Genomic DNA, 50,740 nt, shown 5'->3' with positions numbered 1-50,740 from the left:
TCCAAAAACAATCCAGAGGAAAACAACCGGTCCAAAGCACGCTCCCATGATAGCGCCAAAGATCGGTCCGGTTCCCGCTATATTAAGCAGCTGCACCAAAAAAGCTTTCCAGGCCGGCATTGGAATAAAGTCCACACCATCATGTTTCGTGTAGGCAGGTGTATTACGCTCATCCGGGTCGAATGCTCTTTCAATTATCCTTCCATAGATGAGGTAACCAAATATTAACACAACAAACGAAATAATCAGCGAAATCATTTTCACCTCCGTACTCATATCCTTTGCTACATCGTGTAGCATAGTCTGGAATAAGTAAATTATTATTGGTCGTGATAAATGTACGCTCAAAAACCGTGCCTCGTGCTACTGCAGTAGAAAAAAATATCAGTCACTTTCATGTAAAATCATATACTTTGTAACAGCGGCACAATGGATAGCGGCCTCTTCCTCGAACTGTTCGTAGGACATTTCCTCCGAATCATCTGCCTTGTCTGAAATAGCTCTGATGATGACAAAAGGCGTATTATTCAGATAACATGCCTGCGCTATAGCCCCGCCTTCCATCTCGCAGCATAGTCCTCCAAAAGTAGAAATAATATATTCTTTCTTCTCTTTTGAAGCTATAAACTGATCTCCGGTGCATATTCGCCCTTCAAAGACATTTATCTCGGGCGCAGCCTCTTTTACTGCATTCACTGCATCTTTTACCATTGATTCATCTGCCGGAAAGGCTACAATACCATCCACTTCCGTTTCACCCGGGGCATACCCTAATGGAGTTAAATCAAAATCATGCTGCACTGCCTCTGATGATACGACAATATCGCCTATATCTATATCAGCATCCAAAGAGCCTGCGACGCCGGTATTGATTACTTTATCTACGTCAAAGTTTTGTATAAGAAGTTGTGCGCAGATTCCGGCATTCACTTTTCCGACTCCGCACTTAACAATGATCACATTTTTTCCTTCAAGTTTGCCTTCGTAAAAGTCCATCCCTGCAATTGTGGTAACTATCTTATCTGTCAATTGCTCTTGTAGGCTGGAAACTTCCTCATCCATCGCACCTATAACGCCTATCACCTCGCGTTTCTCAGAATTCGATCCGCAGCCGCACATTATTAAAGCTACCATCAATACGCATGTCATGACCTTAAGTATCTTTTTATTCTGCATAGAGTGAATCCTTCCTTCCTAATTTATTTGTGTCTTATTGCTCCAGAATGTGGCTCCTTCTCTCCTGTTCTATTTTGTTCTATTCTTTTTGATTCCAAGAACTGCCCATCTGAAGAATGGAATCTTAGATATCAGCTCAAATAGTATAAATGCAACGACAAATGCAGAAACTAAGCTTAATACATAAACCAGTGCTGGCGGAAGAATATGCCGCGCGCCTACTTCCACAGCAATGATTGATATTCCGAGATAGTGAAAGATATATAGTCCCCAGCTGTGTCTGCTCATCCACGATGTGAATGCATTGGTAAAATCAAGGAACCTTGCCCCTACCGAAAGAAATGCAATAGAAGCAAAATATCCAAAGAACGTATATAACGGATACCTGTTCACAGGTACATCTGCGTAGTTTTCCCCAAAGTAGCGAACCGAAAATGCAATCCCCAAAACAACCGCAGCTATTATAAAAGGCAGGCACCACTTCTTTATGATTTCAATTACCTCATCATGGGAAAAGACAAAGTATCCCAGCCAAAAAGCCATCCCATGATAACCGAATCTGTAAACACAGATGATAGGTGTATTAAGAATCTGCGCTGCTCCAAATACCGGAATAGAGAACAGAATGATTGCTATGATATTTGTTCGCGATCCCAGTTTCCAGAGCCTGTCTCTTTCAATCTTTCGTATCGCAATCAGTACAATTGAGAATACCCAGAGCAGTTGTATGTACCACAGAACTCCTATGCCGCTTAATACCATGATAAGAAATGCGACCGACGTGGGCACTGTCTTCATCATATTCATGGCATCTGTCGATCTGGTATTGAAGTATCCCTGAATAAACTGAAAGGCAAAAAGACCTATCGTTGAGGGAACAAGCAGCTTGGTAGTCCTGCTTCTTAAAAACTCCTTATCCGAATGATTAGAAAGATAATATCTGGAGCTGATACCCGATACCATAAACAGAAGGAACATAAACCACGGATGCGTCAGATATTGGAAAACGTCATAATACTGCACCTCAAGTCCTGTAATATTTCCCACAACACCCGGGATGCCTTCCGCATTATACATATAGATAACATGGTAAACAACTACAATTACTACCGTGATCCACCTTATATTGTCGAGGTAATGTTTTCTCATATCCGCCACTTCTCATTCTTCAAAACCACGTAAGTTCTTTCAAGCATACTTATATTAAGTACCGCGAATATCAGCAGGTAAAATGGCATGATGCCAATTCCAATATGCATTTACGTGATTTTGGCTCATTGATTCTTAAACCCAATATACCATATTGCGTTTATATCTTTTGTTAAAAATGTATAAACACCCTAATTAGTCATGCACTTTACAGCATTATTAAATAATCACCTTTCCCTATATCCAAATGATATTTCAGGCTTTCATCACAAAAATTTTATAATCTGTTCGATTGAAACATTTGTTCGACAAGTGTATTATATATAATACGCAAACAGTTGTTCGGAACATATATTCGATATTTGTTATGAGGAAATACTATGGAAACAGATTATAAGATCATTGCGGTGGACTTTGATGGAACGCTTTGCTATAGCAAATGGCCGGATCTGGGTGCACCCAATAAGACACTAATAGAATATCTGATTAAAGAAAAAGCTGCCGGGAATAAGCTCATCCTCTGGACCTGCCGTGCGGGGCAGGCGCTGATGGATGCCACAAGATGGTGTGAGGACCACGGTCTGTCTTTTGATGCGGTCAATGACAATCTGCCTGAGATAGTAGAGCTATATGGAAACAACAGCAGGAAGATCACCTGTGATCTGTATATTGACGACAGAAGTGTCTATATCGATGCTATGGGAAATCTCCAAGGAGCTGCATTATGAGTAATCTTTATAATTGTAATAAACCATAAATCCAGAAGTGCCCATACCTTCGGATAGATCTCGGAGTATTCGCAAAGACACAGTAAATATAAAATAATGCGCCTTGTTTTCTTTCATGATTATTCAAAACAGAAAACATGGCTTTTATTTTATATTAACTGTCTCTATTGCTCATACTAAATCGCTCTATCCAAAGGTATGGGCACTTCTGGATTTATGGTTTACTACACATATAAAAAGTGATTGGCTTATTTCCTAGAACCTCTGTGCTATTTTAATTCTATATTTGCAATAGAACTTGAAAGTCTACTATCTAACAGGATCACTTGGTGGGAAAAAGGTTAGCGTGAATAGAAAAAAGGCTACTCAAAGAGAGTAACCTGTCAACGTTGTTTAATCTGCATTATTAGAGCATTCTCATAAACTATGAGCGATTATTCTTTATTTCGTCAATCATGCGCTTTCTCTTAATTCTTCTAATCTTTGAACAATCTCATCGATATTATCCGGTGTGTTTATGCCGACATCGTGAAAATATATGTAGTATGGAAGTTTTTCTTTTGAAGCAACTCTCTTTCCATTTGAATCAGTTGGGAATTCATATGGAGTAACCTGACCTTTAAGGATCATATCCCTGATTTCAAAGAAAATATCGCCTGAAAAATCTGCTTTTGTGCAGTTAGTGCTGCTTGACCTTGGATAGTATTCAAAGTGCAGTGTGTCTGTATCTTTTTCGTACTCAAGGACATACTTGCTGTCATAATGATTAGGGTAATAATCTGAGCTGGGTATTTTAGCACTTACAAATACAGTGATACTTCTTTGATTTTCAAATTGTGAATTATCAATGGTACATAGAATAACAGATTGGAAAGTGCGGCATTGATATTGTAACTGCTGATTATAATTTTATTATCGCTTCCAGCATTAAATGATATGCTTGTCCCAGATATAGTCGCTGCAAGTAAATAAATCGCTACCATGATGATCTTTGTGAAAAGATAGCGATCATGAATAAAAGGTATAGTTCCTTTTTTTGTCTCTCGTTCTCCTGTGAGAATTTTAGTCTTCAATTTCTTAACAGTGTTATTTTCTGCGTTATCTGATTGTGCTAGTTCCTTTAATAATTTCAGAAAGGACTCTTGATGATGAATAGAATATGGCATTCCTTTCTTATTTTTCATCATAACTTCATGAAGTATACTGAGCTTTATATTATCTTTTTCCTCAAGATAGCAATCAAATACATAATTTCTAAACCAATAATGATACTCGATAAAATCAAATGTACTATCTACTGTACTGATGGCCTCCATATGTGGCTTTAAATTTTTGATTCCGCTAATATTTCCCAGCTTATCTTCACACCTTACTTGTTTCTTTTGGAAATCTCCAAGAAAAAAATACTCCCAATGCCCAAATTATCAATCTTATAACAAGTGAATAATACGGTGTTTCAGGTTTTAAGAAAAACATTAAAAGCGTTGTAACAAAAAAGTAGCTATAAATATCAACAGAACAATACTATGAAATTTGTATTTTTTATTTTTTTTAAGTAGTTCTAATATATCTTCTTTGGTTAATTCTTTCATACGCTTCCCCCTATATATGCCTTAACCAATAAGACTTGATATTTCTGGCATTAGATTTTCTTTAAAATCAGCAATCATAGCTGTATTAAATTTAAACCTTGCAAGAGGTTCCTCCACTGCTTCTTTATATGCTGCATAATCAGCCTTGCTCTTAAATCCGTCAAAAAATAATCGAACTATATACCACAGCGTAGTAGCATATAATGCTACTTCCGGCGGAGAACGACACTCATAAATACACTTATAGTAATAATATCCATGAAAAAAGAGCCCAGGCCATATTGGCACCAGACTCTTTACTGAAATCATTATGAAGTTAGCATAAAAAAACAATTCTACTGGGAATAAGTAAATCACTCCTTAGGAACTATACATTATTCTCCTGCTTTTCCGTGCTTTCGGGAAATCTTCTTGATACTTCCAAACTATCTTATCTATTAAAGGACACTCTTTTGCTGAAGCAGCTATGTTAGCAAGGTATTTAGTTTTTATATCAGCAACTTTAACTTGTCCATTTCCAACCTTGACGTCAATAATTTTACACATAACAAGTCTCCTTACAGCAATTATCACAGGTATCCGCTTCTGTTTTCATTATACACTTTTTCTTGACTCTTCTATTCCTCATCCTTACCTATCATGGCCAAAAAGAACAGCCATATAGTCACGTTTTCTCTGAAGGACTCTATCAACATACATCATGTTTCCGTCAAGCCGATAAAATGCCAGATACTCCTTAAACCTTACAGAATAGTACCCGGTAAACAGCTCCTCATAGTAAAGAGGCGTACCTGTCTTGGGATGATTTATCATAGATTCAATCTTATCCTGCAGATCATCAAGATATCTGTGTGTAACATCAAGGTCACGTGACACCATAAAAACATCATCAAAAATCATATCCATGTCTCTGATGGCTTCAGGTGAATAGTCTATATCATAAGTCATCATTTCTGTCTGTTGCGGAAGTGTGCCCTGACATCAGCTGCAGAGACATATCCCTCTTCCTCTCCGGAACGTCGTCCCTTATTAAGCTCACACATGAGCCTGAGCATAGCTTTGGTCTTCTCTATTTCTTCATCTTCTTCTATATCTCTTATGGTATACTTACCGCGCCCGTTCACAGTAAGATATACAGGAGAACCATATTCAACTTTTTCAAGTACTGTATTATAATTCCTAAGATCTGAAACCGGACTTATTACTGCCATTTCAAACACCTCACTTTCAATCATATTCTAACATTGTACATCTTATTCCACAAGATTTTAAGTAATATTTTACTAATCATAGACAACAAAAAAGGTGAGTCCCGCTAAGAAACCCACCTTTGAATCCGTCAATATTACCGCTTTCATAGCATTTTGTGAATATCATAATCGTTGATCTGACACATACTTTTACAGCAATAATACCCTTTTCAACTGCCACAGCACTCATATCGTTATGATTTATTCCATTGTCATAATCGCTTGTATTGTGAAGGGAGGAGTACTGCAGCAGCAGAAAAAGTAAAACCTTCCTTTAGGATATTTATCATAAAGGAATACGGTTTTATCATAGTAATACACAAGCATAAAACTAATCAAAAGTCACACCGTCATTACCTTCTTTATATACATCAGCAGCAATTTCATATTAAGTGAAATGGAATAATTCTGTATATAGAATATATCCATCCTGAGTTTTTCATCCTCCGTTGTCTTGTCTGTACTATACACATCAGCATAGCTTATTATGCCAGGCTTTACCCTGAATCGATATGAATACTTGGGATTTTGCTTTCTGGCTATTTCTGCATCATTGACAGTTACAGATTTTGGGCCAAAGACAGACATCGTGCCGGTAAATACATTGAACAATACCGGAAATTTTTTATTAGCGCGGCTTAAGCCATTATCCGCCTTACCACCAAAAGAATACTGTTCAAAGACTCTCTCATTTTTTCCAATGCTGGGCGTTTTTATGACCGTTCCCATTTCTGTATCTTTGTTAATGATGAATCTGCTGATCCATAGTGGAATTGCCAAAACCATTAAAAAGCCTGACATCAGAACGTCCATGGTTCTCACTATACATCTCGTGTCCCAGCGAACATTATATTCCTTGATTTCAAGCATCGGTGCATCAAACAGATTCATTTGATCCGATGCCTGAAGAATAATATCCTGAATATCCGGAAGTATATATACCCTGATATAGTGTCTGTAACAAAAATCTACAAGTTCGTTTCTCAAAGCCAGATCCATCTCTCCAACCACTATACTTCCGTACCACCGAAGGCACTCTTTTTTTACCTGCTCGATTCCGGAAGAAAGGTTCATTGTTTTCAGGATATTAAACCTGTCTTTTCTGGAGCCAAACTTTTCCCAAAGACTTTGTAGGTCTCCTTCACTGATAATCAGTGTCTCACTTGGCGGAAACACTCTTCTGTAAATAGCATCCGCCAAAAAAGCCCATATCAGAGCAGCCAGAAACTGCAGAACCGCCGTATTCAATATAGGTCTTACAGGCAACAGCCAGTTCCTCATCAGCGACAGCTGAAAGTATGTAATGACATTAGTTATGATGATAGCTGCAGCTTCAGAAACAAAAATATTGGAAGGTTTGAAATACCCTGTTTTGGTAGCCCCCACCTGCTTTGAACAAAACAATAAAAGCACAAAGTAGATAAATAATATAAGGATATGGCCTTTGAAATACAGTTTTAGACCTGCGCCAAATACATATCCATCCTGGCTGATTCTGATCGCACTTATTGCAGGATAATAGCTGTCAAACCATGTATATGCATATATAGCCGTATTTATGATAAGCCCCAATGTGGACAGCTGGACTACCGTAAATCTCCTGGCAGACTCGATATGATTGTGAATAGTGTCAGTTACAATCCTTCTATACGTCGCCCTGAATGCCCATAAGAATAAATATATCGAGGCAGATACAGGTGTGAGTCCTACATGATTTCTGTATAGATTCCATATCCTTTTTACCGCGGTATTCTTATTGGACGAAAGAGACTTCGCCGGTCTTCTATATGTTACAAGAGCCTGATCAAGTCCATAAGCCACAACACCGGTTCCCAGAATATTCCACCAGGTTGCCGTGTCCTCACTCCCAATCTCAGGCATATGGCACAGTTCTTTATCAATTATGTCTGTATCAATCAAAACTGTGGAAGTAAAGATCACAGTCCGTGACAGGGCGGCATTGTAATCCAGCTTCTTTGGCACGTGAACAACTTTACCGGTCGGATGCGCATTTTCATCACCAAATTCATAACCAGAGAAAACAAAAGCGGCTTTATGCTTTTGCATGAACAGTATTTCATTCTGCAATTTATCCGGATGCCATATATCATCTGCATCCAGAAATGCTATAAAACGTCCTGTAGCAGCATCAATTCCATTGTTACGTGTTTTAGCCGCCCCGGAATTAGCCTCGTTTTTCAGAAGAACAATCCGCTGATTCTGACTTTTCTTCTCATCATCAAAATTAGCAATTTTCCTGCTTATAACCTCGTAGCTGTTATCAGTCGAACAATCATCAACCAGTATAAGTTCCCAATTGGTAAAAGTCTGCTCGATTACACTGTCAATTGTTTCTTCTATATATAAAGAAGCATTATAAACAGGGACGATAATGCTTACTATTTCAGAGGCAGATACAGCCATAACTTTCTATCTCCAATATATACTTCTCTGATATTACTCTCATATTCCGGAAGCTGTGGCTTTTCAATCATGAATGCCATTGCATTTAGCCTATGGCAGATGCCCAGCATATTTCTGTATATATCCTGAGAAACATCTGAGAGCACCATAATTCCAACTTTAAAAAGCTCCATGTATTCAAATAACGCCTGTTCATCACCAGGCTCAAAATATTTCCCCGAAGAAAAAATATTACCATCCAATTGATCCATTTCCATGAGCCCGCCTATTTCGGAATCATTATCTCCAATACATACATATGTATGGGGACAAAAATGTCTTTTAAGCCAAAACTTCATGAAAAACAGCCATAATATGTAAATTATAATAGATGCGAGAATCTCAATTATTATAAAAGAAACTGCACCTATAACACCTGCTAAACATAAAACAATACCAACTATAAGTCCTAACGATATTGCAAGTACTGCTTCTGCTCTGATCAACTCGCGAAATCTCCTGCTGTATAAATCATTAAGCCTGAGTTTGACTATCATAGCAATATACACAGCAATATAAATCAACGGTGCAATCATTTTTATCGATGCTATATTCAATTTCAAAAACAAGAAAGAAAAAAAAGCCTGCATCCCTGTTAACACAAGGATACCAAGCTTTTGATGGAATTTCCATCTGGAATAATACTCTGGACTCATAGCCAACTCCCAAAAAATTTAATTCTCTGTCAAGTACTTAATTGTAGTTCAGCAAATATAACTATGATAGATTCTCTGTCAAATAGCTTACTTTTCCATCAATTTATTCCAATCTGTAAAAACAAGTCCCCATTCATTTCTGTACGATTGTATATCTTCCCAATCGGATACATTTCTTTGCCTATCTGCAGCATTGCTCAATTTTCTTAATATTACATAACATCCAAATGCAAAAGCTTGTTAATTCTGCTTCTATAAAACAGGCTGTTTACTATAAATATCGAAAAGGCCATGATAACAGAAACTTTCATAGCCATTATCATGAATGATAAATATGACGTACTGTCTAGAGCCACTCTCCTTGAAAGCAGTATGCCTATACACAATTCCAAAACATCGGTAAGTATAAGCTTTACAAACACATTCCTAGATCTTCCCCAAAAATTATGAAAATCATAACAAACCATCCAAACTGTCTGGTACAACATTGCAACAAGTGTGCCAATAGCAACTCCAGCAATTCCACATGGGATTACCAATATGATAGATAATAGTATATTTAAAACAGCTGCAATGACGTAACAACGCTGCGTTTGCCTGTAGTGCCCTGCTGCAAGAATCATAATATTATATGGCAATCTAATACAATGAAAAGCATTTGCACATGTAATAATAGCTGCAAACAATGGTTCAACATAAGAAACATCATTAATACCATTTGTGTACACCTTTACAAATGGTATTATTAAAATTCCAGTGCATCCGAATGCGAATACAACTCCTTTATGTAAAATCCATTCAAACTGCTCAAATACCTCTTGGAGCTTTTTGATATCTTGCTTAGCCCATAAATTACCAATAAATACACGAACTCCTTCGGTTGCAGAAATAAATACCTGCTTCATTCCAAACACCACCATGTTATATACCGAATAAACCGATACCTCAGAAAAAGACGTAAGGATAGTCAATACAATGGTATCTGTTCCATCAAGAACAAAAGCTGCAATGTGTTGAGCAATGCCATTCCACTTCTGTGAAATTGGCTCTTTGTCGTAAGTTATTCTTCTATCAATATTATATTGCCTATTAATGTACCCTCTAATAATTATGGGTCTTAGCAAAAAAATGATCGATGTAGCCAATCTTACTGTATGTATCCCTCTACCTTTAACTATAAGTAAAGCGCATGCTATAGTATTTACAATCTGAGTCAGAGATTGCGTTATGTACACAACGTAACCTCTTTGGTCAGCTATCAATAAAAGTGTATCTGTCAACCCTGCCAAATACTGAGCAAGAAGGCTTGTACTCATCACAATAATAAGCGAATCGACATACAGCACCGAAAAACCACTCTTAGATATCTTGGGATATGCAAACAAGAGAAAAATAACATACATTGCAAATATTATTGCAACGGACTTAAAGTATTTCTGTGCACTAACAACTATTTTACTGGCGACAAATTGATCTTTATTAGCCAACGGCTTATATAGCGCCGACTGAACTACTGCGCCTATTCCCATTTCCAAGAAGCTTATTACCTGAAGAAATTGCGTTATCGAGTTGATAAGACCATTTGTTTCAGAACCATACCCCCTAAGAATTAGTCTAGGCACTATAATCCCACATATAATTACTATAACTTTATTACCAATCGAAGAATATGTATTTAAAGCTAGTCTCTTATTCTTCATCTACACTTAACTCAATTAATTCTCCTATTTTTTTGTCATACTCTTCTGGCTCAAACTTCATAAATCCGCCATTAGGGTAGAAAGTAAGTTCAGAAAAATATACCCTTCCTTCAATCTCATACAAATCCACTCGTATAAAGTGCATCCCCTCCGACAACTTTCTTGCGATATCAATCATCTCATCAAAATGATCTAGTTTCGTTGGAAGTTGGTCAACCCCCTTGAAATCATTTCTTCTAAAAGGAGCAAATTCCCAATCGGTTGTCAAAAAAGATATTTGTGCAGTTTTGTGATCCTCCAAACCACAAGAAGCGTATAAGAACTTTGGCATGCCCTCAAAACAGTATAACTTGTAATCTACAAGCCCCATTTCTTCATGGATATAGACAACGACATCATCATTGTCTACCAGCCACGCCCCCCGATTTTTCTACGCTTTTCAGGCAACTTAATCAGTTTCCCAAGCTTTTCATCCCATGCTTCAGGTTCAAATTCTTCAAAGCCACCTCCCGGGTAAAAGGTTATTTCTCCAAAATATAATTTCTCATTGCATTCGTAAAAGTCAATTCTCACGAAAGATATGTCTTTACTAATCGCTTCTGCGATTTCCACCATCTTTTCATAATTAATCGGCTTAGCTATTTCTTTCTCAGATGAAGGATAAGGTCTTTTAAATGCCAGTCTATTCCACGACCGATCATAAATCGTAACTTTTAATCCGTCCTCTGAAAATCTGTCCGTACACACAAAGCTACAATACGCTCTTCCATTAAAGCACATTATCTTATAATCATTTAGTTCACCAGAACTATCTTCCATGTATTTCTCAGCAATAATCCTTGGTTTCACATGTTTGTATGGCCACTCTCTTGCACAATAAAAAAAATTGTTTTTTAAGCACCTTTCGATTTTCTGCTTTGCTGCTTTTTTATCAAATTTACTCTTATCTCGTACTACTACGAGCCCTCCAGAGTCATGGGTGCATTTAAGTACAAATTGATCTGGCAATTTATCAAAATCAATTTCTTCGAATTTGTTCCACACCCCATAAGTAGGAATTATATATTCATCTCCAATTATCTGCGAAACATATTTTTTTGCCTCACACTTATCTACCATCATCGTATATCTTGGATCTCGATCATATAATTTCAACCATTGCAATTTTTCGTTAAAGGTTCGTGGATTGTTTAAATTGAGTTGCTTTCCCATTATTTTTTTGTAAAGCCTTTTAACTTCTATCTTATCTGGTATTATCTTCTTGATAATGCTTTTAATCATTCCGGTTTACCCAACTTCCTATTTGCTTTATACGTAATATATGATGTTAAACTTGTTCCTATCACAACAACTAGTAAACAAAATGTTTTTTTTACTTCTATATCTGTTATCACCATATCCGAAATTGGAACTATGTAGCTAATAAATACGAAGTGGTATAAAAACACATACATAGAAATACTTCCAAGTCTGATTAATGTCGGTCTCCTTAGATATTTAGAAACACAGCCACTCTCATAAGAAAACACTAATACGCATGACATAGCCACTATTAAATCTATACACTCCTTCATTTCGCTATCAGCCATGTTATTTGTCGACAGTTGAAGATAAGTTGATTTCCTTGTATCCCAAGCTTGAGTAAAGCTCAGGCTTGGAGATTAAATTAATTGTGAACTTTTCACGACACTAGTCTTCTTTAATGTATGGTGTAAGGATAACATAAGCATAATAAAAAAAAACATGCTTGGTAATTCATGGTAACTAACCATAAACATATCTGACACTACGTATATCGCAAAATAATTCTCAAAAAAATTCTAAATTTATTGAATAGGGCACCAAGTACGCGTCTCCGATAAGCGATTTCGTATATTGGATCAAAAAAAACATTATTACTATAGTCATAACCAGACCTGATATCTTGCTATTTTCCCTCAACATCAGATTGGGTATTCCTACAACCGCACCAACCAAAAAATATAAACCCACTCGTACAATCAAGCTAAAAAATAAACCCAGCGTGTTAAATGATAGATATAAAAATAACAAAAATAACAGTTCATTATCATCGTTGAACAATCTATTACTTGCGGCAACAATAATGTAAACAAATACGCAATTCAAAATAATCACAGTATAAATACTCTTGTTTCCTGATACAATGAAATCAGCATATTTATTTAATTTTCCAACCAATCTCATCACGATTCCATCAACCAATATCAGAATAGCTATTTCTGCGCCATACATGATTAGCATTCTACGGGGAGTCAGCCATTTAGAGAAGAAAATATCATAAACAAACACAAGTGCAAATAATACTGCGCTTGTGTGAATCGAAACAGCTGCTAGAAAAAATGCTGTCCCTATAATTTTCTTGCTTGCCCTACTCTCGTTATTTTTTAAAATCATGTATGATGTACTGGTCAACCCAATAGCCATAAATTGCCTGATGACATTAAAGCTATAGCTGTACATCCCCATTACCACAAACATAAACAAACTCAGAAATATATGCTCTGACTTATTATATATAAGAATAAAAACGGGCAATAAGCCTATCAATGCCGTTACAATTATAAACATTGAATCACTGTCCGAAATGTAGCGAAAAAAGAAATAACAGAAAGCCGAGAAACCTTTTTCATATTTCCAGTAATCGTTTATTTTCCAATCCGTGAAAAGATTCTTTAAATCATCTATGTCATCCACTATATACTTTTTCAATCTGAGATATGAAATAGTATCCGCTCCAATACTATAATCACGCAGCATGACCCAAAGCACTAAAACACCGACGCATATAATATACATACGTTTCTTATTAAACACTATGTTTCCGCACTGTGAGTGTGTCAATGCAAAACATAATAATATTACAGTAAGGTTGATACAATATATAGCCATTATTTGTGCCTCAGATTCCTAATAATTCTTGGGTTAGCGTCAATATCCATTCCCAAAATACATATTTTTTTTCTATTGTAGCCCGTCTTCCATATAACATAAGGAAGACTAATTTGATCCCTGGTCGGGAACAAATTATATTCATCCCACCAATTCTCCATTAATTCATTTGTCTCTCCATCCTCATTGTTTCTTAGCAAAACTGTATTCTCGTACATGCCATTCTTATGAGGGTAACCTTCTTTCTCATATTTTCTAATCTGTTTTTCAAGAAGCTTATAATTTCCCCTTTTTAGCTTTTTTACTACTTGTGCTTCATTATAAATGCAATCTCTCTTATTATGAAAATGAACCGCAAACCCAAAGCCGCCCAATTCCTCAAGCCATGGCCTAACGGGTACTATAAGCTTAACTACTCCATCAATGTAAACAGTGTACTTGTAATCTCCTAAATATTTATGCGAAAGTATCTTTATCTTACGATTTAAATCAACTGCTGTTAACTTATTGTAATCATCAAATTCTGTTATATCTACCTTCTTCCATATAGATGACGATGGAACAAACTGGTCAGTGAATACAAAATAATCCACAAAAGAATCTACACATATAGGCTCGATTAAATCATCATATTCCCCCACTATGCATGTATATACCGCAACTCTATCTTTTCTTTTGTACTTTAAACTATTATTGCTACAATAAGTGTTAGTATTACCCGATGTAGAGTTAACTCTTCTCCATAGTGGAGCTAACATTATTCTTTTGAAAACGTCATTAACACGCGTCTTCAAGGGCTTTCCCTTATCATAGTGTGCCAACTTTTTTTTTCTATATACCCTAGTATTTGTTATTTCTAAATAATCCTGACTAAATGCCATTAACTGATGATAAAGCCTGGTTTCATTTTCTATATTCACCCATTTGTCCCCTGCATCCATCAATATACCCTTCAATGTAAAAGCGTACTCTCTCTATTTTTCTATCCTCGTAAAACAGCGTCTTTATAATTGCTTTATATAGCCTTGGTGCATATTTATATAAATTCCTACCATATATTTTTTTTAAATACTTATGATTTCTAAATATGTAATAACCACGTTTCGGAGAATCAAACAAGGGATGTATTTTTTTCCACAGAAACCTCTTTTCCACAGAATTTCCGGCTCGTTGATATAGATGGACCTCATTCAATCTGATAATTTTGATTCCTTGTTTCTTCAATCTAAGGCAAAAGTCAACATCAATGTATTCAATAAACAGTTCATCCCTAAAATATCCTACGTTTTCATATATTTCTTTACGACATAAACAGCCAGATGTGATGACAAAATTGACAGAAGAATAACTGTTATCTATGCTTTTCATACGCGGAATATTATCAATATCTTCATATGGAATTATTGTCGGTGATAAGACAGCTATTTCATCGTGAATATCTAAAAAATCTACCATTTTACTTATGTCACTGTTTTCTATTATAGAATCTTGATCAAGAGTCAATACATATTTACACCCTTTTTCATAAGCAATATTCACGCCTTCATTCAAAGCGTATGCTAATCCCATATTCTTCCCCAAGGGTTTGTATACACAATCCATTTTTTTAACATGTTTGCTAATATCATTAGAATCATCTGAATTGTCAATAATTATTAAAGATAAATCCTTATAGTTCATCAGATTATCTAGCATATACTCTTTTGGATTATACATAACTACTATAACAGCAACTCTACTCATTTAGTTTATCCTTTGACACGATGCGCAGATTACCACCTAACTCTTGTCTTTACCTATACTTTAAACATTGTATGAAATATCCTATTATTGGTCTGAATAGAAACATATATCCCAGAGGATAAACCTTTAAGAGCTTAAAGTCTTTGTGCATAACCGATATCCCTTGTACTCTCGACTTTAATGATCTTCTAGAAATACAATCTTTATCTTGCCTATAATAATACAATGGTTCGTCTATATTAATGCCTTTGTAACCATCTGCATACAACCTAGCAAACAGATCATAATCCTCAATTCGCCTTGTATTTTCACCTTCTGCGTAGCCGCCTACCGCCCTTATACATTCAGCAGTAAACATTGTGGCAGGATGAAAGAAAGGGATTCCATTTAAGAAAGTCCACTTTGTTGGTTTTCGCTTTTTCCTTTGCATAATCTGGTTAGAATCCCCTAGTTGATTGTAAAACACTTTCATAGAACTGCTTACAATCGAAATTCTCCCATCTTGCATAAATTTTCCATGCAATATCTCAATTCTATTAAGCTCACTTATGTCATCAACATCTTGAACCGCGATGTATTTACCGCTTGCTAACTTTATGCATTCATTACGAGCTGCTGCCGCATACCTGTTTGATGACAAAAAAATTCCTCTGACTCTACTATCCTTATCCACCCATTGTTGTATTTTTTCCTTACTTGAATCTGTAGAGCAATCATCACATATAATGATTTCAATATTTTGATATGTCTGATTTACTAACGACTCCATGCATTGATCAATATATTTTGCCCCATTGTAGCAAGCCACTATAATCGATACTAAATCGTTCATTATTGCGTTATCTCATTTCCTCAATGCTAAATTGCTTATAAATTATTCTCATCTGTTCTAATATCAGTCTATAATCATATTTATCTGACGCTTTTTTATTGTTTTCTTTCATTTCATTACATAAAGCTGGATTATAATATAGTTTTCTAATCGCATTTGCAAATGCTTCGGCATCATAATGGTCACACATTATCCCGTTTTCAGGTGTCACAAAATCTCTTGTCCCCCTGTTGTCAGCAACCACTAGAGGCAAACCACTTGCCATTCCTTCTATTGCTGCTAAACCTTGTCCTTCTCTTATTGATGGAAAAGCACAAACATCAGCTGATTTATATAATTCAGCTACATCAGACCTATATCCCAGAAAGCGCACCCGCTCTTTAACTCCAAGACTATTAGCCAATTTTACTAGTTTGTCCTTTAATTTCCCCTGCCCTGCTATAACATAGTATATTTCTTCATTCTTTAATTTACTTATTGCCTTAATAACAACGCTATGATTTTTATTTCTATTAACTTCACCTACCGAAACAATCATAAAGGCTTCATTAGGCACTCCAATTGAGTTCCTGATAACTGCTCTTTTTAAGTTTTTTTTCTCTATGCCCCCCGAATTAGGACCTACACAGACTTCATTTCTAATATCCTCACCACCATCTATACTTTTAAATTTATCTATATCTATTCCTATACCTGGAATATATATTGTATTCTTGGCATAAAACTTTTCTCTTGCTAGCTGATAGTCTTCATGGTTTATAGTTATGAGAACATCAGTGTATTTTGATAACCACTTTTCAACTGGATAGAAGAACATCCAGTTGATAAGTGGTGCACCTTTGTAAAAATGAAATCCATAGCTGAGTTTACATTTGACAGGTTGACCTGTAGCTCTGACAATCTATTTGTATATTCCTCTATCTGATATTCGTAATATTCTATCTGCCTAACTGCATCTGTTGTAAGAGAGTTGCTTTCTATATAAGAAGAAAGTCTTGCCAGATCTGCATCCTGCAAAAAGCCTATAGATGTTGCTATATCAGTGAAGGAAAGGCCTGTGCCGGAAGCTCTGAAGTCCGGTGCTTCTGTTGCCTTTGCCTGAGCAAAGTTTTTCATCAGTTTGAGCTGCGTTCTTAACAGATCCACGCTTTCTGAATAGTCATAGTCATCTCCGGACAGCAGCCCTGCAGTAACTGTCAGTGCTTCATTGTTGGCATATGTATCAAAGAAATACTCTTTGTAGCTTTCCAAAACAGCATTTAAGATCTGATTTATCTGTCCTGTAGAGAATGTCCTGTCATCATAAAAGTAAACAACATACTGCGAGGGATAATAGGATACATCAAGCAACTGCTGATAATACTGTCCATCATCCTCTGCCATCTTGTTAATAACAGTAATTCTTTCTACGGCATCCTCCGGAATAACTCCCTCCACTACAATATTTGATCTTACGTTTTCAATATATTCTGTAGATATTCCCAAACTATCCAGCGCTTTTTGTATTACCGCAGGGCTCTTTATCTTATTAATATCAAAGGAAGCACCGTTAGGATCCAGGCCACTTTCAATTCCATCATACTGAAAGCTGACAAGCGCTCTAGCATACGAACTGTGATTGAAGTAATGATCAATAGTGACTTTTATAAAGCCTGCAGCAACTCCCAAAATGATCGCTGCCACACATAGATACATATATAATCTTTTTCTTCTGTTCATGTTTCTGGCAACATCGATAAGGTCAATATACTGATCATTTTGTTTTGTATTTTCCTTATGTACTTCAAGGATTACTTTCTGCCCACTGTCATCAATTATTTTATTCATCTACTCTCTCCACGTTGTCTCCTTCTCTTTCTATTAATCCTCGAATTTCTCTTTAGCTCATGTGTTACATTGTTTAGCAGCAGCACTCCAATAACTGCAAGTAAAACGGCAAAGATAACAAACAGAAATGCATATATGTCTATAAACCGCTTATGCGTTGTCATCTCCTCGGTGGTTGTCATTTCCGGGTCATCCCACTTATGTCTTCTGGCATAACTTTCTTCATAGGAAACTGTTGTCGCTCCAGCATTTTGCACCACCTTGGGTGTTGTCGTATTTGTAGTACTCTCAGAAACTGTCTCTGTAATCTCATCTTCTGAATCTTCTACTGTTTCTTCTTCAGGAGCTTCAATAGATTCCTTAACTGTGTCCGCTCTGACATATCCTGTCTGCCCCAAATATGTTAGTCTGTACCAAAAATAGCCATCTCTATTGATCTTTTCGTCCGGTTGAGTCTTAATACCTTTGGGGATAACGATTAAAACGCCTCCATCTAATGAGGGTTCATCCCTTAGATTTGTGTTAGAAAGTATCATAATGAACATATTTGTAAGGTCTTCGTTTTCACTTTTTCCCTCATCCTCTGCATTTTCTGATGGTTCTTCAGTGCTCTCCGTTTCTACCTGATCAGTCTCATTCTCCTCCTGGTTCTGGTCCTGCTCCTGCATCTCTTCTGCCGAGTCATCTGAAGCTTCTTCGGCAACTTCCTCAGGCTCTGTGACAGGCTCAGAGGCAGACTCTTCTTCAACTTCAACGACCCTGCTTGCGATTATGTAACCGGTGGTTCCTCCGGCAAGAGATACGTGATGCCAGTTCCTCCCTTGTGAATCCTTGACCGTTTCCAAAATTGTAAAAGTATTCCCGGGAACTGCGTTGGCAACAACCTTCCCGTTTTCTGAGGCACCATCATATATTTTTTGCGAAGTCTGTCCGGATACAGTGTATTCCTTCGCCGCCATGGTCATTATAGGATCTATCAATAGAGCTCCGAGAATGATAATTGTTATGACTATGCCTGCTAAGAGCCATTGCTTCCCTGCAACCTTATTTCTTTGCATTCCATTCTCCTTGTATTACTACTAATTCTTTACACCTTCGCTGCTTTCGGGTAAAAACATGATTTTTATAGTTGCAAGTATTATCTTAAAATCCGTATAAAGATTCTGATTTGATATGTACATGAGATCCATCTGAAGCTTGTCATAGGGCTCAGTATTGTACTTGCCATAAACCTGGGCATATCCGGTCAGGCCTGCCTTAACCTCAGTCCTTAGCGCGAATTCCGGCATTTCCTCTTCATATACTCTGCACAATTCAGGTCTCTCCGGTCTTGGTCCCACAATAGACATGTCTCCTTTTAATATGCATATGATCTGAGGAAGTTCGTCTATCCTTGTTGCCCTGATAAGCTTTCCAACAGGCGTTATCCTGTCGTCTGCAACGCTGGCAAGTCTGGCTCTGCCATCTGCTTCAGCATCGATTTTCATGCTCCGGAACTTATATATGGTGAATTCTTTTCTGTCTTTAGTAAGTCTGACCTGTGAATAGAATATAGGACCACCATCATAGAGCTTTATGGCAATTGCAGTGATCAGCATTATTGGAGATGCGACAATCAGCCCAGTCATGGACAATACTATGTCAAATAATCTTTTAAGGAATAAGTAAAAGTAATCTCTATCACTCTTTTCATATACCTTTACAGGAAGATTTGCCATCTGGATCTCTCTGGCATCATCCAGCAGATAGTCTCCGATATTTGGCCTGATATAAACCGGAATACTATTGGTTGCACAAAACTTAAGTATTGCATTTCTCGGAGTTGAGTGAAGACCGCACAGCATAAGTGCGTCAGGCATCGTCGTCGTTATGTGCAATATTGTTTTTGATACGTCCTCATTTACATGTTTTACGCCATGTAACACAAACTTTCTCGTGAGCTTGTTGATAATGCTGAGTCCATTTTCTTTAGCCTGTTCATTGTCATATATCAACAGCACTTTTTTAGGTTTATTGAGTCTGTCGCATGTCAGAACTGCTGTCCTGGCCCAAATAACAGACAACAGTGAGCAGACAGCAATGTGAATCAAAAGAGGGACTACTGATGGGAGTTTTCTCACCAATAGCCATGCCACAACGTAGATAATAAATGATGAAGTTGTTAATGATATCACAGTAGAATATATGATCTCGCTTGGCTTCTTCAGGTCTATGTCAAAGCAGCCGTATAGTTTTGACAATCTCCAAAATATAACCGCATAAATCATAGAGACTGCGTAGTTGCCCCTTTCGTAAAACGGTTCATATAACTGCACTTTATAAAACTCTAGCCATATCGTAAAAAAGATGCCTGTGCATATGGCAATCCACAGACCTTTCAACAAAAATAAAATACCCTTGTTTATAACGCTGACATTGTTCATATCATTTTTCGATTCAGTTATTTCCTTAATAATATTTGCATTTCCCACTATTTTTCATACTCTTTCCCTCTTGGAAGTTTTGTGCAAGCTTCGCCATACCGGATATCTCTCAATATCCGGCTGACCAGATTTCATGCCGCCATACCCTGGGCAACGTGCCACTGGCAACGATTGCTTTAGATATGGGTTCTTAACTCTTCGCAACTATCTCAAGCCCTGCAATTATCCTCTTCGTATCTCCGAAAAGTTTCATTTCCAGGTAAGCCTTTCTCTTATGTCTGTCTACCTTAACAATGTACTGTTCAAATCCGAACAGAGGCCCTTTTAGTATCTTTACAATTCCGTTCTCAATAATTCCAAGAGACATATCCACTCTGTCTGTATGCCCGGTAATCCTGTTCAGGAAATCCTCTTCACTTTTGGTAAGAGGCAGGAACTGACCATCATTGCCCAGGATTTTTATATAACTCGGCTGTGAGCATATATGTTCGTGTATTTTGTCAGGATGATCTGTTTCCACAAATAAATACCCCGGAAACATCAGCCTGCTTATTTCCTTATATCCATCTTTGTGCTTCTGTTTCTCTGTCCTCGATATAAGAAGTATTCTGTTATACAGATTGCTATCTATATCTTTCTCAAATCTCGATTTAAACTCCTGTTCCTTAAGGGTTTGAACCCAAATCACATAAAACATAATCCAAAACTGTCATTTCTATTAATAGGGCCGGAGCTTAGTCCGGCCCAAACCACATGCTAGAGAAAATAGTGTCATGCATGACCTCCATTTAAGGAATGGAGAACCTTTTTTGTAATTGATTATTTATCTGATAACTATGTAGAATGTGCCAAGATCTGTTACAGCAATGTTAACCTTACCGTTTGTTACAACAACATCCGTTGATGTAATAGTGCCATCCTGGTGAATCTGGTATACTGTAGCTGTTCTTCCATCGTACTTGTTACCTACACCAAAAGCCTGCTTGAGCACGCCAAAACCAGTATTAATAGACTTTCCTGCTTTGTAAAGACGAAGTTTTGTCTTAAGGGCAATAGTTCCGCCGTTAAGGTTAGCATTCACATAATCATCAAGAACCTTTGTTGCTTCCTCTTTTACAGGAGCAACAACAGCAGTTTCAATCGAGCCCGGAATAGTTACTTCGCTGTAATTAGTAGTGATTCTTGTTCCCCCAACAGTTGCTGTGCCTTCATTCTTTCCTGTAGGTACGGCATAAATAGTGTTGCCTGCCTTCGCTTCTGCTGTCTCAACAATTGATGTACTTTCAGTATTTGTTGTTGTAGAACTGTCTGCTGCAAATACAGTTGATCCAACTACCATTGAACCAACCAAGACTGCAGCAATAATAGATGAAATCTTTCTCTTCATTGGTTGCCTCCTTTGCTCATATCATGTGGTTTATATTAAATCCTGAAAGGATCTAATACTTTAATAAATTGAAGTTCTTCCATTAAATACCGCCTGAAGAACCTGCCTGCTTCCATCTTCATTAATCCCCATAAGGGTGATGATGTTCCATGAGGAAAGGGCCTCATCCTGAAGATCTTTATTAATTACAGCAGTCATATCTCTGGTTTCAAATATGTCATCAAGGTACTTCGTATACTCTGCATAGTCATAAAAATTGTATTTTACAAGTGGCCTTTCTGTTTCATCAGTGCTATATGCTGCAAAAACTCTATACTGAGTCACATAATCATCGGAGTATACGTAAATGAACTCATTTTTCTCCATAAAGCTTTTATCAAGGTAGTTGATCAGTTCACAAAAAGGCTCGCCCTCTCCTGCATTTGCATAAAGACAGGTGACCGGATCCGTGAAGTCGGTCTCATTTCCCATGTCTATAAATATGCAGCCGGCTGAATTGCTTTCGTTATCCTCACCATGTTCCAAGTAATACTCATTACTATCGTCTTTTTTCAAAACAGGGTTATCGATAGACGTTCCAGGAATAACGATATATGCGCAAATATCAGAGTTCTTTTCTCGGAGCACTTCAAAATCCACTTTAACATCTGGGATACTGCCTTCAATCTCTTCATCTGTCATATTGTAAGACAACATCGCTGTCTCTCCATCTTCAAGTGAATCCGGCAGATTTTCTGCGTCAGCAACTGTATTTTCTTCAGTCTCTAGATCATCAAAAGAAGCAGTACTCTCAGAACCGCTTGTGTCTGACACTGCTTCACTGGTAACATCTGTTTTATCCTCTTTGACCATATCATTCCGGCTCGTGCCACCACACGCTGTGATAGCCATTGCCATCACTACAGATATCCCCAATACGCATCTATTTTTCATAATCACTGTCATCCATAGCCTTGCTTTAACCAAGACCATCTATAAATATATAACTTAATTTTAATTACTATGCACATAGTAACACAATTATTATATATCCATTTAGTTTACTATGTCTACATTTATTGTGAATTGATTATTTTCAACTTATTATCTTGTTAATAGAAAGCCGATTTTAACTACTTTGCATATAGTTATCATGACTGTGACTAAATTTTAATTGAGAGAAGGTGATATCTTATGGGAAGAACATCTGAATATAAAAAAGAATATGATACCAAGAATATCTTTTATATTAAGAAATACGGAAAAATGCATGTATGCCTTGCTGAAATAATCGATAAAAAACACATGACTAGAAATGCTCTTGCACGTGCCACAGATACCAGATTCGAAGTTGTCAAGAAGTGGTATGATGACTCAGTAACAACCATCGATTTGGATGTTCTCGCAAGATTTTGTTATGTCTTAGACTGTAGACCGGAGGATTTAATAAAGTATCAATTAGAGGAATCATAAAAGCGCAGCGGTTCTGGTAATAAGCCGCTGCGCTGCTGTTTCTACTCTACTTTTTCGTAAAATATATCTATGATCATGTTATATAGCTGCTCAGGATCATAATTAAATTCTTCATGTTCAGTTTTTCCAATGGTAGTTGTTCCCTCCAGGGAATAGATATTGTTAAAATTAAAGCTGTAGCCATATGTATTAGAGACCATATATGTAATCTCACTTGTAGTTATATCAGTAACTATATATGGCAGTAATTCATTGAACACATTTATGGGAACAGTAAAGTCCTTTGCTGTTTCTTCTTTTAGTTTGGATATCAATGCAGCAATATATTTTTTTTGCCTGTTGAGCCTGGTAGTAGCTGAATCAAATTCAGAGTGATCTCTGTATCGGATATAGACATGCGCCTCATCATCCGTTAGTGTATTATCTCCTTTTGGCAGAAAAACGCTTACCCCATCCATGACAGCCTGGAAATCATCATCCAGTGTTATGGTCACTCCACCAACAGCCGAATTGATTGCCTTTATAGCACCCATATTGATAGAGAGATATCCGTGAATAGGCAGATTATAAAAGAGATTTGAAACCGCCTTTTCTGTTCTCTCACATGATAATTCTGCTCCATCTCCATATCCATGTTGCAAACATATCTGTCCCTGACCACTCCCGATATAATCGCCATTGTCATCATATACATCTATTTCTGTCATGGTATTTCTATTAATTGTAATAAGTGAAACATTTTTAGTGTGTGGATTAAACACTGCAAGCATTATAAGATCAGCCTGTCCTCCGTCAACGCCTGATTCTACTGCCTTAACCTTCCCTGTTTTATCTATTCCCATCACCAGAAATGTCAGAATATCTTCATTATATTGATATATGTCTCCATTATATCGCACCCAACCCTTTTTCCATGTAACATCGTTCTGCGCCTCTGCAGCTTGGGATTCTTCAGGCTCTATGCTCTCCATTATTGGTGCGCTGCTTTCAGCTTTGTCGTAGAGATCATTCCTTCCCTTTGCATTCAGAACTATCCATGCAATAATCCCTGACAAAACAAAAATGGCGAGAACAGAAAGCACCACAATCAGGATGATCTTGCGTTTTCTTTTCTTTGTTTTGGTATCTTTTTTCTTACCGGCACCGCCTGCATCAGCTAAAGCTCCGTCCTCGTTTTCGACATCTGCAACACTGTCTGTCATGGTTTCTTCTATCATATTGCTTTCTTCTGCTTTGTTGGTTTCTTCAACGGTATCACTGCAGAAAGCTTCTGCATTATCGAAAGCATCCGTATTAACTACAGCTCCCGTATCATCAGATGTCTCCGCATCATCTACAGCTTCAGTCACCTCATCAATATTATTGTCATCAGCCACACCGTTTTCTTTTTCAATCCCATTGTTCATCTTTATTACCTCATTTATAGTTACTATAAGCATAGTATACCACATTCGATTCTTTTAATAAAAAAGCAGGATGTCAATGTAATATGGCATCCCACTGTCAACTCCCAAAAGTTTTAAACCTATATGCCTCGAAGCCTCCACTCCAGGCGCTTCGAAGCTGTTTATTCACACTTCGTCCGGCACAGAGTTGATGTAACTCATGATGTCTTCATATGATCGTTACTCCCTCCTGTCGTAACTTCGCAAGCAATGTCCCGGTACTGCCAGGACGCTTGTTGGGGAAATCCCCAATCCCCTTGCACACATATTTTCAATATGGCTACGCTCCCTGTGGGAGCTAAATGAAAAGTCCGCCGAGATGATGGCGATAGAAATAAAAAAGATGGGCGCCACCTTCGGTAAAAAAGATAGTGCCCTAAAGAATTCAGCGGGATGGTTCCTGCTGTTTTGTTTTATTCTGTTCTGGTGATTCTGTGATTCCAAGAATCCTGTCGATATCATATTTTGCAATCTGATACTTTTATGACTACACTTCTATGTTTATATTTTTCCATATATGAACAATGTTCAATAATCATATTATTTGACCATGATTCCACAAAAATAAAAGGCATTTTAAATTATTGATATAAATGCCCTATTTCGCGATTTTTTACCATGATAGGACTTTTTGACCCATTTCCGAAAGAGTCATTTTTAATATCTTAATTTGAAACCTGTAAAAATAATACTAACAGAATTGCACGACAAGCACCTTATAGCAATCTTGAATCATCTTTGTCATTATACTTTGAAAGTACAATCTCTCCTGTCCTTAAAGTAGCTGGGACATCGATGACTCTTTGGTTAGCTGATCCTCGAAAACGCAGCATTAGATTCTTTTGCTCCTCTATGAATTCTCCATCAACTAGTACGTCCAACATAGAGAGAATTACATCTGTATCTTCCCCGTGACAACGCTTATTATTGGGATCAGTAAGTTCTTCCCATACGTATCCTGAGTAGATCCATATTGTGGCCTTTGGAACTTCCTTTTTTATCCTCTCCAGAAGGGGCCTTACCTCTTTCTGATTAACAACTTCCATTGGTTCCCCGCCAAGAATTGTAAGGCCATTAATATAATCAGGCTTGAGAGACTCTACTATCTCGTTCTCCACATCTTTTGTATATGGCTCTCCATAATTAAAGTCCCAGGTCATCTCATTAAAGCAGCCCTTACAATGGTGCGTGCAGCCTGACACGAAGAGAGAAGTACGACACCCTATTCCATTTGCCACATCTGTATATATAATCTGTCCGTAATTCATTGTACGGTCCTCCTAGCACAATTCCGGTCTTAAAATATCATTATCGTTAATGCTCTAATAATACAGCATTCTTGGAAATAAAAGTTTAGTGTGAGCGATTTATTTTGAGCAGTTGATAGATGGGTATAAATAAGCCCCAGCATGGCTCATGTTTTGAATAACATGAAATGAGTCATGCTGGGACGTTTTATGCCCAATATATCACTGCGAAAAATACCCGAGCGAGCAATAAACTTTTATTCCAAGAATGCGTCCTTATATCAGCATTTTGGGTTTGACATATGAAGAACTCGCTCTTTGATCTCCTGTGTACGTCCCTGATTCCAGAACTGTGTTCCGATATAACCACATGTACGTCTTGCAACGTTCATCTTGTCCTGATCACGGTTTCCACAGTTTGGACACTCCCATACAAGCTTTCCATCAGTGTCTGTAACTATCTTGATCTCTCCGTCATAGCCACAACACTGGCAATAATCAGACTTTGTATTAAGCTCAGCGTACATAATATTCTCATAAATATACTTCATAACAGAGAGTACTGCCTCAATGTTGTTGTTCATGTCAGGAACTTCAACATAGCTGATAGCTCCGCCAGGTGAAAGAGCCTGGAACTCTGACTCAAATTTGAGCTTGGTAAATGCATCAATCTGTTCTGTAACGTGAACATGATAGCTGTTTGTAATATAGTTCTTATCTGTTACTTCAGGAATGATACCAAATCTCTTCTGAAGGCACTTAGCAAACTTATATGTTGTTGACTCAAGTGGTGTTCCATAAAGTGAGAAAGAAATATTTGTATCAGCTCTCCACTTTGCACACTTGTCGTTAAGGAACTGCATTACTTTAAGAGCGAAGTCTTTTCCCTTTGGATCTGTGTGAGATACACCCTTCATGTATTTTGTACATTCGCAAAGACCTGCATATCCAAGTGAGATAGTTGAATAGTTGCCAAAGAGCAGAGGATCAATTGTCTCTCCCTTGGCAAGTCTTGCTAATGCTCCGTTCTGCCAAAGAATTGGAGCTACATCTGAAGGTGTTCCAAGCAGTCTGTTATGTCTGCACATAAGTGCTCGTTTGCAGAGCTCTGTTCTCTCTTCCATAAGCTGCCAGAACTTCTCTTCATCCTTATTGGATGAGCAAGCTACATCAACAAGGTTGATTGTAACTACGCCCTGGTTGAAACGACCATAATACTTGTGATCGCCTTCTTTGTAATTCAAAGCATGTGCCTTATTATCTTTGTTGCAAAGACCTTCTGCTACATTCTCGTTATCAGGTGTAAGGAAGCTTCTGCATCCCATGCAAGGATATACATCGCCGCCCTTTAATTCTTTCATCTTCTTAGCTGAAATGTAGTCAGGAACAAGTCTCTTGGCTGTACACTTAGCAGCAAGCTCTGTCAGATACCAGTACTTTGAATCCTCGTGGATATTGTCCTCATCAAGAACGTAGATAAGCTTAGGGAATGCTGGTGTGATAAGCTGTCCCTTCTCGTTCTTTACACCAAGGATACGCTGCTTGAGCATCTCTTCGATGACCATTGCAAGGTCTTCTCTCTCCTGGCCTTCCGGTACTTCGTCAAGATACATATAAACTGTAATAAATGGAGCCTGTCCGTTTGTTGTCATAAGAGTGATAACCTGATACTGAATTACCTGGCATCCTCTCTCGATTTCTTTTTTAACACGCATCTCTGCGATTTCGTTGACCTGCTTCTTATTGATCTTCATTCCGGCAGTTTCAAACTCCAGCGCAACTTCTTTTCTGAATTTCTGTCTTGAAACATCAACAAATGGTACAAGATGTGAAAGAGTAATACTCTGTCCGCCATACTGTGAGCTGGCAATTTGAGCAATTGCCTGTGTAGCGATGTTGCATGCTGTTGAAAAACTCTTTGGTCTCTCAATCATGGTTTCAGAAATAACTGTTCCGTTCTGAAGCATGTCTTCAAGATTTACAAGGCAACAGTTGTGCATATGCTGAGCAAAGTAATCGGAATCATGAAAGTGGATAAGCCCTTCTTCATGTGCCTTAACAACATCTTCAGGAAGAAGGAATCTTTTTGTGATATCTTTTGATACCTCTCCTGCCATGTAATCTCTCTGAACACTGTTTACTGTAGGGTTCTTGTTGGAATTTTCCTGCTTAACCTCTTCGTTGCTGCACTCAATAAGAGACATGATCTGCTCGTCAGTTGTATTGGACTTTCTGACAAGAGCATGTTTGTAACGGTATGTGATGTACTTTCTGGCAACTTCAAGTTTACCTGATCTCATGAGGCCATCCTCTACCATATCCTGGATTTCCTCAACGCTAGCTGCACGTGTAAGTGAAGCGCACTGTCTCTCTACTGCACTCTCAATATCACTTATCTGACCGGCTGTAAGCTTTTTCTCATCAGTCACTTCGTTGTTGGCTTTTTGAATAGCAGCGATAATCTTGTCGCCATTAAACAGTACTTCCTTACCGCTTCTCTTAATGATTTTCATAAGAACCCCCTTCTTTTTTTCTGATAATTCTTTTAAAAATTTTATTCTTCTCATAAATTTGACATGTTTATTCCTCGTGCAATAAACATGTCAGCAATGTCACTTAATACTATATGTTGTGTTTATGTATATATAATAATACAGTATCTTGTAAATATCAAGGTCTCTTTTTAATTAATTTTACGTACCTCTTCAAGCCTGTTGTGCAGTCTTTTCAAGTGTTCCAGCGTATTTTCATCTTTAACAATTGTTCCTGAAAAATAATATGTCGTTTTTGAGTCATACAACATATTGTGGTAGTCATCAAAAAGTACTACTCTATCTGGATCATCTGAAAGTGGCAGTTTTGCAACATCAGCCAAATGTCTGATTGTCCCAAGATTTCCATCAACGAGAAGTGTATCTTTCCCAAAATACTCTCTGTACAATGGTTTAAAATAGTTGAAATGAGTACATCCAAGTACCAACGCAGAATACTCATCTTTATCAAACGCAGAAAACTGATTCTCTATATATTCTCTGACAGCCTCTGATTCAAACTCTTCCCTCTCTGCAAACTCCACAAGCTTCGGCATTGGAAGCAAGTCCACTCTGTGCTCTTCATCCACTCTGTGAAGAAGATCTTTGAGTTTATCTTCTCTGATTGTCACAGGCGTAGCGATAACCATTATACGCTTTTTGTCAGTCTCTTCAACTGCAGGTTTAACAGCCGGCTCCATGCCAAGTATCGGCAAAGAATATCTCTTTCTGAGCTCCTTTACAGCCACACTGGTTGCGGTGTTACATGCTATGACAATAGCCTGAACTCCCTGCGCTATAAGAAATTCTGTGATCTCTATGGCATAGCCCATTATCTGCTCCGTAGTTTTAAGTCCATACGGAACATGTTTTGTATCTGCATAAAAAATATATTCTTGTCCCGGCAGTTGATGATAGGCCTCATGCAATACAGAAAGCCCTCCTATGCCGGAATCAAAAATGCCAATCTTCATTATTTTTTCCTCTTTTGTTATACTAATCATATGAGTGAAAAAAAATTTGATGAACTTCAAAAACTATATGATTGCACAAAGATAGGATCCCTTGTTCAAGAGATCTGCGAGTATTATTCTACTCAGGATGGTTATGAGGACAACTCATATCAGGACGAGATTGAGCCCACAGAGATTGTTGAATCTGTTTATATTCTGTTCTGCCTGCAGAGCAGGGAACAGATATTGGATGAAATGGCCCTTGTTCAAAAAAAATATCCGACCATTTATTCGTCAATAAAACCTCTTCATAACACTCTTTTGATCAACATGGACTACCGGTCTTTGGAAAAAAACTGTGCAAATAAAATTGCTGACCATGTTAAAGACACTACCTGTGAAGATGTGCTGTCTCATGCTGAAATGTTCTCCCGCTCCAGTCACAATCTTGCCGAAGCGGAAGATAAATTCTATTCCTGGCTTCACTCAAGGAGTAGATAAACAGTTACAGGTCAGGGACTGGACTGTAACGATAAATATTTCATTGAAGCATACAGCTGTTGGCCCTCATATTCTACCAGCGCCCATGATCCATCATCACTTACGGCTATTCTTTTCATAGTAGTACCATTGAGTGCCACGGCTACCACAGTACTCTTTTCAGCAGCACTTGGAACTGATCGCAGATTTAAATCTGCTGTTGCCGTAACGGTATCATTTGTTGCTGTGTATCCTGACGGAACTGCTGTTACAACTGTTTCCTGTGAATCCGGATCTATCAGATATTTATCTATAAATTTCACTTTTACAACAAAGACAAGCATAGCAAGAATAAAGGCACCTGTAATAATTGATGCCACTCTTACGAGAAACTCAGGAGTCAGAAATCCTGAAGACTCTTCTTCCTCATCTTCTTCGTCATCTTCCTCATCATACTCATCTTCATAGTCATCATCTTCCTCGAAGTCTTCTTCGTCATAATCCTCCTGGCGATCTTTTATCCCACGTTTATTTACATCACGCTCTTTTGCAGGCTCTGTTTCCCTGGGTTCTTCTTTTACAGATTCCTTTTTTGCCTGCTCCCGAAGAAATTCCTCTCGCTCCTTGGCTGTAAAAAATGAATATGGATCTTCTATTTCAATATTGTTGATCTCAGTAGTGGCATATAAATCCTTTGGCTTATCTTCCTGTATATCTTTTATGCCACTATTATCTTTTTTCTTATAATCAGAAAAATTAGTAATCTTGTCTGCCAAAATTCTTCTCCCAAAAAGTCAGATTTTCCGACAACCGACTTGCTCCCCAAAAAACTGTAGCGAAACAACCAAGCACTAATCCCTGGTTGATTCTACTACAGTTACTAACAGAAAGTGCTGACCGTTAGGCCAGCACCTTATCTATAATACCCTGTAGTTTTGCCTTATTTAATGCTCCAACAGCAGTTTCAATAACTTCACCATTCTTAAAGAATGCAAACATTGGAATCGACATAACATTATATTTCTGAGCAATGTCAGGTGACTGATCTACATTTATCTTTCCTACTTTAAGCTCCCCTTCGTATTCATCAGCAAATTCATCAATCATTGGCGCCATCATCTTGCAGGGGCCGCACCAATCTGCGGAAAAGTCAACAAGCACCGGTAATTTGCTCTTTAATACTTCTTCTTCAAAGTTCTGACTGTTCAAATTGTAGTCCATTATTTAATCCCCTTTCTGCTTACAATGTATTTGTAAATTGGATTGCCTAGTGATGAGAACTTCTCCTCATACTCTGTCATCACATTCCCCTCGTTCATAACAGGGTCATGGTGAAGATCGTATGTGACTGCGTCTAAATTCCAGCCTGCCGGTTCCACCTCATCAAGTGCAAACCGAAAAAGATCCTTATTGTCAGTTTTGAACTCTACGACTCCGTCCTTTTTTAAGATTTTGTCATATCTTTCAAGAAACTGCCTCGAAGGCAGACGCCTTTTGGCATGCCTGTCCTTCGGCCATGGATCTGAGAAGTTGAGATAAATCTTGTCTACTTCTGATGGAGCAAAAACATCTGTGATATCCTCTGCATCCATTCTGATGAATATTACATTCGGCAAAAGAAGCTGTTCCTGTTTTTGAATCGCTCTGAGAAGTACACTTGAATATTTCTCTATTCCGACATAATTGATATTGGGATTTAATGCTGCCAGATCCATTAAAAATCTGCCTTTTCCCATCCCGATCTCAATATGTAATTCATTGTCATTGCCAAAAATCTCTTTTTTCCAAAGACCTTTTTTCTTCTCCGGATCCTTAACTGTAAATCTGCTATCAGCAATTACTTCTCTGGATCCTGCGATGTTACGTAAACGCATTCCTTATCCTACCTGTAATTCTTATAAGAGAATTTTACAACATTTGAGTAAAGTTGAAAAGTTAGCTGTTTGAGATTTTAATATTTCTTCAAATATTGTATTATTTACATACTATGATTTATTCATCTGATAAGAAAAGACACAACTTTATATATACGTTTTTACTCAGCTCATTGTTAATCGCGGCAATGTTTTGCAGCTTTTCGCTTACTGCTTTTGCTGAAACTGTTGATTATGCTGCTCTTGCTCAGGAGAGGAAATCTCTTCCGATACAAAGTAACGATATTGAAAGCTGGCCTGAAGGTCCTGAAGTTTCTGCAGAGTCTGCTATTGTTATGGAGGCAGAAACAGGAACAATCCTATATGCCAAAAACATCCACGAAGAGCTTTTTCCTGCAAGTACCACCAAAATAATGACCTGCCTTCTGGCCGTTGAAAACGCAAGTCTCAGCGATACTATAACCTTCTCAAATGATGCTGTTTTCAGCGTTCCCAATGACGGATCCAGCATCGGAATGGATGTAGGCGAATCAATTACTTTAGAGCAGGCTCTTTACGGAATCATGGTAGGTAGTGCCAATGAGGTTGCCAATGCTGTTGCTGAACATGTCAGCGGAAGCATTGATGACTTTGTAAAACTAATGAATGACAAAGCTAAAAGTCTTGGCTGCACCAATACCCACTTTGCAAACACCAACGGTCTTCAGGACAGCAATCATTACACAAGTGTTTATGATCTTGCTCTTATTTCAAAAGAGTTTTTTAATAATGAGCTTTTATGCAAGATTGGAAACACTCCTCGCTATCACTTTGAACCAACCCAGACTCAGCCGGATGATTTTTATTTAAACAACAAGCATAAGCTTATTAACGGCGAAATTTCCTATGATGGAATTGTTGGCGGTAAAACCGGATACACCGACCAGGCCCGTGAAACTCTGGTCACCTGTGCCGAACGGGATGGCATGAAGCTTATCTGTATCGTGTTTATGGAGGAATCTCCGACACAGTTTACAGATACGGTTACTCTTTTTGATTATGCATTTAACAACTTCCATTTAGTAAATGTATCTGCCAATGAAACCAGATATATGCCGGATGATTCTTTGTTCTTTGAATCAGACCATGATGTATTTGGCAAATCCGGCACTATATTAAAGCTTGATGAAAACAGTACTGTTATCCTTCCAAAAACTTCTTCTATAAGCGATGCCGACTACGAAATATCTTATGACTTAAGTGACACGGAATTGGCAGATTATCCTTCCGCCATTGCCAAAGTCAACTATTCATACCACGGCGTAACTATAGGCAGTGCAATGATATGCTATTCAGAAAGCAGTCTGGCTGCTAATGATGATTCCGATATTACCGCTGTCCATCCAATTTACATAAATGTAAAAATACTTTTTGCAATTGCAGCTGCCATAGTACTTATAATGACGATTATCGGAGCGACTTCTTCCAAAAGTGTACGCACCCACAAAAGTGTCAGTCGAAGTGATCGAATCCGCTATAACCGTAGAAAACGCGAGTTTAATAAGAGCAATAAAAAAATAAAATTCTGAAAAAAAGCTGTGAAAGTGTACTACAAGACACCTTCACAGCTTTTTATCTTATTCACTATCTGTTAATTACATGAGCTTTTCAACACATGCTGCGACATTTTCCATCTTCTCTGTTGGCTCGAAACGTGCTACAACATTACCGTCTCTGTCAACTACAAACTTAGTAAAATTCCACTTGATATCAGGATTATTCTTATAATCCTTGTCAATCTTTTTAAGCATTACACTCATCGCAAGGGCAGAAGGTCCTTTACCAAATCCTTCAAAGCCCTTCTGCTCTTTAAGGAACTTGTAAAGCGGAAGCTGATTCTCACCGTTGACATCAGACTTAGTCATCTGTGGGAACTTTGTGTTGTAATGAAGCTGGCAAAACTCATGAATCTCTTCATCTGTTCCGGGTGTCTGACCTGCAAACTGGTTACAAGGAATATCAAGCACCTCAAATCCCTGATCGTGGAACTTTTCATACATATCTTCAATATCTTTATAATGAGGAGTGAAGCCGCATCCAGTAGCTGTGTTCACTACCAGCACTACCTTGCCCTTAAACTGGTCAAGCTTAACTTCATTTCCCTGATTGTCAGTTACTGAATAATCGTAAAATCCCATTTTAATTCCCTCCATTTTTTCGATTATATAAAATTAAATTGCGTTCATGTTTGATATGATTATATTGTGTGCAATCTAAAATGTCAATACCTATTGCAAATATTTTTCCTTCATTTTATAGTTTATTAGAAAGAGCTTTGTATTGGGGGTATTATTATGATTTATAAAGAATTTAAAATTAATGAAGAAGGATCTTTAGACTACGCAAAATTAACTGTATATATTCAGGAGCCTTCTGAATCGCTAAGCATCAGTAAGAGACCGCTTCTTCTTTTGTGTCCGGGAGGAGGCTATGCTTATACTTCAGACAGAGAAGCTGAGCCAATGGCTTTTGCCTTTATGGCCAAGGGATTTAATGTAGGTATACTCAGATATTCCTGTGCTCCTGCTGTTTTCCCTACAGCACTTCTGGAGCTTGGTCGTTCCATCCTTATAATAAGAAAGAATGCTGATGAATGGCAAGTAAATACAGATGCGATCATAATAGAAGGCTGCTCTGCCGGTGGACATTTGGCAGCAAGTTATGCCTGTATGTGGAAAAAAGATTTTGTGGCAAAAGCTCTTCTTTCCGATACTGATGATGCTTCTAAAGAAAGGCTTCGTCCAAATGGACTTATGCTCTGCTATCCGGTTATTACTTCCGGCAAATTTGCACATCAGGGGTCAATACACAATCTTTTGGGTGACAGATATGAATACATGAAGGACGATATGTCACTTGAAAATCAGGTAAACAGTGATGTTCCTAATACTTTTATCTGGCACACCTTTACTGATGGAAGCGTTCCGGTTGAAAATTCACTTCTCTTTGCTACTGCTTTAAAAGAAAACAATATCAATACAGAACTCCACATTTTCCCTGAGGGCGGACATGGACTTGCTCTTGCCAATAAGCTTACATTAAGCAATGGTGGAAATGAAGATATTCCTTCTGCCGCACCATGGGTTAACCTTGCTGCTACATGGCTCGACAGATTCTTTTGATATAAAAACGAAAGAGATATTTTATGAGTAATTACATCGTTTTTGACCTTGAATGGAATCAAGGAGAAGCACCTGTAACCCAAAATGGGAAGACTCTAAATTTTGAAATAGTTGAAATAGGTGCGATAAAACTTAATGAAAAAAGGCAGAAAATCGGTGAATTCTCCCGGCTTATTAAGCCTCAGGTTCACACTCAGATGCACAAGATTACCGGAAAGCTGATCCATCTTTCTATGGAAGATTTGGAAAATGGTGATTCTTTTGTGGATGTTGCAGCTGATTTCTTAAAATGGTGCGGAGAAGACTACATTTTCTGTAGCTGGGGACCTCTTGATCTTAGAGAATTTCAATGTAATCTTGATTTCTTCGGACTTCCTCTTTTATCGGACAGACCGCTGGCATTTTTCGATGTTCAAAAGCTTTACAGCCTTTCCTTTGATGATGGCAAATCGAGAGTCTCTCTATCAACCGCTGCTGAAGAAAGAAACATTAAGCTTGATTATCCATTTCACAGAGCCCTTGCTGATGCTGCTTACACAGCTGAAGTTTTAAAGCTCCTGGGAGAAAAAGTTTTAAAAAGAGTCTCTTTTGACACATATGTCACTCCCAAAACCAAGAAGCAGGAAATAAAAATTGTCTTTGACAATTATGAAAAATATATTTCCAGAGAATTTGATACCAAAGAAGATATCCTTGAAAATATGGAGATAATGAGCACAAAGTGCTATATCTGCCATAAAAATATTCGCAGGAAAATAAAATGGTTCACTCCTAACGGCAAGCATTATTATGCTGTAGCCACCTGCGACAAGCATGGTTTTATGAAAGCCAAGGTTCGTATCAAAAAAGCTGAAAACGGAAGACTCTTTGTTGTTAAGACCAGCCGTTTTATATCTGCTGAAGAGCTTGAAGAAATGAAAGCCAAGCAAAGGAAAGCCAAAAAGAGACCAACTCCATGATTTATATCAAAAAATTAAAGCTGTGAATGGATTTTTCCTTCACAGCTTATTTCTTACACAAATTTGTTTACAGCGATAAAAAGTCTGCCTTTTCTTGTAGTATTCTGAGCTCCGAGATAGATGAATTTGCCATATCCTCTCACAGACACTCTTGCACCTTCTTTTAAGTCATATCCTCCACTAAATGCAACCCTTCCATCAATAAAAACCGACTCAGCCTCAATAAGCTTCCCGGCCTCTGACCTGGAAAGATGATAGACAAACGCAAGTATAGCATCAATTCTCTCTGAAGCCACACTTCCTGTAACTTCTTCAAATTTTGGTCTGATGGTACATTCATCTGAGGTAACAATCTCACATTTCACAGATGTATGCTTTATCCTTATAAGCTCATCACAAATCATCCGGGCAATATCCACCGTTGCAAATACGTATGCAACATCATCACCGGTTAAGATATCTCCAAGCTGATCTCTTTCTATTCCCAGATTCATAAGGGACCCGAGATAATCTCTGTGGTTTAAATCATCAGCAAACTTTTTGTTTACCGGACTTATTTTCACACAGCTGCAAACTGATGGTTCGCTTCTTTCCATCATAAGAAATGTTTCTTCATCCATATAATCCGGTAAAAAACATATCATCGCCCTTTCAGCTTCATCAAAACCACCATATATAACATACCTTGCACCACAGTATTCATGGACATTAGAGGATATCCCCTCTAAAGCCAGAATCTGATGAAACATCGCTATCTCCGACACAGATAAAAAATCTGTGTGGGTAACGAAGTTGTTCATATAGGCTCTTGTAGCAAGATCTCTCACTCTTCCTGCAAGAAAATCCCTTGTTTTTTCTTCCATATAACTTACCGTTCTTTAGTAACTGTAGTAATTACAGCTTTTTAGTATTTAATAGTAGGTGTCCAATAGTTCTGTCCGTAGATATCGGTAAAACAGAAGGTTTCAAGGATATCGCCGTCGCCTACCGGAAGGTTCTGAATAACCATATCAGACATCGGTCCTGTCACAGTCATCTCATCTCCTAAATAGTAGCCGTCCTTAAATTCTTGGTCATATCCATAATAATCGCATACGAAATCTATCTTGTCGCCGACCTCTAATTCTGTAGCATTTTTAGCTATAGTCTCAGTTTCGCCGTTCTGATAATCACTGCATGCTCCGGCTACATACCCGTCTTCGTTTTCCGAGTCAAATACCAAAATGAGATTTGTTCTCTCTCCGTTAAGATAACATGGTACACGACCTGTTATTGCATAATTGTCTTCTGTTCCCTGTATATCTATAACATAATATGCCACAATTTGTCCATCAATGGAAAGCCATGTTTTATCTGCCTGCGAAAGAAGATATCCATCTTCATCAAAATCAATCAGATTGTCACATCCAAGATCAATATATCCCTCACCGTCATCATAAAAGACCTGCATCTTAAGGTCTTTTACCTGCTCCCACTGATCATCTGAAAGTTTAATGGCATCCTGTCCGCTTCCGTTTTTAGTCCACACAAGGCTTGATGCATCAAACTGGTTAGAAGCTATAAAGTTTGCAGCCTGCTCCACATCAAGTGTTTTTCCAAGGAACGATGTATTTGATGCTGAAAGCCCTGATACACTTGAAAAATCACTGGACAAAAATGCAGTAAGGAGCTGCGTAATCATCTCAGCAGATGCATCCCCGCTACTCTGCCCTGAAAGCTCGCCAAAAAGTGATGGAACCGGGCCCGAAGTTCCTCCTGATGCAACCTGACCTGCAACCTCCATTGATGCAAAGTTCTGAATACATTTTGCATACTCATCATCCATTCCGATTGCATCATATGTGCTTACCATTGAGTCTACTTTCGAGGTCTTTTTATATGGGAAGTAGATAGACAGTCCATAAGCATTTGTCATGTTAGAGCTTGTTCTGTTGTATTTAATAGAACTCTTTAAGCTCTCTGCCAGATCTTTTGCCTCATCTGTTCCTATTCTTATGGCAAAGTCAACCAGATCGATCTGATCAATTTTAGAAGAAGAAGCAAATTCTCTTGTGCTGCTGCGGGCTGTGGATATTTCTGTATATTCGCTACCCTTTATTTTCTGTGTTGTTTCTTTTGAAAAATCTGCCAGCTCCTGTGGAACAGTCTGTGAAAGCTCCGCAAGGTCTATAAGAGAAAGAGTTGTCTTTTGTCCGGGACAGGTCTGAGCGCATGCACTTGTGAAATCATCAATAATATTCTTACCTATGGAAAGTGTATCCATTGATGTGTTTTTCCCAAGCTCAGATAGCCAACCTGTGTAATACCAGCCAACACCCGGTTCTGTTTCTTCTGATGCAATGAGGTAATCCGCATAATTGGACACAACAAGTGCATTTTCAACCGTTGCCATAAGACATGTATCAAAACCAACAAAATCAAATGTTACGCCGCCATCTTTAAGCGCTGTATTGATTCCGGCAAGTGACATTGCTCCGGCTGATGCAAATTTCTCATCATACCCGTATCCACCTGTTGATCCGCCACCATGATTCCAAAAGATCAGGTCATACCTGTTTGCCGGGAAATTGGATGCTGTCCACTTTATAAAGTCTGAAAGTGTTGACGGCTTTGTCATCGGAAGACTTCCCACATTATCCTGTAAAAGAGAAAGCTTACCGTTTTTTATCTGATATATCTGGTTAGTGGAACTTGAAACAACATTATTTTGCCACTGCTTCGCTCCTCCTGTGTAAATAACAAGGTTTACATTATCTCCAAAAGAAGCAGCCATCATCTCCTGAATATCCTTGGTTGCCATCGCACTTCTGGATTCAAGATCTGCTCCGCACATATAAACCATTATTGTAATAACATCTCTATTATCACCTAAAACAGTAGTGCGCTTTGCTCTTGCACCTTCGGCAACTTCTGTGTTAAGTTTGCCTGTATTTGCAGGCTCGCTCCATGCTGCAGAAGAAGCGCCACCGGAATATGCACCGTATCCTCCAAAGAGCTGGCTAAGAGTTGACAATGTAGAACCTGTTGATGTTCCTGTAGCAGTTGATACTCCGCTTCCTGTAGAAGTCTGCCCGGTGGTAGTAGTGTACTGAGTTTGAGTGGATGTATCAGTATATGTACTTCCTCCTCCCAAAAGAGACGATAATCCCCCTCCTCCTCCAAGTACAACAATCGCCAATATGATGATCATAAACAGCGGACTTCTGCCGCCTGATCTATGCGGAGTTCCCACTCCGGGAGTTTTATTTGATGAAGAGTATCCGTCAGAGCTTCCAACCGGTTCTGTGCCCAGTCCTTCTCCTCTTTTATGTACGCCGGATCCACCTGTTCCCACGTTTTTCTTTCTTCCAATTGGTCTATCTGCCATCTTTCCCTCCCCAAACATTCTGTTTTCTTCAATATATTATAGTATACACTTTTTCATTTGCTTTTTTACATGTTTTCCTTTTTTAGGTTCAATTAAGGTTTAGGTTCTATTCTAGATTTTGACTAGCTTTATATAAAACTAAGGAGGAAAAAAAGTTGATCACAGTTGAGCATTTGACTAAAAGCTATGGCTCTACTCTGGCTGTAGACGATTTGTCTTTTACTATTGAAGATGGTCACATCTATGGATTTTTAGGCCCAAATGGTGCCGGTAAATCAACTACCCTGAATATTATGACAGGGTGTCTTGCTGCAACAGGGGGAACCGTTAAGATCGGTGATAAAGACATCTTTGAAAACAGCAGGGAAGCCAAAAAGCTTATCGGGTACCTTCCTGAAATCCCACCTCTTTATGTGGATCAGACTCCAAGAGAGTATCTTGATTTCGTAGCAGAGGCTAAAAAGGTTGCCAAAAAAGACCGGCCGGCAGAGGTTGAGCGTGTTGCCAAAAAAACCAATATTGAACATGTACTTGATAAGCCCATCAAGTATCTTTCAAAAGGTTATCGCCAAAGAGTCGGTATCTCACAGGCACTTTTAGGAAATCCACAAATTATAATCCTTGATGAGCCGACTGTTGGTCTAGATCCCATGCAGATTTTAGAAATCAGGGAACTTATCCACAAATTGGGAGAAAATCACACAGTTATCCTCAGTTCACACATACTTTCTGAGGTTCAGGCTATATGTGACAAGGTTCTTATCATTTACAAAGGTAAGCTTGTTGCTTTTGACACACCTGATAACCTTGGTAAAATTTCTTCTCACGGCAGTGCCATTGAGATCGGAGCAGATATTTCTCTTGATATGGCAAAAGAAATACTGTCATCTCTTAACGGTATCGTCTCTTATGAGAATATTGAAAGCTCCGATGACCAAAATCTTTTCAAGGTTCATGTTGAAAACAGAGACCTGACTGAGATTAGCAAAGAAATATTTAAAGCTTTTGCAGAAAAAGATATTCCGTTATATAAACTCAATCCTGTAAAAACAAATCTTGAAGATATCTTTTTGGAGCTTACTTCAGATTCTGAGGAAAACAACATTACAATTTTGGAGGAAAAAGAAATTGATAGCAGTATTACGGCATGAACTTTCGCTATTTTATCATAGTATGACCGGCTATATTTTTGGGGCGTTCCTTCTCCTTTTTACCGGAATCGGAGCTCTTTTATACAATATCAACGCCTCTGTAGCAAATTTCGAGTATGTATTGGATTTCATCTCAGTTGTTTTTATCGTTATTGTTCCAATACTCACCATGAGGATAATTTCAGAAGAAAAGAAACAAAAAACAGATCAGCTTCTGTATTCTCTTCCTATTACTTCAACTGATATTGTTATCGGAAAGTTTTTGTCTCTTTTTGTGGTTTTCCTTATTCCGCTTATTATCATTTGTGTATATCCTCTTATATTTGCACAATTTGGTGATGTTTATCTTCCCACATCCTACGGGTCCATGGTGGCATTTATTTTTATGGGCATGGCCCTTATCAGCATGGGAATGTATATTTCCGCTCTTACAGATTCTCAGGGTATTGCTGCCGGAATCTGTGTTGCATTCATGCTTTTTAACTACTTTTGCGCCAGCTTATCTGACTACGTTTCAGCAACTGCTGTAGGTGCTTTGATTTCTCTCATTGTTATTTCAGCAGCTCTGTCCCTTGTTATCAGATATATGACAAGTTCCAATATTGTTGCCCTGTTATTGTTTGCAATCCTTACAATAGCATCACTTATTGTGTTCTTCGTTAATTCAGATCTTCTGAACAACCTCCTTCCAAATATTATGAAAAAGATATCCCTCTTTGAGAGATTTTCTGTTTTTGTAAACGGAGTCTTTGATCTGACAGGAATTGTGTATTATCTCAGCGTTATTGTATTCTTCCTGTTCTTGTGCGTTCAGGCTCTTGAGAAGAGGAGGTACAACGGATGATTAACATAAAAAATATTTTAAATAAAAACAAACAGGCCTTTACCAGTAAGACTGCCAAAATAGGTAGTTACAATTTTCTTATAACAATTATTGTTTTGCTCATCCTTATCGGTGTAAATGTTCTGTTTAGTGCTCTTCCATCAACTCTCACACAGTTTGATATTTCAGCAGCACAGCTGTACTCTCTTACATCATCCACAAAAGTTGTTGTAAACAATCTTGAAAAAGACATAACAATTTACTGGATTGTACAATCAGGTCAGGAGGATTCCGTTATAGAAAAACTCCTTGATGTCTATGACGATATGTCAGAGCATATCACTGTTGTAAAAAAGAACCCTGACGTATATCCGACTTTTGCCCAGCAGTACACAGAAGATTACGTTTCAAATAACTCTCTTATAGTAGAAAGCGGTGATAAATCAAGATTTATCAGCTATGACGATATCTATGAAGTGGACTCTTCAAGTTATTATATGACCGGTTCCGCATCAGCAAACTTCGACGGCGAAAGTGAGATAACTACTGCCATTGATTATGTTGTATCTGAGGACCTTCCAAAAGTTTACGTTTTGACAGGTCACGGAGAAGCTGAACTTTCCACTACTTTTACTGACAGTTTAGAAAAAGCAAACATAGAAACAGAAGAATTCTCTCTGTTAAATGTAGATGAAATTCCTGAAGATGCAGACATGATCCTCATAAACTCCCCTACAAGTGATCTGTCTTCAGAAGAAGTCACCATGCTTAAGGACTACCTTGATAACGAAGGACATATTCTTGTAATGTCCGGCCCTACTCAGGAAGATACTGACCTTTCCAATCTTCAGGGAATTATAGAAAGTCTGGGCGTTTCAATAAATGACGGAGTTGTCGTAGAAGGAAACAGAGATTACTACGCTTTTGCGCAGCCTTACATTCTTTTACCTGAGATTGAATCATCTGACATAACGGATGCACTGATAAATGAAAAGAGCAATGTAATTGTTCCTATAGCTTCAGGACTTACAATAAACAGTACTTCAAGCGTATATTCAGTCACATCTCTTTTAACTACATCTGCTGATGCATTTTCCAAGATTGCCGGATATTCACTTGAAACCTACGACAAAGAGGACGGCGATATTGATGGTCCGTTTTCACTTGCAGTATCTGTAAGCAGTGACTCTTCCGATGGAAAACTCATTTGGGTAGCATCTGATGTGATGCTTGATGATGGTTACAATTCCTATTCTTCAGGAGCAAATGTAGATTTCATTATGAACTCAATTTCATGGATGATCGGAGAAGAGGAGACCATTTCTATCAGATCCAAGTCACTTGATTACAACTATCTGACCATAAGTGAGACTGCAGCAAAAAGAATCAAAGTAGTCATGATCTTCATCCTCCCTATCGGTTACCTTCTCTATGGCATTGAGGAAGTATTCAGAAGAAGAAAGGAGGGAGCAGCAATTGAAGCGTAAAAATACCCTTATCATACTTTGCGTTATCCTTGCTCTTGTCTTTGTCGGAATCATCGCTGTAAATGCTGTTGAAAAACATGTTGAAAGCATTTCTACCGTTGATGAAGTTGTTTTTGCAGCTGATTCCGAGAGCCTGACGGAAATAAAATGGACTTTTGAGAATAAAACTCTTGATTTTGTAAAAACTGATGATGTATGGACTTTATCAGGTGATGATTCTTTTCCTGTAAATCAGGAAGAAATTGCTTATCTTATCGAGAACTTTGCTGAAGTTCATGCGAGCTTTATCATTGAAGATGTTGAGGATTACAGTCAGTATGGTCTTGATGATCCCGAAGCAGAAATTACTTTTATTACTGCTGAAGATGAGACAACTATTTCCTGCGGAACCTTTTCAACAATGGATTCCAAGCGATATATTTCTATAAACTCAGGAACAGTATATCTGATTGATGATGACATCGAATCGTATCTGACATCTGATCGTGATGAATATTTGGCCAATGATGAGATACCTTATTTTCAGCAGATTGAAACTGTTGATCTTACAGGTGATGTTAATCTCTCTCTTATCTATGAAGAAGATGCTGATTATTCTTACACAACAAGCTACAACTATTATTTAAAAGATGATACCGGTTATCTGCCTCTGTCAGATTCTTCTGTAAGCACGTTCCTTGGGTACTTTACACATATTACTTTTACTGACTATGTGACTTACTGCGTTACTGACGAAGAACTTACCAAATGGGGATTTGATTCTCCTGATCTTACAATCCATGTAAAAGGATATGATTATGATACCGACTTTACAGATGATAACGATCTGGGAGAAGAGGAAGAACACTATCTGTATTTTAAAAAGATAGATGATGAGACTATTTATCTGCGAGTTGATGAATCTCAGATAATTTATTCTTATACACCCGAGGATTATGAAACTCTTACAGGCTATGACTATAACTCACTTCGCCCCACTTCCGTAGTTGATATCTCTGCGCCACAGGTACAGACTATTACTGCAAACATAGACTCCGATCAGTACATTATCGATGCAGAAACAATAGACGACATAGTAACATATACTGTTAACGGAACTGAAATCGAAGGAAGTCAGATTGTAAGTGATATCAGTGCTTTGAGCGTCAAAGAATTTGACAGTACTCTCTCGCAGGGTGTCACTGAGTTCTCTGTTACCGTTGTTTTGAATGACGAGGCAAATACATCTCTTTCTATCACACTCTACCGAGTAGACGGTGACAGCTGTCTTGTTTCATTAAACGGAGAAACACTTGGCCTTGTGGACAGAACGCTAATGACTACTCTTAAGGAAGACTTTACGAGGATAATGCTCAACCTTGGAAAAGAGGAAGCCGAAAGCACAACTGATACTGAATAATAAAAAAGGAACTGTGAAAATGAGTAATCATTTTTTACAGTTCCTTTTCCATTATTAAATATTATTTTTCAAACTCAGCAGCCACATTCTTTAACAGGCTTCTGATCTCAAGGTGCTGAGGACATACTGCTTCGCACCCTCCGCATTCTATACACTCACTTGCTTTTCCTGCTCCATCAGCAGTAAGAAGTCCATAATACATGTTCTGATTCCAGTCATTGAAAACCTTCTTTGTATTAAGACAGGCAAAGAGCTCCGGAATCTTAATATTCATCGGACAATGATTTTCTTCTACGCAGTAGTGACAGGATGTACAAGGAATCATATCCAATCCCTTGTAAATAGCTGTAACTTTAGCAACTGCAGCCATTTCATCCTCTGAAAGAGGCTTGAAATCCTTCATAAAGGAAACATTATCCTTCATCTGAACCATATCACTCATTCCGGATAAAACTACTCTTATCCCTTCCTGGCTTGCTGCAAATCTGATAGCATAGCTTGCATTTGAAAGCTTTGATGGCATTTCATCGTATACCTTCTGTGCCTCATCAGGAAGCTTTACAAGACTTCCGCCCTTTACAGGCTCCATAACGATAACAGGTTTTCCATGTTTTCTGCACACTTCAAGGCACTTGCGGCTCTGTACCGATGCATCCTCATAATCTACATAGTTGAACTGAATCTGTACGATTTCAACATCCGGATATGTAGTAAGAATTTTGTCCAAAACCTCCGACTTATCATGGAAAGAAAGACCTACATGTTTAATCTTGCCTTCCTTTTTAAGTTCAAAAGCAGTCTCATATGCTCTGCACTTTTTGAAATGTTCAAAGTTTGTAGCATTCTGCGCATGCATAAGATAAAAGTCAAAATACTCAACGCCGCAGGCATCAAGCTGACTTTGGAAGAATGGTCTTATATCTTCTTCCTTGTGGAAATATGGTTCCGTAAGTTTGTCAGTCAAAAGATACTTCTCTCTCGGATATCTGCCGGTAAGTGCCTCTTTAATTGCCAGCTCTGATTTGCCATCAATATATCCGTGAGCTGTGTCAAAATAGTTAAAGCCGTTATCAATAAAATAATCCGTCATTTCCTTGAACTGCTCAATATCAACTTCAGAGCCGTTCATAGGAAGTCTCATACAGCCAAAACCAAAAAATGTTTTTATCTGTGGAAAAGAATTGTCCATCGCTTGCCCTCCGAACAAAAATAAAACTGATTACTGCCTACCTTTTATAAAATTTTATCATATAGAATAATCCTTTTTGTATCTTTTTTTGTCATATTGTATATAAAAATACTAGACTTATGTGTATCCTTAATCATGGATTTTTGAATTTGATATTCTCTGTTTATACAATAAAACAGCCTCTCGCCGACATGGCGAGAGGCCTTGTTTTACGTAATTTCAAGCGCTCCTGCTGATATTAATTTTCCTGATTTTCTGTCAAATAGCAGTATGTCTTTTCCCTTGATATCAATGTTGGCATCCTGATCAATTCTGTAAATTGAATTACCAAATATAACACCGGTAAGAAGAAACTCCCCAACTCTAAGTTTAAGTGTTGATTCCATACCGGTAGGCATTGCTCCGTAAATCTTTGTTTTTATCCTGCCTTCAGGCTCAATGTCAATCGCTTCCGGCCTTATTCCAAGAACAAAGTCTTCATCTGTAATAACAGGTTCGTCCATAATACTCTCATCCTGCTCTTCTACTCTTTGAACATGATATTTGAACACTTCATCTTTGTTACTCTTTTCAACAGCACCTTTTTTCATAAGTCTTTGATGCTCGAATTCAAGCTTATCTGCATCCTCTTTTTCCCTTGCCTCTCTCCAATCGGAAAGAAGTACTTTTTCGTTTGGTACAAATTTAGCCTTGTGTTCTCCTAAAATATCAAGAACTATACTGCCATCTTCTGCCTGCTTGCCCTTCCCGTCAACGAAGTTCATTGATGGATTGCCAACGAAATCAGCTACGAACAGATTGGCCGGTCTGTTGTAAACATCCAGAGGGGCTGCGTACTGCTGAAGAACACCGTTGTTTACAAGACATATTCTGGTGGCAAGTGTCATAGCCTCCATCTGGTCATGTGTTACATACACGAAAGTACTTCCTGTTTCCACATGGAGTCTTTGGAGTTCATATCTCATCTCAAGACGAAGCTTGGCATCAAGGTTTGATAATGGCTCATCCATGAAAAGAACCTGCGGCTCAGGGGCAAGGGTTCTTGCTATGGCAACTCTCTGCTGCTGTCCTCCGGAAAGCTCTGCAGGATATCTGTCCATGAACATGCCTATCTTAACAATCCTTGAGCAGGCTCTTACTCTTGCATCTATTTCCTCTTTTGTAAGTTTTCTGTTTTCAAGAACGACCTTTCCGCCTTTTGTAACCTGGAACTTTTCATTAATATCTTTTTCTTCACTCCGGAGCTTCTTTTTTATATCTGAAAGCTTTGCTTCATATTCCATTACCTTCGCTTTTGCCAATGTGTCAGGCTCCTGTGCCAGATGAATCCCAAGTGCAAATAGCTCTTTTGCTGTATATATTGAAATGCTGTAATTATCAATAAGCTTTACATATGCTTTGTTCTCATCGGGTTTTCCATTTTTGTCACGGCACTCTTCCACGATTTCTTTTATCCTGGAACCATTCTGAAGTGCTCGTATCATATCTCCTGCTCTTTTTGCCTCAACATCTATAACCGGCATCTCTTCATGTATGTTCTTGAGTCCAAAAGCAATGTTCTCATATACCGTCATGTTTGGCCAAAGAGCATAGTTCTGGAAAAGAAATCCCACTCTTCGTTTATTGGCAGGAACATTTATCCCGGCATTTGAGTCAAATACGACTTTATCCCCAATTGTTATTCTGCCTTCTGTAGGAGTTTCAAGCCCTGCTATCATTCTGAGGATTGTTGTTTTTCCGCAACCTGAAGGTCCCAAAAGTGTGATAAAAGAATTATTTGGAATATTGAGACTCACGTTATCAACGCCAAAGAATTTACCCCAACGCTTTGTAATATTTTCTAAAACTATTTCTGGCATGATCACTTTCCTCCTATGCCGCTGTCAAGACTTGCGCCTGTAAGCTTGTTTACTAATGTGTTGAATACAAGAATCGTTACGATAAGGATGAGGTTTATGGCACTTGAGAATGCATAAAGTCCCATTTCATCAAAGTAGTCAAGGGTTGTTGAAAGAATGAATCCCTGTGTGCAAAGAAGAAGGAACAACGACAATTCACGAAGACAAGTCATAAATGGAAGAAGATATCCGCTTATGATCGATGACTTCTGAATAGGAATGATGATCCTTGTCATTCTCTTTATCCACGGTGTATTCATGATAATTGCCGCCTCTTCAAGCTCATTGCTGATCTGAAGCATTGAGTTAAGTGAGCTTCTTGATGCAAATGGTATGTATTTTACTACTCCTGCAATTATCAGCAGTGTATACGTATTAAACAGATTGATGTGCTCGTTGGAGAAAAGGATAAAAAACGCTGCTCCAACGGCAATTGAAGGCATAAGGTAAGGCAAAAATGCTACGTTGTTAACGTAGTTTGCCCACTTATTTCTTCTCTTTTTAGCAACGGCATAACCTATGAGGGTTCCGATTGTTCCTGCAATAAGAGCACATACGGTTGCAAGGAAAAGTGTACCAAAGAATGCATGCCATATGGTCTTGTTGTAGAGAATTCCGGCCTGTCCGTACATACCGTTTTCTGTAATATTTTCATTGGTTACCCACCACTTTGTTGTAAGATGCGCCAGATTTCCTGTATAAAGGAAGCTGTAATCTCCGGGATTTGGAAGAAATGTCTCCAGTGCAAAAAGAACTATCGGCCAAATACTTGTAAAAAATGTGATTACTATAAAGATTATTCCAACAAGATATTTTCCTACCTTGCCGATTGTCAGTTTTGTCAGCTGGCCAGACTTACCTGTAACTGTGGTGTAATTTTTCTGCTCTTTAAGCTCATCTGGTTAAGTCCCAGAATGAGCACACCGAATATCATCATGATAATAGCAAGAATGCTGGCTTCACCGGTGTATTTACTATTCATGGAAATGTATTTGGTTGAAAGAGTTGTAAGACTTAAGTAATGAGGAACAGGATAACTCCCCATTGCACTTCCAAATACTAAAAGTATTGTTGAAAGAATCGCGGGCTTGATCATTGGAAGTGTTACCTTGAACATGATCTTCCATTTCGGAGTATCCAGGATTGTTGCTGCTTCCTCCAGATTGGCATCCATATTTTTGAATATTCCACCGATGAGAATATATGCAAATGGTGCATAGTGAAGTCCCAAAACTACGGCACTTGGGAATACGCCCTGACACCACCAGTGCGGGAAATATACATGGAATAGAGCCGCCAGAAGACCGTCTGATGTTCCGGTTATTTTATTAGAATAAAACATATGCTGCCATACAACCGCCAGTGTCCACTGGGGCATTATGTATGGGAATATAAAGATTGAGCTTAAATACTTTTTAAATTTCATATCTGTTCTGGTGACCAGAAATGCGAAAAGTCCTCCGAACAGAATAGATATAAAACATGTTAATACGGATAATATTATCGTATTTAAAAGTGGTTTCCAAAGGTTGGTTACTGCAAGTCTGCTTGTGAAAAGATCAATATAGTTTACTAATGTATATCCCTTCGTTCTTCCTGTCAGATGCTGATCGATTGTTCCGGGATGTATTGCAAATGTATCTTTTATAATTGCAACGATAGGTGCAACAGTACTAAAAGTAAGAACAATCCCAAACAGCAAAAGTATTATGTTCTGAGGTTGGGAAAACCATGTCTTTACCTTATTTTTAAATATCGCACTTTTGTCTGGTTTTGCGATTGCCTCCATTTTAAGTGTTCCTTTCTCAATTTGCCATGATATGGTAACAATGCAAGGCTCGAAACAATCCGTATTATCTCTTTTTATGCTTGAATCACGATATACGAATTGTTCCGCAGTGCCTTTGCAATCCTATCATTCTTATTCGCCCGGTGTGTAGTGATCAAGAACGTCGATCCAGCTTCCTACCGTAAATGAAACATCTGAGCAATATACAGGATCCTCAAGAACAAGTTCTCCCGTTGTTGTCCACCAGTCATATCCTCTGTCATTCTTTGCCGGGAACTCATCTCCGCCACCCTGTGAATGCTGGAATTTCTCTTCTATTTCTTTTGCTACATCAGGATTCGATGAATATCCACCCATATCTTTGCCCCATGCCTCAAATCCTGCCTCTGTACATGTCATATATGCGATGAATGCGCAGGCTGTCCATGGAAGTGGGCTGTTCTTTGTAAGGAAGAGGTAGTGGCAATATCCATATCCGCCAATTCCTGTATAGCCATCCTGATATGCTGCTACGTTAATATTGTTAACTGATACTGAAGCCGACTCTTCAACAGAACGAAGTTTTGAATAAACCAAAAGTCCGGACTGATCTGTAGCAGAAGCATCTACAAGTGTGTTACAGATAGGTCCGTCGTCTGTCTGTTCGTTGTAGTTGTTCACCCAAAGCTTGATCCAGGCAAGTGCATATGCACCGTTTGCTCCAAGTCCAAGGTCACTGGCATCAGTCTGCATCTGCTGAATTACCGGTTCAAAATATGCCTTCTTTGTATCATCAAGCTTGTCATATGCTTCTTTAAGCCATGTTGCATACTTGTCTTCTGTAAGCATCATAAGGAAGTTCTTTCCTACGATTTCAGAATCAACACCCATGAAAAGAGGATGTGAACCTTCATATACGAAGTCCCAGCAGTTGTCATAAGTTGCGCTGCCTGTATTGTTGTACATGAATACTTTGTTTAGTGTCTGAAGAGGGAGGAATCCTGTATATGCATCAGCAGTAGTTCCGTTAGCATCTGCCCATTCCTTAGGAACAAATGTCTTTAAGATATCTGTATCAACCATCTTTGTCTGAATCTGATTGCCATCCTGAATAAGAGTCATTGCAAATGTGCCTTCACTCTTAAGGGAATCAGATGTAAGCTGCTCAAAGATTTTGTTGTTCTTGGGTTGCTGCCATTCAAATTCCATTGAATATGACGGATCAATAGACTGTAAATACTCAATGAATACCGGAAGTGCTGATTTTCCGCGGCTACTGTTACCAACCCCATAGAATGTCTTGCCATTTGACTCTTCAATAGCCTTTGCTGCAAGCTCTTCCATTGTCATTGTTTCGGCTTCAGCAATGATTGCATCAATTCCCGTAAGCTCTGCTGCAGGTTCTGCATTGGTCTCAGCCGGTTTAGCTTCTTCTGTCTGAGTAGTTGTTTCACCGGATGACTGTGAATCTGTTGCTGCAGTTTCAGATGTTCCCGATGCTGCACTTCCGCAGCCTGCAAGAGCAGAAACTACCATTGTGAACGTTAAAATTGTTGATAATACCTTCTTTTTCACTTCTTTTCCTCCTAGTATAGTAATGATGTAGTCATTAAGGACTACAGTTAATAGTTTCTATTTCCAAATCTAAGTAATGATTGAAGGGAGGATTCCCCTCTCATCAGATATCATCAAGGAGCTTTACTAACAGTTATACATGTCT

General features: G+C 38.2%; 48 protein-coding genes and 1 pseudogene. 10 read left to right on the top strand and 39 right to left on the bottom strand.

What is annotated here, in order from left to right; all coding sequences use genetic code 11:
* The 3 genes from J6O61_RS15580 to J6O61_RS15570 all read right to left on the bottom strand — a co-directional run.
* Positions 1-258: carbon starvation CstA family protein (locus J6O61_RS15580; RefSeq protein ID WP_292198868.1), on the bottom strand; the 258-nt coding region annotated here is incomplete at its 3' end.
* Between the two features lie 126 nt (positions 259-384).
* The gene (locus tag J6O61_RS15575) at positions 385-1,083 is read right to left on the bottom strand and encodes a 5'-methylthioadenosine/adenosylhomocysteine nucleosidase (RefSeq protein WP_292215062.1); all 699 of its coding nucleotides are present in this window, start codon (positions 1,081-1,083) and stop codon (positions 385-387) included.
* 162 nt (positions 1,084-1,245) lie between these two features.
* The gene (locus J6O61_RS15570) at positions 1,246-2,325 is read right to left on the bottom strand and encodes an acyltransferase family protein (protein ID WP_292215057.1); all 1,080 of its coding nucleotides are present in this window, start codon (positions 2,323-2,325) and stop codon (positions 1,246-1,248) included.
* 380 nt (positions 2,326-2,705) lie between these two features.
* On the opposite strand from J6O61_RS15570, the gene J6O61_RS15565 reads away from it, so the two are divergent.
* The gene (locus J6O61_RS15565) at positions 2,706-3,053 is read left to right on the top strand and encodes a hypothetical protein (protein WP_292198866.1); all 348 of its coding nucleotides are present in this window, start codon (positions 2,706-2,708) and stop codon (positions 3,051-3,053) included.
* A 453-nt stretch (positions 3,054-3,506) separates the two neighbouring features.
* On the opposite strand, the gene J6O61_RS15560 is transcribed toward J6O61_RS15565, so the two are convergent.
* The 22 genes from J6O61_RS15560 to J6O61_RS15455 all read right to left on the bottom strand — a co-directional run bounded on the left by J6O61_RS15560 (position 3,507) and on the right by J6O61_RS15455 (position 22,769).
* Positions 3,507-3,683 carry a hypothetical protein gene (locus tag J6O61_RS15560; RefSeq protein ID WP_292215055.1) on the bottom strand — a complete coding sequence of 59 codons (177 nt, stop codon included), beginning with the start codon at positions 3,681-3,683 and terminating at the stop codon, positions 3,507-3,509.
* Positions 3,684-3,853: 170 nt separating this feature from the next.
* Positions 3,854-4,369 carry a hypothetical protein gene (locus J6O61_RS15555; RefSeq protein WP_292215054.1) on the bottom strand — a complete coding sequence of 172 codons (516 nt, stop codon included), beginning with the start codon at positions 4,367-4,369 and terminating at the stop codon, positions 3,854-3,856.
* 297 nt (positions 4,370-4,666) lie between these two features.
* Positions 4,667-4,954 carry a hypothetical protein gene (locus J6O61_RS15550; protein ID WP_292215052.1) on the bottom strand — a complete coding sequence of 96 codons (288 nt, stop codon included), beginning with the start codon at positions 4,952-4,954 and terminating at the stop codon, positions 4,667-4,669.
* A gap of 51 nt (positions 4,955-5,005) precedes the next feature.
* The gene (locus J6O61_RS15545) at positions 5,006-5,191 is read right to left on the bottom strand and encodes a hypothetical protein (RefSeq protein ID WP_292215051.1); all 186 of its coding nucleotides are present in this window, start codon (positions 5,189-5,191) and stop codon (positions 5,006-5,008) included.
* A gap of 84 nt (positions 5,192-5,275) precedes the next feature.
* Positions 5,276-5,596, bottom strand: coding sequence for a type II toxin-antitoxin system RelE/ParE family toxin (locus J6O61_RS15540; protein WP_292215049.1), 321 nt, complete (start codon positions 5,594-5,596; stop codon positions 5,276-5,278).
* The gene (locus J6O61_RS15535) at positions 5,593-5,880 is read right to left on the bottom strand and encodes a type II toxin-antitoxin system prevent-host-death family antitoxin (RefSeq protein ID WP_330613802.1); all 288 of its coding nucleotides are present in this window, start codon (positions 5,878-5,880) and stop codon (positions 5,593-5,595) included. The genes J6O61_RS15540 and J6O61_RS15535 overlap by 4 nt, the downstream gene beginning before the upstream one ends.
* A gap of 357 nt (positions 5,881-6,237) precedes the next feature.
* A complete protein-coding gene (locus J6O61_RS15530) occupies positions 6,238-8,319 on the bottom strand; it encodes a glycosyltransferase (protein ID WP_292215047.1) in 2,082 nt (693 codons plus the stop codon).
* Positions 8,295-9,014, bottom strand: coding sequence for a hypothetical protein (locus J6O61_RS15525; RefSeq protein WP_292215045.1), 720 nt, complete (start codon positions 9,012-9,014; stop codon positions 8,295-8,297). Before J6O61_RS15525 ends, J6O61_RS15530 begins: the two co-directional genes overlap by 25 nt.
* Before the next feature lie 212 nt (positions 9,015-9,226).
* Positions 9,227-10,714, bottom strand: coding sequence for a lipopolysaccharide biosynthesis protein (locus tag J6O61_RS15520; RefSeq protein ID WP_292215043.1), 1,488 nt, complete (start codon positions 10,712-10,714; stop codon positions 9,227-9,229).
* Positions 10,704-11,084, bottom strand: a complete 381-nt coding sequence (locus J6O61_RS15515) for an ATP-grasp fold amidoligase family protein (RefSeq protein WP_292215041.1) — start codon at positions 11,082-11,084, stop codon at positions 10,704-10,706. Before J6O61_RS15515 ends, J6O61_RS15520 begins: the two co-directional genes overlap by 11 nt.
* A 35-nt stretch (positions 11,085-11,119) precedes the next feature.
* On the bottom strand, positions 11,120-11,995 hold the full coding sequence (locus J6O61_RS15510) for an ATP-grasp fold amidoligase family protein (RefSeq protein ID WP_292215039.1): 876 nt from the start codon (positions 11,993-11,995) through the stop codon (positions 11,120-11,122).
* Between the two features lie 528 nt (positions 11,996-12,523).
* Positions 12,524-13,531, bottom strand: coding sequence for an EpsG family protein (locus tag J6O61_RS15505; protein WP_292215059.1), 1,008 nt, complete (start codon positions 13,529-13,531; stop codon positions 12,524-12,526).
* A gap of 92 nt (positions 13,532-13,623) precedes the next feature.
* Positions 13,624-14,565, bottom strand: a complete 942-nt coding sequence (locus J6O61_RS15500) for a glycosyltransferase domain-containing protein (protein ID WP_292215037.1) — start codon at positions 14,563-14,565, stop codon at positions 13,624-13,626.
* A complete protein-coding gene (locus J6O61_RS15495) occupies positions 14,528-15,367 on the bottom strand; it encodes a glycosyltransferase (RefSeq protein WP_292215036.1) in 840 nt (279 codons plus the stop codon). Before J6O61_RS15495 ends, J6O61_RS15500 begins: the two co-directional genes overlap by 38 nt.
* A 49-nt stretch (positions 15,368-15,416) precedes the next feature.
* Entirely contained in the window at positions 15,417-16,199 is a 783-nt protein-coding gene (locus J6O61_RS15490) for a glycosyltransferase family 2 protein (RefSeq protein ID WP_292215034.1), read from the bottom strand.
* 7 nt (positions 16,200-16,206) lie between these two features.
* Complete coding sequence (locus tag J6O61_RS15485; protein ID WP_292215032.1) at positions 16,207-17,016, bottom strand: glycosyltransferase; 810 nt, start codon at positions 17,014-17,016, stop codon at positions 16,207-16,209.
* Positions 16,962-18,026, bottom strand: a complete 1,065-nt coding sequence (locus J6O61_RS15480) for a hypothetical protein (RefSeq protein ID WP_292215030.1) — start codon at positions 18,024-18,026, stop codon at positions 16,962-16,964. Before J6O61_RS15480 ends, J6O61_RS15485 begins: the two co-directional genes overlap by 55 nt.
* A complete protein-coding gene (locus tag J6O61_RS15475; RefSeq protein ID WP_292215028.1) occupies positions 18,023-19,084 on the bottom strand; it encodes an SH3 domain-containing protein in 1,062 nt (353 codons plus the stop codon). Before J6O61_RS15475 ends, J6O61_RS15480 begins: the two co-directional genes overlap by 4 nt.
* Positions 19,085-19,105: 21 nt before the next feature.
* Entirely contained in the window at positions 19,106-20,497 is a 1,392-nt protein-coding gene (locus J6O61_RS15470; protein ID WP_292215026.1) for an exopolysaccharide biosynthesis polyprenyl glycosylphosphotransferase, read from the bottom strand.
* 142 nt (positions 20,498-20,639) lie between these two features.
* On the bottom strand, positions 20,640-21,146 hold the full coding sequence (gene loaP, locus J6O61_RS15465; RefSeq protein WP_292215024.1) for an antiterminator LoaP: 507 nt from the start codon (positions 21,144-21,146) through the stop codon (positions 20,640-20,642).
* 126 nt (positions 21,147-21,272) lie between these two features.
* Entirely contained in the window at positions 21,273-21,836 is a 564-nt protein-coding gene (locus J6O61_RS15460; protein ID WP_292215022.1) for a hypothetical protein, read from the bottom strand.
* Between the two features lie 60 nt (positions 21,837-21,896).
* A complete protein-coding gene (locus tag J6O61_RS15455; RefSeq protein ID WP_292215020.1) occupies positions 21,897-22,769 on the bottom strand; it encodes a class B sortase in 873 nt (290 codons plus the stop codon).
* Positions 22,770-23,009: 240 nt separating this feature from the next.
* Between J6O61_RS15455 and J6O61_RS15450 the strand changes: the two genes are divergently transcribed.
* Entirely contained in the window at positions 23,010-23,288 is a 279-nt protein-coding gene (locus J6O61_RS15450; protein WP_292215018.1) for a helix-turn-helix domain-containing protein, read from the top strand.
* 41 nt (positions 23,289-23,329) lie between these two features.
* Here the strand turns inward: J6O61_RS15450 and J6O61_RS15445 are convergent, their stop codons facing one another.
* The 4 genes from J6O61_RS15445 to murI form a co-directional block, all read right to left on the bottom strand.
* Positions 23,330-24,694 carry an LCP family protein gene (locus J6O61_RS15445; protein WP_292215016.1) on the bottom strand — a complete coding sequence of 455 codons (1,365 nt, stop codon included), beginning with the start codon at positions 24,692-24,694 and terminating at the stop codon, positions 23,330-23,332.
* Positions 24,695-25,449: 755 nt separating this feature from the next.
* Positions 25,450-26,001: an anaerobic ribonucleoside-triphosphate reductase activating protein gene (gene nrdG, locus J6O61_RS15440; RefSeq protein WP_292215014.1), complete on the bottom strand. Its 552-nt coding sequence runs from the start codon at positions 25,999-26,001 to the stop codon at positions 25,450-25,452.
* Positions 26,002-26,261: 260 nt separating this feature from the next.
* On the bottom strand, positions 26,262-28,493 hold the full coding sequence (gene nrdD, locus J6O61_RS15435; RefSeq protein WP_292215012.1) for an anaerobic ribonucleoside-triphosphate reductase: 2,232 nt from the start codon (positions 28,491-28,493) through the stop codon (positions 26,262-26,264).
* A gap of 170 nt (positions 28,494-28,663) precedes the next feature.
* Positions 28,664-29,485: a glutamate racemase gene (gene murI / locus J6O61_RS15430; protein WP_292215010.1), complete on the bottom strand. Its 822-nt coding sequence runs from the start codon at positions 29,483-29,485 to the stop codon at positions 28,664-28,666.
* A 30-nt stretch (positions 29,486-29,515) separates the two neighbouring features.
* On the opposite strand from murI, the gene J6O61_RS15425 reads away from it, so the two are divergent.
* Positions 29,516-29,965, top strand: coding sequence for a hypothetical protein (locus tag J6O61_RS15425; RefSeq protein WP_292215008.1), 450 nt, complete (start codon positions 29,516-29,518; stop codon positions 29,963-29,965).
* Between the two features lie 11 nt (positions 29,966-29,976).
* Here the strand turns inward: J6O61_RS15425 and J6O61_RS15420 are convergent, their stop codons facing one another.
* The 3 genes from J6O61_RS15420 to trmB form a co-directional block, all read right to left on the bottom strand.
* Entirely contained in the window at positions 29,977-30,720 is a 744-nt protein-coding gene (locus J6O61_RS15420) for an SH3 domain-containing protein (protein ID WP_292215006.1), read from the bottom strand.
* Positions 30,721-30,844: 124 nt separating this feature from the next.
* Positions 30,845-31,165 (bottom strand): thioredoxin, encoded by a 321-nt coding sequence (gene trxA, locus J6O61_RS15415; protein WP_292215004.1) that lies wholly within the window; start codon positions 31,163-31,165, stop codon positions 30,845-30,847.
* Positions 31,165-31,818 carry a tRNA (guanosine(46)-N7)-methyltransferase TrmB gene (gene trmB, locus J6O61_RS15410; protein ID WP_292215002.1) on the bottom strand — a complete coding sequence of 218 codons (654 nt, stop codon included), beginning with the start codon at positions 31,816-31,818 and terminating at the stop codon, positions 31,165-31,167. The genes trxA and trmB overlap by 1 nt, the downstream gene beginning before the upstream one ends.
* Positions 31,819-32,006: 188 nt before the next feature.
* On the opposite strand from trmB, the gene J6O61_RS15405 reads away from it, so the two are divergent.
* Positions 32,007-33,386, top strand: coding sequence for a D-alanyl-D-alanine carboxypeptidase family protein (locus tag J6O61_RS15405; RefSeq protein WP_292215000.1), 1,380 nt, complete (start codon positions 32,007-32,009; stop codon positions 33,384-33,386).
* A gap of 66 nt (positions 33,387-33,452) precedes the next feature.
* Here J6O61_RS15405 and J6O61_RS15400 read toward each other — a convergent pair whose 3' ends face one another.
* Positions 33,453-33,995, bottom strand: a complete 543-nt coding sequence (locus J6O61_RS15400) for a glutathione peroxidase (RefSeq protein WP_292214998.1) — start codon at positions 33,993-33,995, stop codon at positions 33,453-33,455.
* A gap of 156 nt (positions 33,996-34,151) precedes the next feature.
* Between J6O61_RS15400 and J6O61_RS15395 the strand changes: the two genes are divergently transcribed.
* Positions 34,152-34,979: an alpha/beta hydrolase gene (locus J6O61_RS15395; protein ID WP_292214996.1), complete on the top strand. Its 828-nt coding sequence runs from the start codon at positions 34,152-34,154 to the stop codon at positions 34,977-34,979.
* Positions 34,980-35,002: 23 nt separating this feature from the next.
* Positions 35,003-35,938: a 3'-5' exonuclease gene (locus tag J6O61_RS15390; protein ID WP_292214994.1), complete on the top strand. Its 936-nt coding sequence runs from the start codon at positions 35,003-35,005 to the stop codon at positions 35,936-35,938.
* Positions 35,939-35,991: 53 nt separating this feature from the next.
* Here the strand turns inward: J6O61_RS15390 and J6O61_RS15385 are convergent, their stop codons facing one another.
* Positions 35,992-36,801, bottom strand: coding sequence for a YlmH/Sll1252 family protein (locus J6O61_RS15385; protein ID WP_292214993.1), 810 nt, complete (start codon positions 36,799-36,801; stop codon positions 35,992-35,994).
* 41 nt (positions 36,802-36,842) lie between these two features.
* Positions 36,843-39,305 (bottom strand): clostripain-related cysteine peptidase, encoded by a 2,463-nt coding sequence (locus J6O61_RS15380; protein ID WP_292214992.1) that lies wholly within the window; start codon positions 39,303-39,305, stop codon positions 36,843-36,845.
* A gap of 155 nt (positions 39,306-39,460) precedes the next feature.
* On the opposite strand from J6O61_RS15380, the gene J6O61_RS15375 reads away from it, so the two are divergent.
* The 4 genes from J6O61_RS15375 to J6O61_RS15360 are packed head-to-tail and all read left to right on the top strand — an operon-like array spanning position 39,461 to position 44,165.
* Positions 39,461-40,456, top strand: a complete 996-nt coding sequence (locus J6O61_RS15375; protein ID WP_292214990.1) for an ABC transporter ATP-binding protein — start codon at positions 39,461-39,463, stop codon at positions 40,454-40,456.
* Positions 40,434-41,300, top strand: coding sequence for an ABC transporter permease (locus tag J6O61_RS15370; RefSeq protein WP_292214988.1), 867 nt, complete (start codon positions 40,434-40,436; stop codon positions 41,298-41,300). The genes J6O61_RS15375 and J6O61_RS15370 overlap by 23 nt, the downstream gene beginning before the upstream one ends.
* Positions 41,297-42,766, top strand: coding sequence for a GldG family protein (locus J6O61_RS15365; protein WP_292214986.1), 1,470 nt, complete (start codon positions 41,297-41,299; stop codon positions 42,764-42,766). The genes J6O61_RS15370 and J6O61_RS15365 overlap by 4 nt, the downstream gene beginning before the upstream one ends.
* On the top strand, positions 42,756-44,165 hold the full coding sequence (locus J6O61_RS15360; protein ID WP_292214984.1) for a DUF4340 domain-containing protein: 1,410 nt from the start codon (positions 42,756-42,758) through the stop codon (positions 44,163-44,165). The genes J6O61_RS15365 and J6O61_RS15360 overlap by 11 nt, the downstream gene beginning before the upstream one ends.
* A 61-nt stretch (positions 44,166-44,226) precedes the next feature.
* On the opposite strand, the gene J6O61_RS15355 is transcribed toward J6O61_RS15360, so the two are convergent.
* The 4 genes and pseudogenes from J6O61_RS15355 to J6O61_RS15340 all read right to left on the bottom strand — a co-directional run bounded on the left by J6O61_RS15355 (position 44,227) and on the right by J6O61_RS15340 (position 50,595).
* Positions 44,227-45,354: an aldo/keto reductase gene (locus J6O61_RS15355; protein ID WP_292214982.1), complete on the bottom strand. Its 1,128-nt coding sequence runs from the start codon at positions 45,352-45,354 to the stop codon at positions 44,227-44,229.
* 209 nt (positions 45,355-45,563) lie between these two features.
* Positions 45,564-47,213 (bottom strand): ABC transporter ATP-binding protein, encoded by a 1,650-nt coding sequence (locus J6O61_RS15350; RefSeq protein WP_292214980.1) that lies wholly within the window; start codon positions 47,211-47,213, stop codon positions 45,564-45,566.
* A 2-nt stretch (positions 47,214-47,215) separates the two neighbouring features.
* Positions 47,216-49,041: pseudogene (locus tag J6O61_RS19780) on the bottom strand (ABC transporter permease).
* A gap of 132 nt (positions 49,042-49,173) precedes the next feature.
* Positions 49,174-50,595, bottom strand: coding sequence for a hypothetical protein (locus J6O61_RS15340; protein ID WP_292214979.1), 1,422 nt, complete (start codon positions 50,593-50,595; stop codon positions 49,174-49,176).
* Between the last annotated feature and the right edge of the window lie 145 nt (positions 50,596-50,740).

This window comes from Butyrivibrio sp. (genome assembly GCF_017635265.1).
GTDB lineage: Bacteria > Bacillota > Clostridia > Lachnospirales > Lachnospiraceae > Butyrivibrio.
This window is presented reverse-complemented; position numbering and strand designations above follow the sequence as displayed.

What these genes read in the sequence shown, in the direction of transcription:
- trxA (WP_292215004.1), bottom strand. Translation starts at nt 31,165, where the DNA reads ATGGACTACAATTTGAACAGTCAGAACTTTGAAGAAGAAGTATTAAAG.
- J6O61_RS15495 (WP_292215036.1), bottom strand. Translation starts at nt 15,367, where the DNA reads ATGAGTAGAGTTGCTGTTATAGTAGTTATGTATAATCCAAAAGAGTAT.
- J6O61_RS15455 (WP_292215020.1), bottom strand. Translation starts at nt 22,769, where the DNA reads ATGAAAAATAGATGCGTATTGGGGATATCTGTAGTGATGGCAATGGCT.
- J6O61_RS15510 (WP_292215039.1), bottom strand. Translation starts at nt 11,995, where the DNA reads ATGATTAAAAGCATTATCAAGAAGATAATACCAGATAAGATAGAAGTT.
- J6O61_RS15565 (WP_292198866.1), top strand. Translation starts at nt 2,706, where the DNA reads ATGGAAACAGATTATAAGATCATTGCGGTGGACTTTGATGGAACGCTT.
- J6O61_RS15480 (WP_292215030.1), bottom strand. Translation starts at nt 18,026, where the DNA reads ATGAATAAAATAATTGATGACAGTGGGCAGAAAGTAATCCTTGAAGTA.
- J6O61_RS15445 (WP_292215016.1), bottom strand. Translation starts at nt 24,694, where the DNA reads ATGAACAATGGGATTGAAAAAGAAAACGGTGTGGCTGATGACAATAAT.
- murI (WP_292215010.1), bottom strand. Translation starts at nt 29,485, where the DNA reads ATGAAGATTGGCATTTTTGATTCCGGCATAGGAGGGCTTTCTGTATTG.
- J6O61_RS15385 (WP_292214993.1), bottom strand. Translation starts at nt 36,801, where the DNA reads ATGGAAGAAAAAACAAGGGATTTTCTTGCAGGAAGAGTGAGAGATCTT.
- J6O61_RS15365 (WP_292214986.1), top strand. Translation starts at nt 41,297, where the DNA reads ATGATTAACATAAAAAATATTTTAAATAAAAACAAACAGGCCTTTACC.
- J6O61_RS15555 (WP_292215054.1), bottom strand. Translation starts at nt 4,369, where the DNA reads ATGGAGGCCATCAGTACAGTAGATAGTACATTTGATTTTATCGAGTAT.
- J6O61_RS15450 (WP_292215018.1), top strand. Translation starts at nt 23,010, where the DNA reads ATGGGAAGAACATCTGAATATAAAAAAGAATATGATACCAAGAATATC.
- J6O61_RS15540 (WP_292215049.1), bottom strand. Translation starts at nt 5,596, where the DNA reads ATGATGACTTATGATATAGACTATTCACCTGAAGCCATCAGAGACATG.
- J6O61_RS15500 (WP_292215037.1), bottom strand. Translation starts at nt 14,565, where the DNA reads ATGGATGCAGGGGACAAATGGGTGAATATAGAAAATGAAACCAGGCTT.
- J6O61_RS15505 (WP_292215059.1), bottom strand. Translation starts at nt 13,531, where the DNA reads ATGTATATTATATGCGTCGGTGTTTTAGTGCTTTGGGTCATGCTGCGT.
- nrdD (WP_292215012.1), bottom strand. Translation starts at nt 28,493, where the DNA reads ATGAAAATCATTAAGAGAAGCGGTAAGGAAGTACTGTTTAATGGCGAC.
- J6O61_RS15400 (WP_292214998.1), bottom strand. Translation starts at nt 33,995, where the DNA reads ATGGGATTTTACGATTATTCAGTAACTGACAATCAGGGAAATGAAGTT.
- J6O61_RS15475 (WP_292215028.1), bottom strand. Translation starts at nt 19,084, where the DNA reads ATGCAAAGAAATAAGGTTGCAGGGAAGCAATGGCTCTTAGCAGGCATA.
- J6O61_RS15560 (WP_292215055.1), bottom strand. Translation starts at nt 3,683, where the DNA reads ATGATCCTTAAAGGTCAGGTTACTCCATATGAATTCCCAACTGATTCA.
- J6O61_RS15490 (WP_292215034.1), bottom strand. Translation starts at nt 16,199, where the DNA reads ATGAACGATTTAGTATCGATTATAGTGGCTTGCTACAATGGGGCAAAA.
- J6O61_RS15570 (WP_292215057.1), bottom strand. Translation starts at nt 2,325, where the DNA reads ATGAGAAAACATTACCTCGACAATATAAGGTGGATCACGGTAGTAATT.
- J6O61_RS15530 (WP_292215047.1), bottom strand. Translation starts at nt 8,319, where the DNA reads ATGGCTGTATCTGCCTCTGAAATAGTAAGCATTATCGTCCCTGTTTAT.
- J6O61_RS15535 (WP_330613802.1), bottom strand. Translation starts at nt 5,880, where the DNA reads ATGATTGAAAGTGAGGTGTTTGAAATGGCAGTAATAAGTCCGGTTTCA.
- J6O61_RS15525 (WP_292215045.1), bottom strand. Translation starts at nt 9,014, where the DNA reads ATGAGTCCAGAGTATTATTCCAGATGGAAATTCCATCAAAAGCTTGGT.
- J6O61_RS15520 (WP_292215043.1), bottom strand. Translation starts at nt 10,714, where the DNA reads ATGAAGAATAAGAGACTAGCTTTAAATACATATTCTTCGATTGGTAAT.
- J6O61_RS15395 (WP_292214996.1), top strand. Translation starts at nt 34,152, where the DNA reads ATGATTTATAAAGAATTTAAAATTAATGAAGAAGGATCTTTAGACTAC.
- J6O61_RS15485 (WP_292215032.1), bottom strand. Translation starts at nt 17,016, where the DNA reads ATGTTCTTCTATCCAGTTGAAAAGTGGTTATCAAAATACACTGATGTT.
- J6O61_RS15460 (WP_292215022.1), bottom strand. Translation starts at nt 21,836, where the DNA reads ATGAAGAGAAAGATTTCATCTATTATTGCTGCAGTCTTGGTTGGTTCA.
- loaP (WP_292215024.1), bottom strand. Translation starts at nt 21,146, where the DNA reads ATGTTTTATGTGATTTGGGTTCAAACCCTTAAGGAACAGGAGTTTAAA.
- J6O61_RS15350 (WP_292214980.1), bottom strand. Translation starts at nt 47,213, where the DNA reads ATGCCAGAAATAGTTTTAGAAAATATTACAAAGCGTTGGGGTAAATTC.
- J6O61_RS15380 (WP_292214992.1), bottom strand. Translation starts at nt 39,305, where the DNA reads ATGGCAGATAGACCAATTGGAAGAAAGAAAAACGTGGGAACAGGTGGA.
- J6O61_RS15405 (WP_292215000.1), top strand. Translation starts at nt 32,007, where the DNA reads ATGTTTTGCAGCTTTTCGCTTACTGCTTTTGCTGAAACTGTTGATTAT.
- trmB (WP_292215002.1), bottom strand. Translation starts at nt 31,818, where the DNA reads ATGCGTTTACGTAACATCGCAGGATCCAGAGAAGTAATTGCTGATAGC.
- J6O61_RS15390 (WP_292214994.1), top strand. Translation starts at nt 35,003, where the DNA reads ATGAGTAATTACATCGTTTTTGACCTTGAATGGAATCAAGGAGAAGCA.
- J6O61_RS15515 (WP_292215041.1), bottom strand. Translation starts at nt 11,084, where the DNA reads ATGGGGCTTGTAGATTACAAGTTATACTGTTTTGAGGGCATGCCAAAG.
- J6O61_RS15545 (WP_292215051.1), bottom strand. Translation starts at nt 5,191, where the DNA reads ATGTGTAAAATTATTGACGTCAAGGTTGGAAATGGACAAGTTAAAGTT.
- J6O61_RS15355 (WP_292214982.1), bottom strand. Translation starts at nt 45,354, where the DNA reads ATGGACAATTCTTTTCCACAGATAAAAACATTTTTTGGTTTTGGCTGT.
- J6O61_RS15425 (WP_292215008.1), top strand. Translation starts at nt 29,516, where the DNA reads ATGAGTGAAAAAAAATTTGATGAACTTCAAAAACTATATGATTGCACA.
- nrdG (WP_292215014.1), bottom strand. Translation starts at nt 26,001, where the DNA reads ATGAATTACGGACAGATTATATATACAGATGTGGCAAATGGAATAGGG.
- J6O61_RS15550 (WP_292215052.1), bottom strand. Translation starts at nt 4,954, where the DNA reads ATGATTTCAGTAAAGAGTCTGGTGCCAATATGGCCTGGGCTCTTTTTT.